The organism is Psychromonas ingrahamii 37, from assembly GCF_000015285.1.
Taxonomy (GTDB): domain Bacteria; phylum Pseudomonadota; class Gammaproteobacteria; order Enterobacterales; family Psychromonadaceae; genus Psychromonas; species Psychromonas ingrahamii.
Genome location: NC_008709.1, coordinates 4498374 through 4556044, shown reverse-complemented (window position 1 = coordinate 4556044; position 57671 = coordinate 4498374). Strand labels below are relative to the sequence as shown.

General features: G+C 40.8%; 52 protein-coding genes (2 of these 52 cut by a window edge). 34 read left to right on the top strand and 18 right to left on the bottom strand.

From position 1 onward, the window contains the following. The 12 genes from rsmG to PING_RS19215 all read left to right on the top strand — a co-directional run. Nucleotides 1-300 carry the 3' end of a 16S rRNA (guanine(527)-N(7))-methyltransferase RsmG gene (gene rsmG, locus PING_RS19270; protein ID WP_011771962.1) on the top strand. 324 nt of this gene lie to the left of the window's left edge, so 300 of the gene's 624 nt are visible here — the last part of the coding sequence; its start codon lies beyond the left edge, outside the window; it ends in the stop codon at nucleotides 298-300. 113 nt (nucleotides 301-413) lie between these two features. Next, the gene (locus PING_RS19265; protein ID WP_011771961.1) at nucleotides 414-1187 is read left to right on the top strand and encodes a ParA family protein; all 774 of its coding nucleotides are present in this window, start codon (nucleotides 414-416) and stop codon (nucleotides 1185-1187) included. A 33-nt stretch (nucleotides 1188-1220) separates the two neighbouring features. Continuing rightward, complete coding sequence (locus PING_RS19260) at nucleotides 1221-2138, top strand: ParB/RepB/Spo0J family partition protein (RefSeq protein ID WP_011771960.1); 918 nt, start codon at nucleotides 1221-1223, stop codon at nucleotides 2136-2138. A 163-nt stretch (nucleotides 2139-2301) separates the two neighbouring features. Further along, nucleotides 2302-2706 carry an ATP synthase subunit I gene (locus PING_RS19255; RefSeq protein WP_011771959.1) on the top strand — a complete coding sequence of 135 codons (405 nt, stop codon included), beginning with the start codon at nucleotides 2302-2304 and terminating at the stop codon, nucleotides 2704-2706. Further along, nucleotides 2696-3517 carry a F0F1 ATP synthase subunit A gene (gene atpB, locus PING_RS19250; RefSeq protein ID WP_041766731.1) on the top strand — a complete coding sequence of 274 codons (822 nt, stop codon included), beginning with the start codon at nucleotides 2696-2698 and terminating at the stop codon, nucleotides 3515-3517. Before PING_RS19255 ends, atpB begins: the two co-directional genes overlap by 11 nt. A 47-nt stretch (nucleotides 3518-3564) precedes the next feature. After that, nucleotides 3565-3822: a F0F1 ATP synthase subunit C gene (atpE, locus tag PING_RS19245; protein ID WP_011771957.1), complete on the top strand. Its 258-nt coding sequence runs from the start codon at nucleotides 3565-3567 to the stop codon at nucleotides 3820-3822. A 38-nt stretch (nucleotides 3823-3860) separates the two neighbouring features. Continuing rightward, entirely contained in the window at nucleotides 3861-4331 is a 471-nt protein-coding gene (gene atpF, locus PING_RS19240; protein WP_011771956.1) for a F0F1 ATP synthase subunit B, read from the top strand. A gap of 11 nt (nucleotides 4332-4342) precedes the next feature. After that, entirely contained in the window at nucleotides 4343-4876 is a 534-nt protein-coding gene (atpH, locus tag PING_RS19235) for a F0F1 ATP synthase subunit delta (protein WP_011771955.1), read from the top strand. 12 nt (nucleotides 4877-4888) lie between these two features. Beyond that, a complete protein-coding gene (gene atpA, locus PING_RS19230) occupies nucleotides 4889-6430 on the top strand; it encodes a F0F1 ATP synthase subunit alpha (RefSeq protein WP_011771954.1) in 1542 nt (513 codons plus the stop codon). A gap of 49 nt (nucleotides 6431-6479) precedes the next feature. Beyond that, complete coding sequence (atpG, locus tag PING_RS19225) at nucleotides 6480-7346, top strand: F0F1 ATP synthase subunit gamma (protein WP_011771953.1); 867 nt, start codon at nucleotides 6480-6482, stop codon at nucleotides 7344-7346. Between the two features lie 29 nt (nucleotides 7347-7375). Next, complete coding sequence (gene atpD / locus PING_RS19220) at nucleotides 7376-8773, top strand: F0F1 ATP synthase subunit beta (RefSeq protein ID WP_011771952.1); 1398 nt, start codon at nucleotides 7376-7378, stop codon at nucleotides 8771-8773. A 15-nt stretch (nucleotides 8774-8788) separates the two neighbouring features. Then, a complete protein-coding gene (locus PING_RS19215) occupies nucleotides 8789-9208 on the top strand; it encodes a F0F1 ATP synthase subunit epsilon (RefSeq protein WP_011771951.1) in 420 nt (139 codons plus the stop codon). A 51-nt stretch (nucleotides 9209-9259) separates the two neighbouring features. Here PING_RS19215 and PING_RS19210 read toward each other — a convergent pair whose 3' ends face one another. Beyond that, nucleotides 9260-9952 carry a DUF2161 domain-containing phosphodiesterase gene (locus PING_RS19210; protein ID WP_011771950.1) on the bottom strand — a complete coding sequence of 231 codons (693 nt, stop codon included), beginning with the start codon at nucleotides 9950-9952 and terminating at the stop codon, nucleotides 9260-9262. A gap of 343 nt (nucleotides 9953-10295) precedes the next feature. Here PING_RS19210 and glyQ point away from each other — a divergent pair, with 343 nt between their 5' ends. The 5 genes from glyQ (at nucleotide 10296) to PING_RS19185 (ending at nucleotide 16041) form a co-directional block, all read left to right on the top strand. Next, entirely contained in the window at nucleotides 10296-11204 is a 909-nt protein-coding gene (glyQ, locus tag PING_RS19205) for a glycine--tRNA ligase subunit alpha (RefSeq protein ID WP_011771949.1), read from the top strand. 11 nt (nucleotides 11205-11215) lie between these two features. Next, a complete protein-coding gene (gene glyS, locus PING_RS19200; RefSeq protein WP_011771948.1) occupies nucleotides 11216-13282 on the top strand; it encodes a glycine--tRNA ligase subunit beta in 2067 nt (688 codons plus the stop codon). A 198-nt stretch (nucleotides 13283-13480) separates the two neighbouring features. Continuing rightward, the gene (locus PING_RS19195) at nucleotides 13481-14734 is read left to right on the top strand and encodes a valine--pyruvate transaminase (RefSeq protein ID WP_011771947.1); all 1254 of its coding nucleotides are present in this window, start codon (nucleotides 13481-13483) and stop codon (nucleotides 14732-14734) included. A 176-nt stretch (nucleotides 14735-14910) separates the two neighbouring features. Then, a complete protein-coding gene (locus PING_RS19190; RefSeq protein ID WP_011771946.1) occupies nucleotides 14911-15618 on the top strand; it encodes an AzlC family ABC transporter permease in 708 nt (235 codons plus the stop codon). A gap of 93 nt (nucleotides 15619-15711) precedes the next feature. Continuing rightward, on the top strand, nucleotides 15712-16041 hold the full coding sequence (locus PING_RS19185; protein WP_011771945.1) for a branched-chain amino acid transporter permease: 330 nt from the start codon (nucleotides 15712-15714) through the stop codon (nucleotides 16039-16041). Nucleotides 16042-16484: 443 nt separating this feature from the next. Here PING_RS19185 and PING_RS19180 read toward each other — a convergent pair whose 3' ends face one another. The 11 genes from PING_RS19180 to PING_RS19130 form a co-directional block, all read right to left on the bottom strand. Continuing rightward, nucleotides 16485-18668: an EAL domain-containing protein gene (locus PING_RS19180; RefSeq protein ID WP_011771944.1), complete on the bottom strand. Its 2184-nt coding sequence runs from the start codon at nucleotides 18666-18668 to the stop codon at nucleotides 16485-16487. Between the two features lie 195 nt (nucleotides 18669-18863). Next, nucleotides 18864-19451 (bottom strand): chemotaxis protein CheB, encoded by a 588-nt coding sequence (locus PING_RS19175; RefSeq protein WP_011771943.1) that lies wholly within the window; start codon nucleotides 19449-19451, stop codon nucleotides 18864-18866. After that, on the bottom strand, nucleotides 19438-19584 hold the full coding sequence (locus PING_RS20830; RefSeq protein ID WP_157035411.1) for a hypothetical protein: 147 nt from the start codon (nucleotides 19582-19584) through the stop codon (nucleotides 19438-19440). Before PING_RS20830 ends, PING_RS19175 begins: the two co-directional genes overlap by 14 nt. Next, complete coding sequence (locus PING_RS19170; RefSeq protein ID WP_011771942.1) at nucleotides 19571-20416, bottom strand: CheR family methyltransferase; 846 nt, start codon at nucleotides 20414-20416, stop codon at nucleotides 19571-19573. Before PING_RS19170 ends, PING_RS20830 begins: the two co-directional genes overlap by 14 nt. Then, nucleotides 20413-24249 carry a response regulator gene (locus tag PING_RS19165; RefSeq protein ID WP_011771941.1) on the bottom strand — a complete coding sequence of 1279 codons (3837 nt, stop codon included), beginning with the start codon at nucleotides 24247-24249 and terminating at the stop codon, nucleotides 20413-20415. The genes PING_RS19170 and PING_RS19165 overlap by 4 nt, the downstream gene beginning before the upstream one ends. 1346 nt (nucleotides 24250-25595) lie before the next feature. Continuing rightward, nucleotides 25596-28025 carry a DNA topoisomerase (ATP-hydrolyzing) subunit B gene (gene gyrB, locus PING_RS19155; RefSeq protein ID WP_011771940.1) on the bottom strand — a complete coding sequence of 810 codons (2430 nt, stop codon included), beginning with the start codon at nucleotides 28023-28025 and terminating at the stop codon, nucleotides 25596-25598. A gap of 11 nt (nucleotides 28026-28036) precedes the next feature. Beyond that, nucleotides 28037-29116 (bottom strand): DNA replication/repair protein RecF, encoded by a 1080-nt coding sequence (gene recF / locus PING_RS19150; protein WP_011771939.1) that lies wholly within the window; start codon nucleotides 29114-29116, stop codon nucleotides 28037-28039. Nucleotides 29117-29174: 58 nt separating this feature from the next. Beyond that, nucleotides 29175-30278, bottom strand: a complete 1104-nt coding sequence (gene dnaN, locus PING_RS19145; RefSeq protein WP_011771938.1) for a DNA polymerase III subunit beta — start codon at nucleotides 30276-30278, stop codon at nucleotides 29175-29177. 180 nt (nucleotides 30279-30458) lie between these two features. Further along, nucleotides 30459-31835 carry a chromosomal replication initiator protein DnaA gene (gene dnaA / locus PING_RS19140; protein WP_011771937.1) on the bottom strand — a complete coding sequence of 459 codons (1377 nt, stop codon included), beginning with the start codon at nucleotides 31833-31835 and terminating at the stop codon, nucleotides 30459-30461. Nucleotides 31836-32363: 528 nt separating this feature from the next. After that, the gene (locus tag PING_RS19135; protein WP_041766726.1) at nucleotides 32364-34121 is read right to left on the bottom strand and encodes a SulP family inorganic anion transporter; all 1758 of its coding nucleotides are present in this window, start codon (nucleotides 34119-34121) and stop codon (nucleotides 32364-32366) included. Between the two features lie 842 nt (nucleotides 34122-34963). Further along, a complete protein-coding gene (locus PING_RS19130) occupies nucleotides 34964-35947 on the bottom strand; it encodes a carbohydrate porin (protein WP_011771935.1) in 984 nt (327 codons plus the stop codon). 878 nt (nucleotides 35948-36825) lie between these two features. Between PING_RS19130 and PING_RS19125 the strand changes: the two genes are divergently transcribed. From PING_RS19125 to PING_RS19110, 4 genes are read left to right on the top strand one after another with little or no spacing between them, the layout of a single operon-like run. Continuing rightward, nucleotides 36826-37977 carry an efflux RND transporter periplasmic adaptor subunit gene (locus tag PING_RS19125; protein ID WP_011771934.1) on the top strand — a complete coding sequence of 384 codons (1152 nt, stop codon included), beginning with the start codon at nucleotides 36826-36828 and terminating at the stop codon, nucleotides 37975-37977. Continuing rightward, nucleotides 37955-38674: an ABC transporter ATP-binding protein gene (locus tag PING_RS19120; RefSeq protein WP_232279389.1), complete on the top strand. Its 720-nt coding sequence runs from the start codon at nucleotides 37955-37957 to the stop codon at nucleotides 38672-38674. The genes PING_RS19125 and PING_RS19120 overlap by 23 nt, the downstream gene beginning before the upstream one ends. Further along, entirely contained in the window at nucleotides 38671-39885 is a 1215-nt protein-coding gene (locus PING_RS19115; RefSeq protein ID WP_011771932.1) for an ABC transporter permease, read from the top strand. Before PING_RS19120 ends, PING_RS19115 begins: the two co-directional genes overlap by 4 nt. Nucleotides 39886-39888: 3 nt before the next feature. Then, entirely contained in the window at nucleotides 39889-41088 is a 1200-nt protein-coding gene (locus PING_RS19110; protein WP_011771931.1) for an ABC transporter permease, read from the top strand. A gap of 100 nt (nucleotides 41089-41188) precedes the next feature. On the opposite strand, the gene PING_RS19105 is transcribed toward PING_RS19110, so the two are convergent. The 4 genes from PING_RS19105 to PING_RS20825 all read right to left on the bottom strand — a co-directional run bounded on the left by PING_RS19105 (nucleotide 41189) and on the right by PING_RS20825 (nucleotide 44001). Further along, nucleotides 41189-41512: a hypothetical protein gene (locus PING_RS19105; protein ID WP_011771930.1), complete on the bottom strand. Its 324-nt coding sequence runs from the start codon at nucleotides 41510-41512 to the stop codon at nucleotides 41189-41191. Nucleotides 41513-41835: 323 nt separating this feature from the next. Then, nucleotides 41836-42174, bottom strand: coding sequence for a thioredoxin family protein (locus PING_RS19100; RefSeq protein ID WP_011771929.1), 339 nt, complete (start codon nucleotides 42172-42174; stop codon nucleotides 41836-41838). An 885-nt stretch (nucleotides 42175-43059) separates the two neighbouring features. Then, nucleotides 43060-43269: a cold-shock protein gene (locus PING_RS19095; protein ID WP_011771928.1), complete on the bottom strand. Its 210-nt coding sequence runs from the start codon at nucleotides 43267-43269 to the stop codon at nucleotides 43060-43062. 585 nt (nucleotides 43270-43854) lie between these two features. Next, nucleotides 43855-44001: a hypothetical protein gene (locus PING_RS20825; RefSeq protein ID WP_157035410.1), complete on the bottom strand. Its 147-nt coding sequence runs from the start codon at nucleotides 43999-44001 to the stop codon at nucleotides 43855-43857. A 24-nt stretch (nucleotides 44002-44025) separates the two neighbouring features. Between PING_RS20825 and PING_RS19090 the strand changes: the two genes are divergently transcribed. Further along, nucleotides 44026-44610: a hypothetical protein gene (locus PING_RS19090; RefSeq protein ID WP_232279456.1), complete on the top strand. Its 585-nt coding sequence runs from the start codon at nucleotides 44026-44028 to the stop codon at nucleotides 44608-44610. A 304-nt stretch (nucleotides 44611-44914) separates the two neighbouring features. Here the strand turns inward: PING_RS19090 and PING_RS19085 are convergent, their stop codons facing one another. Together PING_RS19085 and PING_RS19660 are read right to left on the bottom strand one after the other, a co-directional pair. Then, the gene (locus tag PING_RS19085) at nucleotides 44915-46261 is read right to left on the bottom strand and encodes a tetratricopeptide repeat protein (RefSeq protein WP_011771926.1); all 1347 of its coding nucleotides are present in this window, start codon (nucleotides 46259-46261) and stop codon (nucleotides 44915-44917) included. Between the two features lie 583 nt (nucleotides 46262-46844). Next, a complete protein-coding gene (locus tag PING_RS19660) occupies nucleotides 46845-47396 on the bottom strand; it encodes a TetR family transcriptional regulator (RefSeq protein ID WP_198134726.1) in 552 nt (183 codons plus the stop codon). Between the two features lie 139 nt (nucleotides 47397-47535). Here PING_RS19660 and PING_RS19075 point away from each other — a divergent pair, with 139 nt between their 5' ends. The 12 genes from PING_RS19075 to PING_RS19020 form a co-directional block, all read left to right on the top strand. After that, nucleotides 47536-48144 carry a glutathione S-transferase family protein gene (locus PING_RS19075; RefSeq protein ID WP_011771924.1) on the top strand — a complete coding sequence of 203 codons (609 nt, stop codon included), beginning with the start codon at nucleotides 47536-47538 and terminating at the stop codon, nucleotides 48142-48144. Between the two features lie 564 nt (nucleotides 48145-48708). Beyond that, entirely contained in the window at nucleotides 48709-49008 is a 300-nt protein-coding gene (locus tag PING_RS19070) for a hypothetical protein (protein ID WP_011771923.1), read from the top strand. Continuing rightward, the gene (locus tag PING_RS19065; protein ID WP_011771922.1) at nucleotides 49009-49899 is read left to right on the top strand and encodes an EamA family transporter; all 891 of its coding nucleotides are present in this window, start codon (nucleotides 49009-49011) and stop codon (nucleotides 49897-49899) included. It abuts the gene before it with no gap. A 469-nt stretch (nucleotides 49900-50368) separates the two neighbouring features. Continuing rightward, on the top strand, nucleotides 50369-51091 hold the full coding sequence (gene phnF, locus PING_RS19060) for a phosphonate metabolism transcriptional regulator PhnF (protein ID WP_011771921.1): 723 nt from the start codon (nucleotides 50369-50371) through the stop codon (nucleotides 51089-51091). A 122-nt stretch (nucleotides 51092-51213) separates the two neighbouring features. Beyond that, the gene (locus tag PING_RS19055) at nucleotides 51214-52131 is read left to right on the top strand and encodes a phosphate/phosphite/phosphonate ABC transporter substrate-binding protein (RefSeq protein ID WP_011771920.1); all 918 of its coding nucleotides are present in this window, start codon (nucleotides 51214-51216) and stop codon (nucleotides 52129-52131) included. A gap of 119 nt (nucleotides 52132-52250) precedes the next feature. After that, nucleotides 52251-53075 carry a phosphonate ABC transporter ATP-binding protein gene (phnC, locus tag PING_RS19050; RefSeq protein ID WP_011771919.1) on the top strand — a complete coding sequence of 275 codons (825 nt, stop codon included), beginning with the start codon at nucleotides 52251-52253 and terminating at the stop codon, nucleotides 53073-53075. Beyond that, nucleotides 53072-54079 carry a phosphonate ABC transporter, permease protein PhnE gene (phnE, locus tag PING_RS19045; protein WP_011771918.1) on the top strand — a complete coding sequence of 336 codons (1008 nt, stop codon included), beginning with the start codon at nucleotides 53072-53074 and terminating at the stop codon, nucleotides 54077-54079. Before phnC ends, phnE begins: the two co-directional genes overlap by 4 nt. A gap of 12 nt (nucleotides 54080-54091) precedes the next feature. Next, nucleotides 54092-54577 carry a phosphonate C-P lyase system protein PhnG gene (gene phnG / locus PING_RS19040; RefSeq protein WP_011771917.1) on the top strand — a complete coding sequence of 162 codons (486 nt, stop codon included), beginning with the start codon at nucleotides 54092-54094 and terminating at the stop codon, nucleotides 54575-54577. Then, nucleotides 54570-55178 (top strand): phosphonate C-P lyase system protein PhnH, encoded by a 609-nt coding sequence (gene phnH / locus PING_RS19035; RefSeq protein WP_011771916.1) that lies wholly within the window; start codon nucleotides 54570-54572, stop codon nucleotides 55176-55178. The genes phnG and phnH overlap by 8 nt, the downstream gene beginning before the upstream one ends. Then, on the top strand, nucleotides 55178-56302 hold the full coding sequence (locus PING_RS19030; protein ID WP_011771915.1) for a carbon-phosphorus lyase complex subunit PhnI: 1125 nt from the start codon (nucleotides 55178-55180) through the stop codon (nucleotides 56300-56302). The genes phnH and PING_RS19030 overlap by 1 nt, the downstream gene beginning before the upstream one ends. Beyond that, entirely contained in the window at nucleotides 56295-57221 is a 927-nt protein-coding gene (locus PING_RS19025; RefSeq protein WP_011771914.1) for an alpha-D-ribose 1-methylphosphonate 5-phosphate C-P-lyase PhnJ, read from the top strand. The genes PING_RS19030 and PING_RS19025 overlap by 8 nt, the downstream gene beginning before the upstream one ends. Beyond that, nucleotides 57211-57671: the 5' portion of an ATP-binding cassette domain-containing protein gene (locus PING_RS19020; protein WP_011771913.1), read on the top strand. 376 nt of this gene lie beyond the right edge of the window; only the first 461 of its 837 coding nucleotides appear in the window; it begins with the start codon at nucleotides 57211-57213; the stop codon falls past the right edge of the window. Before PING_RS19025 ends, PING_RS19020 begins: the two co-directional genes overlap by 11 nt.

Here is a 57671-nt window from a genome sequence, read left to right as displayed (position 1 = left end):
CAAGCACTTTTGGAGTTGGGACTAAAAAATGTAACCGCAGTGCAGAGTCGGGTAGAAGAGTATCAGCCAGAGCATAAATTTGACGTTGTTCTCAGCCGCGCATTTGCTTCACTTCATGATATGTTGTATTGGTGCAAACATTTACCCCATGAAGAAGGACATTTTCTTGCTTTAAAGGGGCAATTTCCAGCGCAAGAAATAAAAGAACTAGATAAAGAGTTTGAATTTGTAGAATCAATTTCATTACAAGTGCCAACACTTGAAGGCGAACGTTGCTTGGTTAAAATTAAACGTATTTAGATAATTAATCAGTATCTTCGGATTATAGATCGTTCAGTGACAACCGCTTAGCTCTGGTTCTGCCTTTTCAAGTCATTTGGGTAGGGTATTCATTTTAATTAAGAGTAGAACTTGTGGGTAAAATAATTGCGATAGCAAATCAAAAAGGGGGTGTAGGTAAAACAACAACCTGCGTAAATATCGCTGCTTCAATAGCTGCAACTAAACGTAACGTTTTGGTGATTGATTTAGATCCCCAAGGTAATGCAACCATGGGAAGTGGAGTTGATAAATATGAAGTTGCTCACAGTGCTTACGATTTATTAATTGATGAGTTACCGCTAGATCAAGTTGTCCAGGTTGAAACAACCGGGGGTTATCACCTGATTGCGGCTAACAGTGATGTTACTGCTGCTGAAGTTAAGTTAATGGAATATTTTGCACGAGAAACGCGCTTACGCAGTGCATTAGCAGACTACAAAGATAATTATGACTATATTTTTATTGACTGCCCCCCCTCGTTAAATATGCTGACCGTCAATGCCATGACGGCAGCTGATTCTGTGTTAATTCCAATGCAGTGTGAATATTATGCGTTAGAAGGTTTAACTGCGCTGCTTGATACTATTAGTAAGCTCGCATCAGTGGTTAATTCAGGGCTTAAGATCGAAGGTATTTTACGCACTATGTATGATCCTCGTAATCGCCTTTGTTCAGATGTCTCGGATCAATTAAAAAAACACTTTGGTGAAAAAGTTTATCGGACTATTATTCCACGTAATATCCGCTTAGCAGAGGCGCCAAGTTTTAGTACTCCGGTTATGTATTATGATAAAAATTCGACTGGTGCAAAAGCTTATCTGGCATTAGCCGCTGAAATATTGCGACAAGAAGAAAAACTTGAGTAGCAAAGTGCTAGAACGGTCTAAATAGGGATTATCATGTTAGGGAAAAAAAGAGGTTTAGGCAAAGGACTCGATTCATTATTAAGCAGTAGTTCATCGCACCGCCAAAAACAGGTTTCTCATGACGTTAATACAGACAAAAAACAACCGTTGATTGACGATGTTAGTGTTAAGGGAATATTAATAGATATTGATGTCAATTTTTTGCATCCGGGTAAATATCAACCTAGAAGAGGAATGGATAATAAAGCATTAGATGAACTGGCTAATTCAATCCATGCGCAAGGTATTATCCAACCTCTGGTCATCAGAGAAACCGGTCACCAACAATATGAGATTATTGCTGGAGAACGCCGTTGGAGAGCGGCTAAAATTATTGGTCTGGAAAATGTTCCCTGTATAATTAAAAACGTAGAAGATAATGCGGCAATAGCCATTGCATTAATAGAAAATATTCAACGCGAAAACCTTAATGCAATGGAAGAAGCAGTTGCATTAAAACGCCTTTTAGAAGAATTTGATTTAACGCATATTGAAGTCGCTAAGGCGGTTGGAAAATCACGTACCACGATCAGTAATTTATTAAGGTTAAATAATTTAAATGAAGCCGTTAAATTATTATTGGAGCATGGTGATATTGAAATGGGGCACGCCAGAGCACTACTAAGCTGTGAAAAAAATCAGCAAGTTGAGTTAGCAAAGATAATTATTGCAAAATCATTAAACGTGAGAAAAGCAGAGTTATTAGTAAAAAAAGCCTTAAATCCTCAACCGGAAAAACAGGCTTCCCTACCCTGCCAAAAAACAGAAAAAATTATTAACACATTTCAAAATAAATTTGGTTTATCAGTAACCGCTAAAACGGGCAAAAAACAAGCGGGTCAATTGGTTATTAATTATAATTCGCTGGATGATTTAGAAGAATTAATGTATAAAATTGCGCTAGAACAATGAAATGCGAAAGAAATAAATATTATTGATCTATAGCGCATATATAGCGCCCAAAATGTGCTCTTATATTGCATTGACTTGGATGTTGCTATAGTCTTCACCACGATTTGACATGTTGGTTGAGAGAACTCTCAAAGTGCATGTTAAATAATTAAAGGAAAATAAAATGGTTGATAAACTGGCAATAAAAAGTCAGAAAGCGGGACTTAAATTGGTTGGTTTTCAATTATTAATCGTTCTTTTTATTGCACTGGTATTAACTGTTTTTTCTTCAACTAAATCAGGATATTCAGGTTTAGCGGGAGGGATAACTTTTATGCTTCCTAATATGATTTTTGTTTTCATGACTTTTGCGCATGCAGGTGCCAGTAAAACAAAATTGATACTTAGGGGGTTCTACGTTGGAGAGGCAATAAAACTAACCCTTACTGTGATTCTATTTAGTATTTTTTTGAAATCTGGGACGCTATTTTTACCGTCTTTTTATATTTCATTTTTACTTTTAGTAGCATCTCAATGGTTAGCACCTTTCTTTTTTTACGATAATAATGGGATAAAAAATGACCGCTAAAGATGAAGTGTTAACTTCTTCCGGGTATATCCAACATCATCTAACAAATGCACAAATGTGTACTGTTGATGGTAGCATTGCATTTAATTATGCTTGTGCTGATGCTGGATTTTGGACTTGGCACATTGACTCTCTCCTATTTTCAGTTGGCCTAGGTGTTCTATTCTTGTTTGTTTTTTACAAGGTAGGGCAAAAAGCAACAACGGGTGTCCCCGGCAAACTCCAATGTGCAGTTGAAATGCTCATGGAATTTGTTAGTAACGCGGTAAAAGATTCTTTTCACGGTCGTAGCCCTGTTATTGCACCATTAGCTCTGACCATATTCGTTTGGATTTTACTAATGAATACGATGGATCTAATACCTGTTGACTTTATTCCTGAAGCCGCCAAACAAATATTAGGTGTTCCTTACCTGAAAGTTGTACCAACAACGGATATGAATATTACTTTTGGATTATCATTAAGTGTATTTGCATTAATTGTTTTTTACTCCATTAAGATCAAAGGAATTACAGGGTTTGTTAAAGAATTAACCCTACAACCTTTTAATCATTGGGCATTTATTCCAGTTAACTTTATTTTGGAAACAATTGCTTTGATTGCGAAGCCGATATCTTTATCTCTTCGTTTGTTTGGTAATCTGTATGCAGGTGAGTTGATCTTTATTCTAATTGCATTAATGCCTTGGTGGAGCCAAGCGGCACTTTCTGTGCCATGGGCAATATTCCACATCCTGGTGATTGTGCTACAGGCCTTTATTTTTATGATGCTGACAATTGTTTACCTCAGTATGGCTCATGAAGATCATTAAATTTTAATTAAACAATTTTACAAACTTTTAAATACTCGGAGAAAAAAATGGAAATTATTATCAGCTCTACGGCTATTGCTGTTGCACTTATGATTGGTCTTGCTGCATTTGGTACGGCCGTTGGTTTTGCTATTCTAGGTGGGAAATTCTTAGAAGCATCTGCGCGCCAACCAGAGATGGGCCCTGCGCTTCAAACTAAAATGTTCATCGTTGCTGGTCTTCTTGATGCTATTTCTATGATTGCGGTTGGTGTTGCACTATTTTTCGTATTCGCAAACCCATTCCTAAGTCAACTACCTGCTTAATATAGGATCCTGATTAACTACATTATTAAGGAGCCGTTATGAATATAAACGCAACCCTATTAGGCCAAGCTATCGCATTTGCGGTATTTGTTTGGTTCTGCATGAAGTATGTGTGGCCACCACTTCTTGCCGCGATAGAAGATCGCCAAAAGAAGATTTCTGATGGTTTAACACAAGCAGAACGAGCAGGGAAAGATCTTGAGTTAGCACAAGCTAAAGCATCTGAAAAGTTAAAAGAAGCTAAGGTACAGGCAGCAGAGATTATTGAACAGGCAAATAAACGTCGTAATCAAATTGTTGAAGCTGCAAAAACAGAAGCTGAGACCGAGCGTCAAAAAATAATTGCGCAAGGTGAAGCAGAAGTTGAAGTGGATCGTAATCGTGTTCGCGAAGAACTCCGTTTAAAGGTTTCAGCTCTTGCCATTGCGGGTGCTGAGAAAATCATTAAGCGTTCTATTGATAAAGAAGCGAACAGCGATATTATCGATAAATTGGTTGCTGAACTATAAGGAGTGAGCTTATGTCTGAATTGACTACCGTAGCTCGCCCTTATGCAAGAGCTGCTTTTGAATTTGCCGTTGATAGTAACAAAATCGAAGCTTGGTCTGAGATGCTGTTTTTTACCGCTGAAGTTGTTAATAATCCAACGATGGTAAAAATATTAACAAGCGATAAAACCGCACAAGAGCTAGCCGAATTGTTTCTTAATGTTTGTGAAGATCAACTCGATGAGAATGGTCAGAACTTCATTAAAATAATGGCTGAAAATGGACGTTTGAGATTTTTACCTCGCGTTGCACAACTTTTCGCTGCATTAGAAGATGAGCATAAAAAACAGGTCGACGTAAATGTTGTATCTGCTTATGGCCTATCTAAAAAGCAACTAGATGAGTTGAGTAAATCGTTAGAAAAACGTCTCGCACGAAAAGTAAATCTACATTGTAGTATTGATAAAACCCTAATTGCCGGAATGGTAGTTACTGTGGGTGACTTAGTGATTGATAGCTCTGCTAAAGGTCAACTAGGTCGATTATCTAATACTTTACAATCTTAATGGGAAATTGGCATGCAACTGAATTCCACTGAAATCAGCGACCTTATCAAGCAGCGAATTGGAAAATTCGAGGCAGTAAGTGAAGCTCGTAATGAAGGTACAATCGTTTCCGTAAGCGATGGTATTGTTCGTATCAATGGCCTTGCTGAATGTATGCAGGGTGAGATGATTGAGCTACCAAATGGTGGCTTTGCGATGGCACTTAACCTTGAGCGTGACTCTGTTGGTGCAGTAGTAATGGGACCTTTCCGTGATCTTCGTGAAGGTCAAAAGGTTAAATCAACTGGACGTATTCTTGAAGTGCCAGTAGGTAAAGGTTTGTTAGGTCGTGTTGTAAACACACTTGGCGCACCCATTGATGGTAAAGGCCCGATTGAAAATGACGGTTATTCTCCTATTGAAGTAATAGCACCTGGCGTAATCGATCGTAAATCTGTTGATCAACCAGTACAAACTGGCTGGAAGTCAATCGATTCAATGGTTCCAATTGGTCGTGGCCAACGTGAATTAATCATTGGTGACCGTCAAGTTGGTAAAACGGCTATTGCAATCGATGCAATCATTAACCAAAAACACACCGGATTATTTTCAATCTATGTTGCGATTGGTCAGAAAGCATCAACCATTGCAAATGTGGTAAATAAACTTGAAGAGCATGGCGCATTAGAAAATACTATTGTTGTTGTTGCTTCTGCATCTGAAACCGCTGCGCTGCAATACCTGGCTCCTTATGCAGGTTGTTCTATGGGTGAATACTTCCGTGACCGTGGTGAAGATGCATTGATCGTATATGATGATTTGTCTAAACAAGCTGTTGCTTATCGTCAAATTTCACTGCTGCTTAAACGTCCGCCTGGTCGTGAAGCATACCCTGGTGATGTTTTCTACCTTCACTCTCGTCTTCTTGAACGTGCATCTCGTGTAAGCGCTGCTTACGTTGAGGCCTTTACTAAAGGTGCAGTGAAAGGTAAAACCGGTTCTTTAACTGCGTTACCTATCATTGAAACACAAGGTGGCGATGTATCAGCATTTGTACCTACTAACGTAATATCTATTACTGACGGTCAGATATTTTTAACAACTGAGCTATTTAATAGTGGTATTCGTCCTGCGGTTGATCCTGGTATTTCAGTATCACGTGTTGGTGGTTCTGCGCAATGTAAAGTGATCAAAAAGCTAGCGGGTGGTATTCGTACCGCACTGGCTCAATACCGTGAATTAGCGGCGTTTGCACAGTTTGCTTCGGATCTTGATGAAACAACACGTAAACAGCTTGACCACGGTAAGAAAGTAACTGAATTAATGAAGCAAAAACAATATGCTCCAATGTCAGTTGCTGAACAAGCGTTATCACTGTTTTCAGCAGAGAAAGGTTATCTAACTGATGTTGATGTTGAAAAAGTATTAGACTTTGAATCATCTCTGATCTCTTATGCTAAAACTGAGCATGCTGAATTCTATGCTCAACTTAATGAAACCGGTGATTACAGCAAAGAAATTGAAGGTCAATTCCATGCTATATTGGAAACTTTCAAAGCGACGCAAACCTGGTAATTAGTTAACTACTTAAACGGTTAATTAATCATTAATTAGGAGCTAGAGAATGGCCGGCGATAAAGAAATTAGAAATAAGATCGCGAGTGTTAAAAACACTCAAAAAATCACTGGTGCCATGGAAATGGTTGCAGCATCAAAGATGCGTCGTGCGCAATTGCGTATGAATAGCAGTCTTTCTTATGCTAAAAGCATGCGCAAAGTGATTGGTCATATCGCACTTGGTGAATTGGAGTATCACCACGCTTATCTTGAAGAAAGAGAGATAAGCCGAGTTGGTTATATTGTTATTTCAAGTGATCGTGGTTTGTGTGGCGGTTTAAATATTAACTTATTTAAACCGCTTGTTGCAGCAATGAAAAAACACTCGGAAGCGAATGTTGAAGTTGATTTAGCTGTAATAGGTTCTAAAGCGGCCACATTCTTCAATGGATTAGGCGCTAACGTAGTTGCTCAAAACTCAGGTTTAGGTGACGCACCATCAGTTAATGATTTAATTGGTTCGGTGAAAATTATGTTAGATGCCTATGACGAAGGTAAGATCGATCGTTTGTTTATAGTTAACAATAAATTCATTAGTACTATGGTTCAAGAGCCAACAATCAGCCAATTATTACCCCTGCCTAAAGCAGAAGGTGATAAGGAAGTTGCTTCTGATAGCTGGGATTACATTTACGAGGGTGAAGCTAAAGATATTTTGGATTCATTATTAGTTCGTTATGTCGAGTCTCAAGTTTATCAGGGTGTTGTTGAAAACTTAGCCTGTGAACAAGTTTCTCGTATGATTGCCATGAAGTCGGCAACCGATAATGCGGGTGACATGATTGATGAGTTACAACTTGTTGCCAATAAAGCACGTCAATCTGCAATTACTCAGGAACTTTCTGAGATTTGTAGTGGTGCGGCTGCGGTATAAGCAGATTAACAAATTTTAGAGGATCAGAGATGAGTACAGGTAAAATCATTCAGGTTATCGGTGCTGTTGTGGATGTTGAATTCCCACAAGAAACTGTGCCGAATATATACAGTGCATTGATCGTGACTGCAAAGAATCTAACCATGGAAGTTCAGCAACAAATTGGCGGCGGCGTTGTACGTTGTATCGCTATGGGTGCTTCTGATGGTTTAAGTCGCGGTTTAGATGTCACTGATACAGGTAAACCAATTACAGTACCCGTTGGTACGGCAACGTTAGGCCGAATCATGAATGTACTGGGCGAGCCTATTGATATGTGTGGTGAAATTGGTGCAACTGAGCATTATGGAATTCACCGCGAAGCCCCTACATACGAAGAGCAATCAGCTTCTGTCGCTACACTAGAAGTAGGTATTAAAGTTATAGACTTAATATGCCCATTCTCTAAAGGTGGTAAAATCGGCCTATTTGGCGGTGCGGGTGTTGGTAAAACAGTTAACATGATGGAACTTATCAATAATATCGCTTTAAAACATTCAGGTTTGTCTGTTTTTGCCGGTGTTGGTGAGCGTACTCGTGAAGGTAACGATTTCTACTTTGAAATGCAGGAAGCCGGTGTTGTTAACGTTGAAAAACCTGAGTTATCAAAAGTAGCGATGGTTTACGGTCAAATGAATGAGCCACCAGGAAACCGTTTACGTGTTGCCCTGACTGGTTTAACTATGGCTGAACGTTTCCGTGATGAAGGTAAAGACGTGTTATTATTTATTGATAATATATATCGTTATACCCTTGCAGGAACTGAAGTATCTGCGTTATTAGGCCGTATGCCTTCTGCTGTTGGTTATCAACCAACACTTGCGGAAGAGATGGGTGTTCTGCAAGAACGTATTACTTCAACTAAGACGGGTTCTATTACATCAATTCAGGCGGTATATGTACCTGCAGATGATTTAACGGATCCGGCTCCGGCAACAACCTTTGCTCACTTAGACGCAACAGTTGTACTTAACCGTAGCATCGCATCAATGGGTTTATACCCGGCGATCGATCCCTTAGATTCTACCTCTCGTCAACTTGATCCATTAGTTGTTGGCCAAGAGCACTATGATATCGCACGTGGCGTACAGGGCACCCTGCAACGTTATAAAGAGCTGAAAGATATTATTGCGATTCTGGGTATGGATGAATTATCTGAAGACGATAAACTGGTCGTATCTCGCGCACGTAAAATCGGCAATTTCTTAACTCAGGCTTATCACGTAGCAGAAGTATTTACTGGTGATCCGGGGATGTACGTACCACTTAAAGACACATTAGCTGGCTTTAAAGGGTTACTCGCTGGGGATTATGATGATCTTCCTGAGCAAGCGTTCCTATACATAGGCGCGATTGAAGAAGCTGTTGAAAAAGCGAAAAAGATGTAATAGCTGGAGATAACTATGACTAAAGCAATGACTACACATTTAGATGTTGTAAGTGCTGAAGAATCTCTTTTTTCTGGGCGCGTTTCACATCTGCAAGTTTCAGGTCAAGAAGGTGAACTGGGTATTATGCCCGGCCACACGCCACTGTTAACGCCTATTAAGCCAGGAATGGTGAAAATGGTTAAGCAGCACGGTGATGAAGAGGTTTTTTATATCTCTGGTGGTTTTCTTGAGGTGCAGCCTGGTGGTGTAACCGTGCTTGCTGATACTGCTATTCGAGGTGCCGATCTTGATAAAGCTAAAGCAGAAGAAGCTAAACGTACGGCACAAGAGCAAATTTCAAATCCGAATCAGGATATTGATTATGCCCTTGTTACTGCTCAATTAGCGCAAGCAATTGCACAACTGCGTGTTATTAAGATGCTTCGAAAGTAATATTAACTTTTGATTAAAAAGGCGACTAATAAGTCGCCTTTTTTTATTTTATTAAAGTGACAGTTTATTCATTTTAATGACCCATTCAGGGAGTTCATTCATTCCTTTTTCTGAAATGCTATAAATACCCCGATCAATTTTTTTAAACCAACCATAATAATTATCCCTTAAAAACAGCGTTGCCTGCGGTTCATTGATGGCATTTTTTATTTCAAAACCTTTACTTGAAGGTAATTCTGATAAGTATTGTGCCACTCTAATACAACGTTGACGGTAAGCGGTTAAAACGGCTTTTGTGGCGTTAGAACCACCCTTTTGAGGATCACCTAGTCGTGTTGAAAACTCTTTTAGCAGCGTACTTTGTTTACGTTTATTTTTAGGAGGTACGTAATAATCCGGATCATTGATGACTTCAACATACTGCCCCGCTTCCTGCATATCAACCACAATTAAACCAATGCCTAAACGTTTGATCAGTTTTTTGACTTTCGAGGTCTGCTTTTTATAAATGGGGCTGTGTTTGGGAATCGCAATATAGACAGTATCGGCGAGAGACAAACGGTCAACAGCTTGTAATAACAGGGTAATATTTAAGCTTAATTTCAGTTCAATAATAATTGTTTTATCGTCTTTTTTAGCGACTAGATCACAATTACTAATTTCCCCTTTGACCTGGTAACCGAGGTTTTTAAGGAACCCTTTGATTGGTAGGTAGAGATCAGATTCTTTGAGTTTATTATTCATTAATATTCTTCATTAATATTTTTCTATGTTGTTTAAATTGATTGAGTATCAGTCTGTATTAAAACATAAAACAGTTTCAAGCTTTGCAGATTCCGGCAGTTATTATTGGTTTTTATAAGGTGAAAGTTGGTCATCTTTAGCCTTAATAATATCAGCTGCCTGATTGATTTTTATTACCTATCTGCTCTTTTAGGGTTAAACATTTTGTTGTTTTAATATTAATCAATAATCTTGCCCTATTCTTAACTTCAATATGAGATCATCTAACTGATTGGCATTGGTATAATAATCTACCATAGGTATAATGGCAGTCATTTTTCTATCATCAACTTAAGCCTAAATTATGCAAAAATTCGATACTAAAACGTTTCAGGGGCTCATTCTTGCACTGCAAGATTTTTGGGCTCGCCAAGGTTGTGCCATTGTTCAACCGCTTGATATGGAAGTGGGTGCCGGTACATTTCATCCGCAAACATTTTTACGTTCAATTGGCCCTGAGCCAATGAACAGCGCCTATGTGCAACCCTGTCGTCGACCTACCGATGGTCGTTATGGTGAAAACCCAAACCGTCTGCAGCAATACTATCAATTCCAAGTGGTTTTAAAGCCGTCACCCAAAAATATTCAAGATCTTTACTTAAAGTCGCTTGAGGAAATCGGTATTGATACTTCCATTCATGATATCCGTTTTGTAGAGGATAACTGGGAATCACCCACGCTCGGCGCATGGGGACTTGGTTGGGAGATTTGGTTAAACGGCATGGAGGTAACGCAGTTTACTTATTTCCAGCAAGTGGGTGGTTTAGAGTGCTCGCCGGTAACCGGTGAAATAACCTATGGTCTGGAGCGTATTGCAATGTACGTGCAGGGTGTTGAAAGTATTTATGACCTTGTCTGGACTGACGGCCCGATGGGTAAATTGACTTACGGAGATATTTTCCATCAAAATGAAGTTGAACAATCAAGCTATAACTTTGAACATGCCGATGTAGATGCTTTATTTAATCAATTTAATCAGTGTGAAAAAGACAGCCAAAAACTGATAGAAGCGGGACTCGCATTGCCTGCCTATGAACAAGTAATGAAAGCATCTCATGCTTTTAATCTGCTCGATGCACGTCATGCCATCTCAGTCACCGAGCGTCAGCGTTACATACTTCGTGTTCGTGCATTATCAAAAGCAGTCGCTGAAGCATATTACGGCAAGCGTGAAGCGCTTGGTTTCCCACTTTGCAAAAACCTAGTTAAATAGAGGCAAGTTTCATGGCACAAGAAAATTTATTGATTGAACTGGGAACTGAAGAGTTACCGCCCAAATCACTGCGTCAACTTGCTGAATCTTTTGCAAGTAATGTTGAAGCTGAATTAAATAAAGCTGAATTATCCTTTGATAGCGTCCGATGGCTAGCATCTCCGCGTCGTTTGGCATTAGTTATTGCTAACTTATCAGACTCGCAAGCGGATAAAATAGTAGAAAAACGTGGTCCTGCGGTAAATGTTGCCTTTGATGCCGAAGGTCAGGCGACCAAAGCTGCACAGGGCTGGGCGCGTTCAAACGGTATTACCGTTGAACAAGCTGAGCGTCTGATCACTGATAAAGGGGAATGGTTATTATTCAAATCCGAGGTTAAAGGGTTATCCGTGGCGGAGCTGATTCCTGAAATCGCCGCAAATGCACTGGCCAAGTTGCCTATTTCCAAGCCGATGCGCTGGGGATCGAGCAGTACGCAATTTATCCGCCCTGTTCATACTGTGACTATGTTATTTGGTTCGCGGTTAATTCAAGGCGAGTTATTAGGTGTTGCATCGGATCGCATTATTCGTGGCCATCGTTTTCTAGGCGAAGCTGAATTGATTATTGATCATGCTGATCAATACGAAACATTATTAGATGATAGCGGTAAAGTGATTGTTGATTATGAACGCCGTAAAGCGATTATTCGTGATCAGGTTGAAGCATTGGCGGCCCATGAAAATGGTGTTGCAGATATTGATGAAAGTCTACTTGAAGAGGTGACCTCATTAGTTGAATGGCCAGTAACCTTGGTTGGGTCCTTTGAAGATAAATTTTTAGACGTCCCTTCCGAAGCCCTTATCTATACAATGAAAGATAATCAAAAATACTTCCCGGTATTAGATAAAGACGGCAAACTGTTACCGCGCTTTATTTTTGTTTCTAATATTGTCAGTCGAGATCCTGCACAAGTCATAAGCGGTAACGAAAAAGTGATTCGTCCACGTTTAGCGGATGCTGAATTCTTTTTTGAGACAGATAAGAAAAAAACCTTAGCAAGCCGTTTAGAATCTTTATCCAGTGTTTTATTTCAACAAAAATTAGGGACGTTAAAAGAAAAATCTGAACGTATTGCTAATGTCGCTGAAGATATCGCTTTGCAAATTAAAGCCGATACAAAACATGCCCAACGTGCCGGTCTTTTATCTAAAACAGATTTAATGACCGATATGGTGATGGAGTTCCCCGATGTGCAAGGCATTATGGGAATGCATTACGCGTTACATGATGGTGAAGAGCAGGAAGTTGCTATTGCCTTAAATGAGCAATACTTACCGCGTTTTGCCGGTGATAAATTACCCACTTCTTTAGTGGCATGTGCTGTTTCTTTAGCAGATAAACTCGATACTTTAGTGGGTATTTTTGGTATTGGTCAAGCACCCAAAGGTGCTGCTGATCCCTTTGCACTGCGTCGTGCTGCAATCGGTTTATTACGTATTATTACTAATAAAAATCTGGATCTGGATCTGGTCGAATTAGTTGAAATTGCGAAACTGCAATATGGTCATAAATTAACTAATGATAACGTGGTACAGGATGTTGTTGATTTCTTGTTTGCCCGATTCCGTGCGACTTATCAAGCTAACGGTTATTCAGTTGAGCTGATTCAATCGGTACTGGTTAGAAGGCCTACCAAGCCTGTTGATTTTGAGAAACGTCTTCAAGCTGTTGCCAAGTTCCAAACATTACCGGAAGCGGCTCCTATTGCCGCCGCCAATAAACGTATTAGTAATATATTAGCTAAAGTCAAAGGGGAGATAAATGCACAGGTAGACCCTTCTTTACTGCAGGAGCCCGCTGAAATCAAATTATCGGAAATTTTAGGCTCTCTAGAATCAACACTAAGGCCTTTATTTGACAACTTAGACTACGAGTCAGCCTTGTTTGAACTCGCGTCTCTAAACGAGCCTGTGGACGAATTCTTTGATAACGTAATGGTAATGGCCGAAGATCCTGCTATCAAAGCGAACCGTCTTGCGATTTTAAATCGTTTGCGTAACTTATTTTTACAAATTGCCGATGTTTCTGTTTTGTAAAAAATCATCGCAGTGCTGTGCAGATAAGTAATATATTGATTAAAAAGCTCAGTTTATACTGAGCTTTTTTGTTACAGATAAAAACGTCTACTTCTTGCTCTTCTCTTACAAAGTGCTTTTGCTCAAATGATAGTTTCATGTGTTTCATGTGAAACATCCCTCTAAAAATAATTAACAAAATATAGGATAGAAACAAAAATGCCCTACTCATTATTTGGAAATAAATTTACACAACATTCAGGCATTACTGAATTAATGGATGATCTTAATGAAGGTGTTCAGGGGGGCGACGATATTTTAATGTTGGGTGGGGGAAATCCTGCTGCCATTCCAGAGATACAAAACAGGCTGCAAGAGCTTATGCAGCAATTATTGTCCGAAGGAAAGTTAATTAATACGCTATCAAATTACGATGGGCCGCAGGGAAAAAATACCTTTATCGATGCACTGGTTGAGTTATTTAATGATCTCTATGATTGGAAATTAACGGCGCAAAATATCATGCTTACCAATGGCAGTCAGAATGCCTTTTTTTATCTCTTTAATTTGTTGGCCGGTGACTTTAGTGATGATAAAAATAAAAAAATATTATTTCCATTAGCACCTGAATATATAGGTTATGCCGATGCAAGTGTGTCTGAAGATGCTTTTGTTGCACAGCGGCCTAAAATAACAGAATTAGCGGACGGATTTTTTAAATATAATGTTGATTTTGATGCCTTAAAAGTAACCGAAGATATCGGCGCTATCTGCGTTTCCAGGCCGACAAATCCAACCGGTAATGTGTTAACCGATGATGAGATAAATCATCTTGATAGATTAGCTAAAAAGAATAATATCCCGTTAATTATCGATAATGCCTATGGTACACCTTTTCCGAATATTATTTTTGAAAATGCCACTCCCTTTTGGAACGCTAATACTATTTTGTGTTTAAGTTTATCTAAATTTGGATTACCCGGAGCACGTTGCGGTATCGTTATCGCCAAGCCTGAAATTATTAAAGCAATGTCTAGCTTATCCGGGATTACGGCTCTATCACCAGGCGGTATTGGCCCTGAAATTGTATTACCTTTAGTTAAATCCAAAGAAATTATCCAATTAAGTAATGAGGTCATTAAACCTTTTTATCAAGGGAAAGCGAACAAAGCTATCACCCTGTTACAGTCAAAAATAACCATTCCGGAATTTAAAATACATAAAGCTGAAGGGGCATTATTTCTTTGGTTATGGTTTAAAGAGTTACCTATCTCTTCCAATGAGTTGTACAAATTACTTAAAAGCAAAGGGTTATTAATTGTATCAGGGCATTATTTTTTCCCTGGTTTAGATCAGAATTGGCAGCATACGCAGGAGTGTATTCGTGTTAATTATGCGCAGGATGACAAGGTAGTTGAGCAAGGTATTACTATTTTGGCCGATACTATTAACGAATTGTATGCGAATAAATAATAGTGTTTCACGTGGAACAGCGAATCTATAGCTAGCAAATAAATCAGTTAGTTATAGATTTGTAATTAAATTGGCGCTGGCAGAATGGGATTGTGAGATGGTGTTATGGTTAACAGAACTGCCGGTATTTCTCAACTATAAGCTTGTAGCCGATAAATATAATAGAGTTAGTTTTAATGAATAAATCACTTTTTCTAAGCGCTTTTAAAACCACTGCCCCGGTGTTGTTTGGTTATATTCCGATGGGCATGGCATTTGGTGTTCTGTTCAACGAACTTGGCTTTCACTGGATTTACGCCTCGCTAATGGCATTGGTTATTTATGCCGGAGCTGCGCAGTTTATGGCTGTCGGCCTGCTGGCTAACCACGCCGGTTTTATGGAAGTGGCAATTACCACTTTGCTGCTCAATTCACGCCATCTGTTTTATGGTATCTCCCTGATCAATAAGTTTAAGACCCGCGGCTTGCGCAAGTTTTATCTGATCTTCGGATTGACCGATGAAACCTATTCATTGCTGACCGGCACACGGCCTACTGACGACAAAGATCAGACTAATTTCTATCTGCTGATCACCGTTTTAAATCATAGTTATTGGATAATTGGCTCTACCTTGGGTGCCATTGTTGGTGCTAATCTGAGTTTTAATACCACCGGACTCGATTTTACCCTGCCGGCGTTATTTATGGTGCTGGCAATCGAGCAGTATAAATCGGTGCGCGAGTCCTGGCCCTTTGTGATGGCTTGCGCCGTGGCTTTTGTGTCTATTTGGCTGTTCAGTCGAGACAATATGCTGCTGATGTCCATTGTGCTCTCGATCATCGTCTTACTACTGTTTCATAAAAGACAAAAATCGACTGAAGCTATTCAAAACGAGTCTATATAAATGCTGATCTCTATTCTGTTATTCATTATCGTCTTACTGCTGTTTCATAAAAGAAAAAAATCGACTGAAGCTATCCAACAGGGATCTTTATAAATGCAGAATATTAACTATTTGTTACTGTTTATTATGGTGATGGCGGTTGCGACTTTTATTACCCGGGTGCTGCCGTTTATTCTGCTCTATAAGATAAGCGACCATCCTATGCTGATTTATTTGGGGCGTTACCTGCCACCGGTGATGATGGTGCTGTTGCTGATTTACTGTTTTAAAGATCTGCGCTTCAGTACCTTTGACGATGGCCCGGCAGAACTTCTGGCGCTTCTTTTAGTCGTCGCTTTGCATCTGTGGCGCGGTAATGCATTGCTCAGTATTATGGCGGGTACCGGTCTGTATATGTTTATCTCCCAGTCGCTGGCTGTTTAGCTGCTGGCGAATTTTTTCTTCTGATTGTAAATTCAGGACATGAGCTAACTGTTTTCTATCTTGTTTCACGTGAAACAAGATAGAAAGAGTCGCTTTTTTAGCTGAAGTTATGAATGATTTTTATCAATAAAAATGCTTTCAACAGGCATATCTCATATCATTCCAACTGACATTTTCAAGGGTGTTTCACGTGAAACACTCTCTACTTTAGCTGCATTCGGGATAATAACTTCACCCTCAATATTTTTATCTTCAAAGTATTTTAATCGAAGATCTCCATGAGAGAAGGCTTATTCGAAAGAAAACTATTTTTAACTTGCTGAGATTCTAGCCAAAACACTGCTGGAATGACGTACTCTAGGTATTTTTCCTTGAGCCGGGCCCAGATTACTTTGTCAAAAAACGAAAAACCACCATGAAAGAGCACAATAAATGTATAAAAATCAATAGACCTCAGGTAGCAAAATCAGTCTATCTGGTATTACAGAGGTTTTCATAGGTAGTAAATTGCCGTCTTTATTTTTGTGGAGTAGTTTTTCAATGTTAGCTGCTGATTTTGGTTTACTGATGTAATAACCCTGAATAGAATGGCAGTTAAAGCGACTTAGAAAATCTAGTTGTTCTTGTGTCTCAACCCCTTCAGCTACTACCGTTAAGTCCAGATTTCTGGATAAATAGATAATAGATTCCAGTATTGCTTGATCCCTTTGTTTACCACCAATATCATTGATAAATGAACGATCAATTTTTAATACATGCAAAGGCAATAATTTCAGATAACGCAAGGATGAATAACCCGTGCCGAAATCATCCAAAGACAGTTGAATTCCCATCGCGTGAATACTATGAAGTATATTCACTACCAGATCAGGATCTTTCATCACCGCAGTCTCAGTAATTTCCAACTCCAACTGAGATGGTTTAAGACCGGTTTCTTGTAGAATTTGAGTTAATGTACTTAGCAGCGATGTATGCTCCAGCTGTCGTACCGACAGATTTACCGCCATTTTTACGGTTGGTGATAACAAACCAGATCTATGCCAGCGGTGAAGCTGCGAACAGGCTTCACGCAGTACCCACTCGCCAATAGGGACTATAAGCCCGGCTTCTTCGGCAACCGGTATAAATTCTTCTGGCGAAATAAGTGCCTGGCCATCGGGTTGCCAACGTAATAGCGCCTCAAGACCGATAATCTGGCCGCTATTTGTATCAACCTGTGGCTGATAATGTAAAAAGAACTCTTTTCGCTGCAGCGCATGACGTAAGCGGTTTTCTAACTCTATTGACTTTGACGCCTGTTGCTGCAGTTCGGCGGTATAAAACTGAAAATTATTTCGCCCTTGTTCTTTCGCCCGGTACATTGCCATATCAGCACGTTTCAACAAAGAGTCTATACACTGCGTCGAGCCTGAGCAGAGTGCAATACCTATGCTGGTACTAATTAATACCTCACGACCCAGGATATTAAAAGGGGCATCCAGGCTGGTTATCATTTTTTGGGCCAGCTTGGCAGCTTTATGAGATTCGGAGTTGACCTCCTCTAAAATCACCATAAATTCATCACCACCTAGCCGACTGACCGTGCCACCTTCTAGGGTCGCCAACTGAAGTCGCTGGGCCACCTGCTGTAAAAGCAGATCACCCACATCATGTCCTAAGGAATCATTAACTTGTTTAAAACGATCCAAATCCAGAAAAAGTAATGCCAGTTTGTTTTTACGGCGGTCAGAGCGGGAAATTGCCTGACTCAGAAGACTGGTAAACAGTGCTCGATTGGGTAGCCCGGTGAGGCAGTCATATTGTGCAAGACGGGTTAATTGTTGTTCTGTTTTTTTGCGCTCACTGATATCCTGAAATACCAATACTATACCGGAGCTTTCGGAGTTGGTTTTACAAATCGGACTGGCGGTAAACTCAACCGGGAAGCTGCTGCCATCAAAGCAATGAAAGGACTGCTGATCATCATGGATAATACGTTTAGATAATGCGGTATGATGAAGCGCACAGTCTTTAAAAGGGGATGTTAGATTATCAGTGCCCTGAATATGAGCATAATCAATACCCAGTATAGTATCATCGTTATACATCAGTAGCTGTTTGGCAGCTGGATTGGCAAAGTTTATCTTTCCCATCGGATCCAGACTGATAATACCTTCGGCAGTTGATTTTAGGAGCAGTTCATTGTGATCTTTTACCCGCTTTAGCTCGCATAGACTGTTCTCCAGCAGGCTCTTATTATTACTCAACTGCAGAAAAAAACGTACTTTTCTCTGCAATATATGGGGCTGAATCGGTTTATAAAGGTAATCGACAGCACCGACATCATAACCTTTGAATTCAAAGCTCTCATCTTTGTCAGCCGCTGTAACAAAGATGATCGGTGTATGCTGGCTGTTGAGGTTGCCACGAATCAGTTCCGCGGTTTCAAAACCATCCATTTCCGGCATCATTACGTCGAGCAGAATCATCGAAAAGTCATGACGTAATAAAAATCCCAGCGCTTCAATACCGGACTGCGCAGTGTAAAGCTCAGCATCTATTAACTCAAGCACCCGTTTCATCGAACGAATATTTTCTATTCGGTCATCGACAATCAGAATTTTGGGTTGCGGAATATTATTTGGCATCACGAATCTCTCTTCTTTTATTTCTAATATTTATCGCCTAACTACAACAGTCTTGGCGTTTGATATAACTAAGCGTGATCTCAGCAATCTATACCCAAATAATATGGATATAGATAACTCTTCGATCAATCAAACGTCTTGCTCTCATTAATTGCTTGTATGTCATTTTAGGTTGCTTGCTTATCCACATTGATATTAATCATCGCTGTACTGAATCTCTGCCAGCAGGAAACCGATTTCTTCCAGATCCAGTATCCAATCGACGTCCGTTGCTTTGATCGCTGCTCTTGGCATAATATCTACTGCCGCCGTTGTAGGTCGCTGAACAATTGTCAGTCCCCCTGCTTCCTTAACTTGCTTAAGCCCTTTGCTGCCATCGGTATTCGCCCCGGTCAGAATGATCCCGACCAGCCGATTCGCATAACTATCTGCCGCGCTTTCTAGCAGGACATCAATTGAGGGACGACAATAATTGACCCGTGGATCAATTGATAAACTAAAGTGTCCCTCATTTTCAACCAGCAGATGGTAACCCGCAGGTGCAATGTAAACCTGACCGGGTAATAATGGTTGCTTATCCTCGACCTCAACCACAGGTAAAACACAATACTGCTTGAAATACTGATGCAGATAGCTGCCGGAGCCCTCCAGACGGTGCAGCACGATAACGATCGGCAAGGAAAAGGACTCCGGCAGCTGCGCAAGTATAAGCGGTAGCGCCTGTATAGCACCTGCTGAACCGCCAATGATCACCAGATCATAACTACGGTTAACAGCTTTCACTGCGTCGGCCTGTTAGCAGATTAGCTGCCATCACATCACTCAATGGCAGGGGGATATTTACATTAGTGCCTCTATGTGCCTGCAATAATACTGCCTGCTCGAACGTTTCAACCCTTATTTTAACTGCTTTCACTGTGCAGATGCTTATATATTTTCTGCTCTGCAACTTGTGCTTCAAAGAGCTTATCAACCGTTGAAAACTTCAGTGATTCTTTGCTGCCCAGGCATAAAAAACCATGTGGTGATAGGCTGTTGTGCAGTAATGTTAATACTCGGTTCTGTAAATCTTGGTCGAAATAGATCAGTACGTTACGACAAATGACCAACTGCATTTCACCAAAAACACCGTCACTGACCAGATTGTGATTGGCAAAAATCACATTTTCCTTAAGCATTTCCAGCATCTTTGCTCCGCCATATCTGGCGTGATAATAATCGGTAAAAAGGCTTTTGCCGCCCGCGCTGATATAATTATCGCTATACTGCTGGATCCGCTGCAGAGGATAGATGCCCTCTTTGGCCACCGCCAGCGAGTGACTGTTATAATCGGTAGCATAGATTTGCGTCCGTTCGTATAGCCCCTCTTCCTTTAACAGGATCGCCAGTGAATAAACTTCCTCGCCCGTAGCACAACCTGCATGCCATATTTTGATGTAAGGGTAAGTCTTTAATACCGGAATGATTTCCTTGCGTAGTGACTGAAAAAAAGTGGGATCACGGAACATATCCGTGACGGTCACTGACATTATCTTTAAAAAACCATCAAAAAATGCTTCATCATGAAGAATAGGAGCGATTAGATCAGTGATCCGGCTGACACCTGCACGCTGCATATACTGAGTAATGCGGCGCTTTAAAGAGGCTTTGGCGTAGTGGCGAAAGTCATAACCGTAACGCTGGAAAATCGAATCCAAAAGCAACTCAATCTCTATTCTCTGTAATTCTTTATCATCTACTTGGATCATCTAAATAACCATATTTTCATGATGGCAATAAGTTTATCGACATCAATCGGTTTTATACAATAGTCGTTGGCACCAGCTTCAATACTTTTTGTCCGATCTTCCGGCATCGCTTTGGCCGTCAGAGCAATGATTGGCAACTTTTTAAAGCGTGTCTGCGAGCGAATTTTACGCATCGCCTCATAGCCGTCCATCACCGGCATCATAATATCCATCAACACCAGTTCAATATTTTCTTCCTCGGCCAGTTTCTGCAATGCCAGTTTACCGTTATCAGCCATAATTACCTCTAAACCATATTCCCGCAGTACCTTGGATAAAGCGTAGGTGTTACGCAGATCGTCATCTACTAACAATATCTTGCGTCCTTGCAGCACTAGCTCCGAGTTGTGCAGCATCTTGATAATCTTACGTTGATCATGGGGCAATGAGGAATCAACACTGTGCAAAAATAGTGTGGTCTCATCCAGTAATCGTTCTGGCGAGTTGGCACCTTTAATCACAATACTGCTGGTGTATTGACTTAATTCCTTATATTCCTCACTGCTCAACTCACGGCCTGTGTAAACTATGATAGGAGGCAAGGTAATGCTTTTATTGTGACGCAGACGATTCAACAGTTCAAAACCACTAATATCCGGCAATGACAGATCTAAAATGACACAGTGGAACAGCTCGCTTAACAGTTTTTCTTGTGCCTCTCTGCCGGTGCTAACGGAGCAAATTTCAATATTCTTGTTGGCGATTAAGCGAGTGACGGCTAAACGATTATTATTATCGTCTTCGACCAGTAAAACCCGTTTAATGGAATCCTGCAGCAAGTGCTCAATATTGCAGAACAGGGAATCAATATCCTCACCCGATACCGGTTTAGTCAAAAATCCGACCGCGCCTATCTGTAATACTTCGGTATTTTTATCCTCGGCCGATAGGATATGCACTGGAATATGGCGGGTATTGATATTCTGCTTGAGTTGCTCTAATACCTGCCGACCACTGATATCGGGTAATCCGAGATCGAGAACAATAGCACTTGGCTGATACATCGCTGCCAACTCTAATCCCTCTCTGCCTGTCAATGCGGATAGACCCCGGTAGCCCTTATGGCGTGATAGATCGATCAGAATGCGCATAAATGAGGGATCATCTTCGATCACCAGTACCGATTTTTCACCCGCCTTCAGAATGTCGCGGTCATCGGCAAAAGTGTTTTTTTCCTGAAGTGTTTTCTCTCTTGCTGGTACGGGGCTCAGGGGGCTCTTTAGCAGATCTGCCTTTGTGCTAACCTCGACCACTTCCTCGCGTGTATTATCTGCTGTGGGGACACTGATTTCCAGTGGTTCCTGATGGGTTTTAGACTCCCGAGTGTTTGCTTTCAGCGGCTGTTTTGCAGCCAGACCCAACCGCCTATCCAATGGCAGATACAAGGTGAAAGTACTGCCCTCACCTTCTTTACTCTGCAGCTGTATTTCTCCACCCATCAGCTTGACCAGCTCCCGGGAAATAGTTAACCCCAGTCCAGTGCCGCCATAATTTCGGCTGGTGGATCCATCTCCCTGTTGAAAAGCTTCAAATACACTTTCCTGGTTATCGGCAGAAATACCGATACCGGTATCGCTTACGGCAAAGCCAAGGGTGTTCCGCCCTCGCAGAGCCGGGTTATCAAAGCGGACTGATGGCCCAGGCTGTATTACTTTAAGAGAGACTGTTCCATGATGAGTAAATTTAATGCCGTTGGATAACAGGTTACGCAGTACCTGTTCAATGCGCTGTGGATCGCTGAAAAAATCATCAGATAATACGTCTTCTTTATCAAAGCACAATTCGACACCTTTTTTATTAGCAACCGGCTTGAACTGTCTGCCCAGATTAACGAGCAGGTTATTAATTGAGAATTGTTCAAAGTGGATATCCAATTTACCGGCCTCTACCTTGGAAAGATCCAGAATATCGTTGATCAAGGCCAGTAAGGATTGACCTCCCTCGTATATTACTCGAGCATCTTCCTGTTGCTCTTCGTTCAAGTTCCCCTGACTATTTTTGGCCAGAGACTGGGAAAGAATTAACAGACTATTGAGCGGGGTGCGTAATTCGTGAGACATATTGGCCAGAAATTCTGACTTGTAGCGGCTCGCTTTCTCCAGATTATTAGCTTGTATTTCAACCGCCTGTTTGGCGCGCTCAATAACAGTATTTTTTTCTGTCATTTCTGCGGTCTGCCGCTCAAGTTCTTCGGAACGCTCTTCTAATTCGGAATTGATTTGTTGCAGCTCTTCGCTCTTGTTGCGCAGTGACTCTTCGGATTTAACCAGCATAGTTGACTGCTCTTCCAACTCTTCATTGGAGGCCCTCAGCTCTTCCTGCTGCGCCTGCAGCTCTTCAGATTGAAGTTTTGACTCCTCCAACATGTCAACCAGCTGCTGCCTAGTACGCGTCACGTGCAGGGTGATAGCAATACCACTGGCGACACTCTCCAGAAATTCTAACTCGATTTGAGAATATTTTCGACTAACGCCCAGTGCCAATACGGCTTGTACCTTATTTTCATGTACCAGTGGTAGAACGAAAATATCAGTTGGAGTGGATTCACTTATGCCGGTATTAATAAGCAAGTCGTTGTGATCATCGGGTAGCTGATGATAGAGAATACTCTGTTGCTCCAGTGCAGCCTGTCCAATCAATCCCTCGCCAAACTGGAAGACGTTGTCATTGTTGTTACGTCTTTTAAAAGCATAACTGGAAACCAGTTGCAACTGCTTGCCTTCCGCCAGATAACAGCTCCCTACTTGTGCGTTCAGGTATTTGGCCAGATAGGTAATGACCAGCTGACTTAAAGATACCAGCTCGTGTTCACTGCGCATTTTGGAGTGCAGTTCTGCAATGCCATTCTTCAGCCAGGTCTGATTCTTCCTTTCAAAAGCTGAGTTTTTCAGGTTTTCTGACATTTTATTAATAGAGAGTGCCAGCTGATCCTGTTGCCCAAGCACCCGCACCTGCGTGGCGAAATCCTCTGCAGCTGTCGCTTTAACGACTACTTCCAGATGTTGTAAGCGTTGTATGGTTTGATTAGTATATTCGCCTAAAAGGCCAATTTCATCTTGCGAGGTTATATCAACAACCACATCAAGATCACCCTTTGCCAGCCTTTGAGTCGCTTCCACCAATTTCCCGATGCGACGGGTAATGCCTGTAGCGGCAAAATAAGACAATACAAAACCCAACATCATGAAGATCAGAATGCCGCCGATAAACACCAGTTGTGCCCATGCGAGAGTATCCTGAACCAATTTTTGTTGCTTGAGCAGGAAGCTTTTTTCTTCAGCTATCAGTTCAGCCTGTTTATCTTTCACTTTGGTCAGTAAGGCATTTCCATAAAGAAAACTCTTTAGTAATACAGGCTTTGGGGAATATATATCGACATTCATCCGCTGAGCTATAATCTGAGGTTCAACCTCTTCGACTAGCCAAGTATCAATGATATGTTTTATCTCCAGCGCAATATCCAAAGTAAATTTGGACTTTTCAGCGTGGATGCTCAGTCCTTCCAGTAATATGGCAAAGTCTGTATCAAACTCATTGCGTTCTTGTTCAAAGGTCTGCAAAAATTCAGGATTACCACTTTTTAAAAAACCATAGCCGTTTATAAGCAGTGATTTTGAAGATACCTGCATAGCTAACGTATGTTCTAGTGTTTGATGAGCACGGTCCAGTTCTTCATTGGATTTTATGATTTCCCTGGTTGTATAAAGCATGCTTGCCACTACTATGATTGCAACCAGCGCTCGTATCAAATTAATGATCACAAGACGCGAGGCTATGGATTGCTTAAATTTCATCTATGTGGCTCCTGAATTTCAGATAATACGATCACACTGTCGTTATTTTTATTTACACAACTATTTACGGGCAACACTTCCACTTTTTAACACAGCTAACGGTTTACCAAACAAATACCTCTGCGCATAATCGCAGCCCAGATCCTTGAGTATTTCGTATTGCACTTTAAATTTCACCCTCTCGCCCGGCAAAATAAAGCTACGAGCTCTTTTAAGTTTATTCACCGGCAAGTGTTTTAAGTGACTGAGTGCTAAATTCGTCGATCTATGTCTCATTACGTACTTACTCTTGTAAGATATTGACTGTTTTTTTAAATTTTAATGCTATAATTTTGATGATATTTGATATTTGATATTTGATATTTGATATTTGATATTTGATATTTGATATTTGATATTTGATATTTGATATTTGATATTTGATATTTGATATTATATCGGCAGACCGCTGACTATTTTTTTATTAACAGCAACATATTGTCTAAACGCATATATTGATGCGCCAGCCAATAGAAACCAATAAAAATAATAAAGTCTGTTCATTTGCAGTAATCCCACCTTAGATTCAAAGAATAAGTCGATAAATTGAATAGGTAGAAAAAACAACTAAGTGAAATTTAAGGGAGGGTCAAATCAGCAGTCAAGCTCAATTAGCCATAAAAATTCTTGGCCTTGCAGTGAAAAATATTTAGCCTTAACGACTTCCTGTGATTCTGTTTTCTACGGCATACATTATAGATAATTAGTAAACATACATAGAATAATTTTCAATTAATTCGGATGTAAGTCACATTTCTGTTCAACTACTCTGCCCACGCCTTAAACTCAACAGGCGCAATAGTACTAAGCGACCATTCAGTTAGCCAAACAGACAAAAGTAAGAATGCTTTAATCTTGGCGCTTAATAATTATCCATACATCATACATAACTTACCTGTAGACAGAATTTTTTATTCAAAGGATATTACCAAGAAGTGGCTTATGGAACAGGTCAAGTTATTGATATTGAATTTGTACGAGTTGTCGCTGAAGATCATGCCAAATACCTGAAAGTGAATTTGAGAAACGCTTTAATAGCGTATCCCGCTGGTGTTAATAGTCGAATTCAAAATGGTAATAGAGTGAAAGCATATGCAGCATGTCTCTCTTAATACTAATTATACTTAAGTGATCAGATTTACCATTAAAAATCATTCCGGTGGTTTTGTGAGCGTAAATTTTTCCTTTTAAGCAACTGATTATAAATTTAATGCTTTTAGTATTACTGAGATGTTTTGCAGGCTAAAAAAAATGCCCGTCAGTAGCAAACTGACGGGCATTTTATGGTGTTTTATTTTGGCTTATTATTAGATATCTAAGTTTTCAGCCCGCAGTGCATTTTTTTCTATAAACTCACGTCTAGGTTCAACATGATCGCCCATTAAGGTCGAGAACAGTTGGTCAGCACCCACCGCATCCTGGATTGTTACCTGCAGCATACGGCGCGCACTAGGATCCATCGTGGTTTCCCATAGCTGGCCAGGGTTCATCTCTCCCAGCCCTTTATAACGCTGTATATAAAGGCCACGTTTTGCTTCATGCATTAACCAGTTTACCGCTTCAATAAAGTTCTTAACTTCTTTTCTGCGCTCACCACGTTTTATATATGCACCCTCTTCCAGAAGGTTCTGTATTTCATTACCCAATGAAACCAAAGATTTGTAACCGGATGATCCAAAAAACTCTTCATCAAGCTGATAGCGGTTATCCACACCATGTTTACGCACGATAACAATCACATTGTTGGTCAGTTCATCTTCAGATTTAATGACTTCAGTTTTATAAATTGTGCCACCTAAATCTTCTCGATTTAAGGTTGCGACAATATCGTTTGCCCATTCTGAGACAAGCGAATAATTAGCCAGATTATCGGCCGTGAGTTCAGGTTTATAGATAAGCTTATTTAACATCGCAGAGGGATAACGGCGAGATAAACGTGTAATAGTATCTTGAACACTACGGTAACGCTGAATCATACTTTCCAGTTCGATGCCGGAAATACCGGGTGCATCGGAATTTATATGCAGTGATGAATTTTCCATTGCTAACCGGGTTAAGAATGCCTGCATTGCAGCTTCATCTTTAACGTAATCTTCCTGCTTACCTTTTTTAATTTTATATAAAGGCGGTTGAGCAATATAGATATAACCATTTTCAATTAATTCCGGCATTTGACGGAAGAAAAAGGTCAGTAACAATGTCCGGATGTGAGAACCATCGACATCGGCATCGGTCATAATAATAATATGATGATAACGGGTTTTTTCCGGATTATATTCATCGCGGCCAATACCACAACCTAAGGCTGTGATTAAGGTTGCTACTTCCTGGGAAGAAAGCATTTTATCAAAGCGTGCTTTTTCAACATTCAGGATTTTACCTTTAAGCGGTAATATCGCCTGGTTTTTACGCGAACGTCCCTGCTTAGCGCTGCCGCCAGCGGAGTCCCCTTCCACAATATAGAGTTCAGAAAGAGCGGGATCTTTTTCCTGGCAATCAGCCAGTTTTCCGGGTAAACCAGCCAAATCTAAGGCACCTTTACGGCGTGTCATATCACGGGCTTTACGGGCTGCCTCACGTGCTCGTGCGGCATCAATAATTTTACCCGTTATAATTCTGGCTTCAGCAGGATTTTCCAGTAAAAATTCCTGCAGATGTTCATTCATTGCACCTTCGACAACAGGTCGTACTTCAGATGAAACTAAACGGTCTTTTGTTTGTGAAGAGAACTTAGGATCCGGCACTTTTACGGATATAACAGCGGTTAAACCTTCGCGTGAATCACCGCCTTCAGTGGCTGTTTTATTCTTCGCGTTTTTAACCTTACCCATTTCCTTTTCCATGTAATTATTTAAGGTACGAGTTAATGCACCACGGAAACCGGTTAAATGAGAACCACCATCTTTTTGCGGGATATTATTGGTAAAACAGTAGATGTTTTCCTGAAAACCATCATTCCACTGCATTGCCACTTCTACATTAGTGCCATCTTCATGATCTGTTGAGAAGTGAAAAATCTTCTGGTGAATAGGGGTTTTGTTTTTATTTAAATAATTAACAAAGGCTTCAATACCACCTTCATAATGAAAATGATCCGACTTATCTTCTTCGCGTTTATCAAAAAGTTTGATTGACACACCGGAGTTTAAGAAAGAAAGCTCACGTAATCTTTTTGCCAGAATATCGTAGTGAAACAGTGTGTCAGAGAAGGTTTCTTTACTAGGCCAAAAACGCAGTTCTGTACCAGTTTGTTCAGTATCACCAATAATGGCGATGGGTGCCTCGGGCACACCATGAATATAAGTTTGTTGATAAATATGACCATGGCGTTTAACCGTTAAGCGCAGCTTTTCTGAAAGCGCATTAACCACGGAAACACCCACACCATGCAGACCACCGGAAACTTTGTAAGAGTTATCATCAAACTTACCACCGGCGTGTAACACGGTCATAATAACTTCGGCTGCTGAAACACCCTCTTCTTCATGCATATCAACAGGAATACCGCGGCCATCATCACGTACAGAAACTGAGCCGTCGGTATGGATTGTAGTAATAATATCAGTACAAAAACCCGCCAATGTTTCATCAATTGAGTTATCTAAAACCTCAAAAACCATATGATGTAAACCGGTGCCATCATCTGTGTCGCCAATATACATGCCAGGGCGTTTGCGAACCGCATCTAACCCTTTTAGTACTTTAATACTTGACGAATCATAACTATTTTCAGCCATCAAACTTTCACCTATTCTACTGTAATCTTACCGTGCTCCACGTGAAACACAGTCTGTTCCTGTCCAAATAATCGATCAATATTTTCTGCTGCAATAACACTGATAAATATTTGGGCATTCGAATTTATAATATGCTTTGCTAATATCTGTTGTTTGTTCTGATCTAATTCAGAACTAAAATCGTCAATTAAAAAAACACACTGTTTATTATCAAAAGAGTTTAAAAATAATCCCTGCGCTAAGCGTAAGGCGTAAACAAATAACTTTAACTGCCCTCTTGATAATACATCGCTAACAGGTATTCCATTGATTTTAAAGCGCAGATCTGCTTTTTGAGGCCCAGCACTGGTATAACCAATTTGTTTGTCGCGATAAAAATTATCAAACAGATAATCTTGTAATGATTTATTGTTTTTATCCCAGCCGCAAAAGAACTGACTAGTAATAGAAAAATCAGGTAAAAAATCGGCTAATGTTTGTTTTACTAATGGCATTAGCAACTCAAAATAAGCTTCTCGTTGTTGACTGATTTCTTCACTTAAAATACAAAGTTCATTATCCCATATTTGGAGCTCGTTGTAAGTTTTACATTGCTTTAAAGCGGCATTACGTTGCTTTAAAAGTCGTTTAATACGCGACCAGTTAGGGTAAAAAATAGGATCATGGTAGAAAACCCCCCAATCTAAAAAAGCACGCCGGTTTTTAGGGCTTCCTGAGAGTAAAGTGTAACCTTCCGGGGTAATAAGTTGTAATGGCAAGTATTGGGTTAAATTAGCTAATTTTTTGCAGTAACTGCCATTAATTTTTAATAACGTTTCACCACTTTTACTTTTTTGTAAACCAATCGGAATTGATCCGTTATTATTTTGAATTTCGCTAAAAAGCGTAAAGGATTTAGATTCGTGTTCAACCACGCGACTGGTTAAGTGAGTACGAAAAGAGCGACCGAGTCCAAGAAAGTAAATCGCTTCAAGCAGTGCTGTTTTACCACTGCCATTAGGCCCTACGACTACATTTATTTTAGGATTAAAATCGAGTGTGGCCGAGTTTATATTGCGAAACTGATGGATAATCAATCTACTGAGTGACATATAAGCACACTTTAATGGAAAATATTTTTTTGAGGATTTGTGTCACCTGAGGTAACTGCTATAAGCGCATTGGCATAAGCACATAAAGTGAGTCATCACTATCAATTGATTCTATTAGTGCACTGTGATCTGAATTACTAAATGTTATTTTAACCTGTTCACTTTTTAGGGTGTTTAAGACATCTAAAACGTAGCTTACATTAAAGCCGATTTCTAAGTTGGCGGAGTGATAATCAACATCTATATATTCTTCAGCTTCCTCTCTTTCCGGATTGTTTGCGGTAATTTGCAGAAGATTTTCAGAAAGAATTAAACGTACCCCTCTGAATTTTTCGTTGGATAAAATGGCCGCACGAGAAAAAGCCTGCTTTAATGATTCCCGATTAGAAATTAACTCTTTATCACCATTTTTAGGGATAACGCGGCGATAATCCGGAAAGCGGCCATCGACCAATTTAGTGGTAAAAATAAAGCCATCTATTACGGCGCGCAAATTATTTTGCCCGATTTGAATGGTGACATTTGCCTGATCATTATCGAGCAGCTTAACTAACTCTATCACCCCTTTTCTTGGCACAATCACAGACTGTTGCTCAATAACTTGATTAAGCTTTATTGAGCAGGAGGCAAGTCGATGCCCATCGGTTGCTACGCTGCGTAAGGTCTGTTCAGAAGCTTCAAAATACATGCCGTTAAGATAATAGCGCACATCTTGGCTGGCCATCGCAAACTGGGTGAATTCGATCAGTTTTTTAAACTCAGCTTGAGGAACCGTTAACTCAACCAGGCTTTGCCAGGATTCTATATTAGGAAAATCAACAGCTGGCAATGAAGATAGTAAGTAACGACTACGGCCTGAGCGTATGGTTACTTTCTCTTCTTTTACCTGAAACTTGATTTCACAGGGCTCAGATAAACCCCGACAAATATCCAGTAATTTTCTAGCAGGAACAGTAATAACACCATTCTCACTGGGATTTTCCAGTGCGATAACGGCAATCAGTTCAACTTCCAGATCTGTTCCCGTTAGGCTTAATTGGTTATCTTTAACTTCAATTAAAATATTAGCCATTATAGGTAACGCGGGACGCCCGCCGGCGACGGAGCTAACAACGAGTTGCAGCGGACGAAGAAATGCTTCTCTAGAAATTGAAAAATGCATAATCAAACTTACCTTATAGCAATTACATTAAATAAGTGGTCAATGTTAGACGCGGAGGAAATTGACAGGAGTTACTCATTAAGCCATTTATCCTTTAAATTACTTAACGAGTTGCTCGCTCTGTTTTTAATCCAAATAAATTATCAACAGTTTTGACGGGCTGGATCAGATCTGCTTTGTCTACATCGAAAGTGTGCGGATCAGAATTTTATAATCCTCTTGAATATCATTATTTTCTCGACGTAACTCTTGGACTTTTCTGCACGCATGTAAAACCGTGGTGTGATCTCGTCCGCCAAATGCCTCTCCAATCTCCGGCAGGCTATGTTGAGTTAACTCTTTAGCTAATGCCATGGCAATTTGACGAGGGCGGGCTACGGTCCGGGTACGGCGTTTTGAAGACATATCGGATATTTTAATACGATAATGCTGAGCGACTATTTTTTGAATATTGTCAATAGTCGTCTGTTTGGTATGCACCGCCAGCATATCGCGTAGCGCATCTTGTACTAGAGATATCGTTATACCTTGACCGGTGAATTGTGCTTTTGCAGAAATATTAGCAATCGCCCCTTCTAAAACACGCACGTCGGTAATAGTTAAGCGCTTAGCAATAAAGAAAGCCACATCATCGGGCAGTTTTAGGCCGCGTTCTTCGGCTTTAGTGATTAAAATTGCAACCCGTGTTTCCAATTCAGGCGGATCAATGGGAATGGATAATCCCCAACCAAAACGGGTTCGTAAACGCTCGTCAATACCTTCAATTTCCTTGGGAAAACGGTCACTGGTTAAAATAACCTGTTGATGCGCATCCAACATAGAATTAAAGGTTTGGAAAAGTACTTCTTGAGAGCGATCTTTACCGGCAAAGAAATGAATATCATCAATAAGCAGAGCATCAAGTGATGCATAATATTCTTTAAACTGTTCGATAGTATTGTTACGGATCGAGTTAATCATATCCTGCACAAAACGCTCTGAGCGGATATAGACCACTTTACTCTCAGGATTTTCTGCGAGAATGGCATTGCCAACAGCATGTAATAAATGTGTCTTACCTAAACCTGGATGCGCATATAAAAACAGGGGATTGTATACATCACCCGGGTTTTCAGCTATTTGCTGGGTTGTTGCGATAGCGAAATTATTTGATTTACCTTCAACAAAATTATCAAAAGTGTATTTTTTTATTAAATTACTTTTGTGAGGAACTCTATGGGCTTTGCTTTCGCCTTCCCAAGGTTGATTGGTAAGAGGTGCCTGGGTAGGGATTTGCTTTGCTGGTTTTTTTTCAACAGAACTAACATTACCCACCATTAAACGAATCTTCACCGAGTGATTAGGATTTTCCTGATTAACAAGTTGTTGGACCTTATCTTCAATCGTCGCCATGTATTTATTACGCACCCATTCGCTGGTATATTTATTAGGAGAATAAAGTGACAGGGTTGAATGATTAAAATCTGCTTGAAGAGGACGTAACCAAGTACTAAAGTCTCCGGCTGACAGTTCATCTTTTAATTGTGCTAGGCACTCTTGCCAAATTGCCAGGGACATCACTAACTCCAGTTATTAAATTCGGGCGCATAATTCTACCGCTAAGATCTGTTTTCCGCCACAAGATCCTTGCATAAATAAGTAAAAAAGATCCTTGTGTTTGTGAGCATTAAATGCACCTTGATTACTTTCTTGTATTAAATGCTGCTGACTTAAAGAATTTTGTTTCATCTGCTTATCAGAGGCAATTTTTAAACCGCTTTATCCGTTGCTGCACTAAAATATCATGGTTGTAATCTGCTGAAAAATAAAATCATCACTGGAGCGATGCTACCCATAGAAAACTTATCTGCTCAGCTTTCTTTAATAAGTTAGTCTTTACTTTTTTATTTTTTAGACATGATTGAGGCTTTATCAATGAGCATTTTTTACGGGGGGTACACGCATTTAACAAGCCCTGGAATTGCGGGGTAACTGCTGATAAAAAATCATCAGACAGACGGTTTATTAAAATGAAACACATTTTAAAACAGCATATTATACCATCACTTTGATTATTCATCTTCCAAAATAAAGACCTTAATATCCCTATAAATGACTGTGTATTAAGACATCTTCATTGTTGGGTTGTTTATGGACTAAAGGTGCTAATCCCTCCGCGAGTGCTTGTTTATAGATTTGATTCATTTTTAATGCTAAATAAAGATCTGAACGTATCAATACCCCGCCATCGGTGGTTGATACACTGGCTAACTCACACCACTTGAGCATTTGCCGCTTGCGTCCCGCTACCACCAGGCGAATACCGAGTTTTTTTAATATAATATGCAAATCTGCAAGCATGGCCATTACACTCAAATCTAAGTGCGTAAAACAGGGCACTGCATCAATAATCAGACACTCAACACCTTCTTCAGCTGCTATCTTCCTAAGCAGCTGGCGTTTAAAGTACAGCGCATTAAAATAGGTCAGCGGTGAATTAAAGCGATAAATAAATACACCATGTATAGGTATAGCTTTTTTCGCACTATCTATGCTGCGTATGACCCCTTTATGATCAAGACCTAACACTTGCTCCGTGGGGCGCATTACAACGCGTAAGAATTGAAATAAACCTAACAGTACTGCCAGAGTGATCCCGGGAATAACACCAATAAAGAGCACTGCTAATAAGGTTGTGAACGCCAGAAAAAAAGCCGAATTATCCCGTTTGCGCAGCTGCCACAGCGCCTTTAGATCAATCAGCGATAAGGATGCAATAACCAGCACAATACCCAATGCTGCCGAAGGGATATATTGTAATGGCGCAGTCAAAAATAATGCGATCAGAGTAATTAATAAAGCCGCTATAATAGAGACCCACTGCGTTTTCCCGCCATTGGCATCATTAACGGCGGTGCGCGAATCAGCACCACTGACGGCAAACCCCTGGGAGAATGCGGAAGCGATATTAGCCAGACCCAAAGCCATAAACTCTTTATCAGCATCAATATCATAACCATTTTTGGCTGCAAAACTGCGTGCCGTCAGCATCATACTGACAAAACTTACCATCGCCAGATTAAGTGCCGGCATCACCAGTTCACGTGCTATACCAAGATCAAAGGCCGGTGTCTGAAATATCGGTAGTCCAGATTGAATCGCCCCGACTGTTTTAATTTCAAAGGTACCCAAGTTAAAAAACCAGACCGCAAAAGCGCTGATTATCATCACCGCTAATGCGGCAGGCCACTGAGGACGAAAACGTTTAATTAACAAAAAGACAAATAGGGCCACTAAGCTTATTAATATTGTTGGTCTATGAAATTGGGTAATATAACGGGGCAAGTCAGCGAGGCGTTCAATCAGATAAGGATGTTCGAATTTAAAGCCAAAAACTTTAGAAAATTGACCGACAATAATGGTGATTGCAACACCATTTAACAGCCCCATTAAAATCGGTTTGGACAGAAAGTCAGCCAGTACTCCAAGCTTAAATCTACTGGCAAGCAAACACCAAATACCGGTCATCCCGGTCATGGTCATAACCAGTTGCCAATGTTTAACCGGATCCCCAGCGGCTAACGGGGTTACAACTGCTGCAATGACCGCACAGGTTGCCGCATCGGGACCCACTATTAATTGCCGTGAAGTACCAAATAGCGCATAAACCAACATTGGTAGAATACAGGAATACAACCCCACTACCGCATTAACACCGGTCAATTGGGCATAGGCAATAGCAACTGGCAGGGCAACGGCCACCACAGATAACGCAGCACGGATATCATCACGAAACCATTGCCGTTGGTAATTCAGCAGACCTTCTAACCCGGGCATAAACGAATACAAGCGAGCAAACTTCAAGGGGGACCTCTTTATCTGTGGAGAATTAAAAATCGGAAAGTGCCCAATATTATGCCCGATATAAAAGAAAAACAATGTTCTGCTGGCTAATAATAAAGCAGATATTAAAACTGCAGCATTGACTGGAAACTTAACTGCTCAATTTAGTATTGCACTTAAGTTGATAAGCGCAAGATATGCAGCATGGGAGTAATACAATGGTCAAAAAATATTTTTTTGTCGCCAGTTTGTTAGTGAGTTTTGTTTGCTTATTGTCTCTATTTTGGCCGGCTATATTCTGAGTGTTGATTATCATCTTAACCGTTACTCTATTGGGTCTTTGGGATATACGCCAAAAGTTAAACATGCCTTGCTTTGAAATTTTCCTGTGGCAGGTCATGTGCGCTGGATAACCGAATATATTTGGCCTTATCTGCGTCAGTCACTTTTTGAATCAGAAATCGATGGTGTACCCGTTAAGTCTATGTTTATATTTCTGTTTCGTTCAGTGATTTATCAACGAGCTAAAGGAGAGTGCAATACAATACTCTTATCCTGCTAAAAGCTGTTTTCTTGTGGAAAATGTTAGAGTCGAGTGCTGATAGTTTTTTAGCTGGTCAAATCCAGCGCTGGTTTAACTGCATTGGATTAATATTCGTTTGAGATAACGCCATTTGGGCTTAATTACTATTGTCTAAGGTTGCGCATGAAAAAGGCTTGCTAGCAGGGGGAGTTTTTACTGGTATTAATATTAAAACTTTTTTTTATGTTTTACTTTTAAAAATAAAACATAAAAAAACCCCACTGGAGTGAGGTTTTTATTATTTAATCTATTTATTGGCTAGGCCGCTAAAAAAATTAAATTAGAAGATGTATTTAAAGCGTACACGAGCACCAACTACTTCATCTTGAGTTACTTTATTAAGTTCAGCTTCTGACCAGCCAGCACCTAAGTAGATATCAAAGTTATTGATTTCCATTACAGCTGGGATTTTGTAAGAAGCATAAACTTGTGTTTCTGTTGTATCATTTGCATCAGAATCAGAATCAGACTCACCGTATAATGCGGAGATAAAGAAGTTGTTGTACTGTGCGTTAAGACCGGCTGTGTAAGAATCTACTGAAGTAGTTTGGTCTGTATCATCTGCTAAGAAAGCAGCACGAGCAGTTAATGTTAAAGCATCTGTTGCCTGAAGAATAAGCGCACCACCAGCACCCAACCAGTCGGCACTGTCTGAAACGCCAGCAACTTCATTACCAGCAACTGGTACTTCAAGTCCTACAATCATTGATACTTTGTTACTTAAATCAGCTGTCACAGCAGGGCGAAGGATAACAAGGTCACCATTGTCTTGCGACTGAGCAGTTAATTCAAATCCAGCTGCAGACATTGTTTTATTAAAGGTTGCTTGTGCATCACCAGAACCACTAACACGCCCACGTGCAGTGGCTGCGCGGTACATAGTAGTACCAGATGAAGCTACATAAGTATCTTGACCAGCAGGTGAAAGATCTTGTGCTTCAAAACGGCCAACTGTTAAGCTCCAGTCATTTTGCATACCAAAGGCAAATTTAACATCATCAGTACCAGTACCACCTGTTTGACCAAAAGTAGGTGCCACAGCAAATGAGGCAAACGCACCATTGTCTAACACTTTCTGACCGTGGATATCAATTAATAAACGACCGCCTGAAGTTACATTATCATTTGTTTGGCTTGTGTAATCAAACTCAACATCACCACCTAGGTATAAAGAACCAGCAGCTGTATCAAATGTTTGACCTGCATTCGCTGCAGATGCTACCAATAAAGCAAGGATGCTCGAAGCTAGAATAGATTTTTTCATTGTATGTATTTCCCTTAGTTATCATAGATACCTGAGTAATTCAGGTTTTGTCTTATTTATTTATTTTATTGTTGAACTTTTCTTAAATCAAGATATCTAATAATAATTGGCCGCGCAAACTAGAAATTCCGTTTCTATCTTTTTTTGTGAGCTGTTTTGCATTTTTGCTTTATGGAGCGTGAGCAATAGCACAAAAAATTAGGGTTAATTGTGAATAGTTGCAACTTACGCAATAAATAATCGGGCCCTATCCCCTTGTTTAGATTAATATTTAACCAAATAAATATCATTTAAACAAATTTTAAGTCATAAAAAAAGCATAAAGACTTATTTACTCCCTTCCTAAGGCTGCAATCAGCCGTAAAATATAACCACTGTATTTGACTACCCCCTCTTTTTTATTATGAAAATCGGATTAATCTTGTGCTCTTTTCGGAAAATACGGCTCGCTGTTATTGATGGCTTGTGCCCTATCCACTTGTTTTTTGTTAATTTCTGCCGTTAAAAAGGAGAGATAACAGACCGTTTTCCATTTTAGTCCTGGTTATTTATGTGTTTTATAAAATCCTGTTATTCATCTTTTTTAGTTTTTTACTAAAACACTCTGCACTATCACTCTCCAGTTATCGCCTTATCGCCTTATCGCCTTCTCTCGCCTTCTTGTCACTATTGCTGTTTTAGATCTATATTTAGAATGGTCTGTAGATCGCGTGGAGGCATACTAAGTTGAACGGGTATTTTGTGTATTTTAACCTTATATGTGCAGCTGATAGCCCTTTGATTGATCACATTGTTATTTTTCGCTGATCATAAATTAATCCAGTCTGGATTAATAACACAACAAATTATTTTCCTGTCAAAATAACCGGGATCTTTTTATGCTAAAAAAACATCGCCTGCTTATTATCACTATGCTGATTATTGTTGCCATTGCAGTGCTTATTGTTTATCTCAAACGTTCTCGCCCGATAGCGGTTGTGGTGCAGGAAGTAACAAAGGGTGAAGTGCTGGCAACTATTACTAATACTCGGGCGGGAACGCTCAAAGCCTGCCAGCGAGCACGTCTTTCACCTTCTATTGGTGGCCAGATTGAAAGTCTGCTGGTTAAAGAGGGGGATCTAGTCAAATCCGGGCAACTGCTGCTGGAAATATGGAATGATGATCTACAGGCACAGGTCACACTGGCTGAGTATGAAAGTGAAATCTCTGCAGCTCTAGTGCGCGAGGCTTGTATTATTGGCGATCTTGCTAAACGAGAAGCTTATCGCCTGCGCACTTTGTTCAAAAAAAACATGGTCTCTGCAGAGAGTGTTGATCAGGCCGAAAGTGCAGCGAACGCTAAGCTTGCAGCATGCGAAGCTGCCCATACATCGGTCAAGGTGAGCCAGTCAAAAATTGATGCAACCCGCGCCGCTTTGGCACGCACCCGTTTAAATGCCCCTTTTAACGGCCGCGTTGCCGAAGTGAATGGTGAAGTGGGGGAGTATCTAACCCCTTCGCCCATTGGTGTCGCTACTTTGCCGGCGATTGACTTGATTGATTACAGCTGTCTGTATGTCTCTGCACCCATTGATGAAGTCGATGCACCGCAGATTCGCCCGAAAATGCCCGCCCGTGTTTCACTGGATGCTTTTGCGGGGAAAACATTTGCCGGGAGAGTACGCCGGGTTGCTGACTATGTATTGGATCTGGAAAAACAGTCACGCACGGTTGAAATAGAAGTTGAATTTATCAATCTCGACAATATCGGTAATATGTTGCCCGGTTACAGTGCCGATGCCGAAGTTATTCTTGATCAACGTGATAACGTTTTGCGTATTCCTACTGCGGCACTGTTCGATCGTAACCAGGTATTGATTTTAAAAGAAGATGGTCTGCTTGAACAACGAAAGATCAAAATTGGCATAAGCAATTGGCATTATACAGAAGTGCTTGACGGTCTTGCTGCGGGTGAACTGCTGGTAACTTCAATCGAACGGGAAGGGGTCGAAGAAGGTGCCCGTGCTGTTGTTGACAATAAAGATGACTGAATTAACTATGATCGAATTAAAGAATATTCATCGTGACTTTCTGGTTGGAGAGCAAAAGGTACATGCCCTCGATAATATTAATCTGTCCATTGTGGCGGGTGAATATATTTCTATTATGGGACCTTCGGGTTCAGGGAAATCAACCTTGCTGAATTTAATTGGTCTGTTGGATAGCGCCACGGCAGGCACTTATTTATTAAATCAGCAGGATGTTACCGCGCTGCCCGATGACAAGCAGGCTGCCACCCGCAGTAAAATTATTGGTTTTGTTTTTCAGGCCTTTCACCTGATCCCCCGATTAACGGCAGCAGATAACATAGAGCTGCCTTTAATGCTTGCCGGTATGGAGCCTCTGCAGCGCAGTCCTCTGGTTAACAAAGCGCTCACAGAAATGGACTTGAGCGATCGTGCTCACCATCGACCCGATCAGCTTTCTGGTGGCCAGCGCCAACGTGTTGCGATTGCCCGTGCCACTATTATGCAGCCGAAGATATTACTGGCCGATGAGCCGACGGGTAATCTGGATCAAAAATCCGGTCAGGATGTGATTAATATTCTCGAGCAGCTTAACCGGCAGGGGATAACGGTCATTATTGTGACTCATGACAGCAATATTGGCGGGCGGGCAACGCGGCAATTAAAAATGGTTGATGGCCGTATTGAATCGGATCAGCCTTTATCTCCGGCCTGCTTATGAAAACGTCACTGCGTGATATTACCGTTTTTTCCTGGGGTGCTCTGAGCGGTTATCCGACCCGGACAATATTGATGTTAACTGCGATGGCTATCGGGGTTGCCTCGGTCATTATGTTAACCGCTTTAGGGGAGGGTGCCCGGCGTTATGTCAGCAATGAATTTAGCTCATTAGGTACCAATCTGGTGATTGTTTTTCCTGGTTATTCTGAAACATCAGGGCTTAATTCCGTTGCTATGGTGGGGACAACTCCTCGTGATCTGACCCTTGATGATGCGCAGGCATTAACCCGTAACCTAAATATTCGCCGTATAGCGCCGATCAATATCGGTTCAATTAATGCCAGTTTTCAGGGCCGATCACGTGAAGTACCCATTATTGGCAGTAACGCCGAGCTATTAAATATTCGCCATTGGCAACTGGCCCAGGGGCATTTTTTACCTGCCGGTGATTTAGATCGTGCTACTCCTGTTTGTGTGATTGGGCGTAATATAAAAGATCAACTATTTGCAGCACAAGCAGCGTTAGGTCAATGGATACGTCTGGGGGATCGGCGTTTTCGGGTGATCGGCATTATGGCCTCAACAGGGCGGTCGATTGGTGTGGATGTACAGGATACTATTATTATTCCGGTGGCATCTGCGCAGCAGTTATTTAACAGCGCTTCACTGTTTCGTATTCTGCTGGAAGTTAAAACCCGTTCTGCCATCGAGTCAGTCAAGCAATCCACTATCGAGCTGTTAAAAGAGCGTCATCAGGGCAAACGGGATGTGACCGTGATCACCCAGGATGCGGTACTGAAAACCTTTGATCGTATATTAGGCGCACTAACTTATGCTATTGGCGGCATTGCGGCAATCAGCCTGGCTGTCGCCGGTATTTTAATTATGAATGTGATGCTGGTCGCCGTCTCTCAACGTACTGCAGAAATTGGTTTACTCAAAGCCTTAGGTGCACCTTCGCGTCAGATTGTTTATTTGATTTTATTCGAAGCCATTATGTTATCGATCTTCGGCGCTGTGCTCGGTGTATTATTGGGCGAACTGGGTTGTTTTGCTATCAGACTGGTTTTTCCTGCTTTGCCTGCCTATTCTCCGCTCTGGGCGGTATTGACTGCGGTTGCTGTCAGTCTATTAGCCGGATTTATTTTTAGTTTACTGCCGGCACAACAAGCTGCGCGTCTGAATCCTGTTCTCGCCCTGACGGGTAAATAGATTATGCAGCTGCGCGACCTTCTACATTTAACCACTTCATCCCTGATTGCACATCGTCTGCGCAGTTTTTTATCTGCATTAGGCATTGCAGTGGGCGTTGCTGCCGTTGTCCTGTTAACGTCTATCGGCGAAGGTGTCCATCAATTTGTGCTTGCGGAATTTACCCAATTTGGTACTAATTTGGTGGCCATCAATCCAGGAAAAGCGACGACTAGCGGCATCAGTATGGGTGTGTTTGGTACTGAGCGGCCATTAACCGTTGAAGATGCGCAGGCGCTTAAACGGCTACCTTATGCCCGAGCCGTGGTGGCTGTTGTGCAGGGTAATGCCGAGGTAGAAGCGGGCAACCGTAGTCGCCGTACTACGATTTATGGTGCCGGTTCACAAATGCCGGAAGCTTTTCAAATGAGCGTCAAGTCAGGCCGATTTCTGCCCGATGATGATCCCACCGCTCCACGCGCTTTTGCTGTACTCGGCAGTAAACTCAAATATGAATTATTTGACGATTTAAATCCTTTAGGACAACGCATTACAGTCGGAGGGAATCGTTTTCGTATTATTGGTGTAATGGCGTCAAAAGGTAACGTATTGGGCTTTGATCTGGATGATACTGTTTTTATTCCGGCATCCCGTGCCTTGAGTTTATTTAACCGTGACAGCCTGCATGAAGTGGATTTGCTTTACGATGGTAGTATCTCCGTTGAAACCGTAGTAGCTGGGATTGAAAAAATCCTCGCAGAGCGCCATGGCAAAGATGATGTGACTATTACCTCTCAGCAACAAATGCTTGAGGTACTGGGTTCTGTCTTAAATGTGCTGACCTTTGCCGTTGGGGCTATTGGCGGTATTTCATTATTAGTCGGTGCGATTGGGATAGTCACTATCATGACCATTTCCGTTAATGAACGGATCAGTGAAATAGGTTTAATTCGGGCATTGGGGACGAGGCGGTCTCAGGTACTCAGTTTGTTTTTAGGTGAGGCGATTATACTTTCAGCCGTTGGTGGACTCGCCGGACTGGGACTCGGTATCGGCATTGCCCAACTACTGCATCTGAGTCTGCCTGCACTGCCTGTCCATACCTCATGGAACTTTGTTATTCTGGCCGAAGTTATCGCTATCAGTATTGGCCTTATTGCCGGTGTCCTGCCTGCCCGGCGCGCTGCCCGGCTCAATCCGGTTGAAGCCCTACGTGCGGAGTAACCCATTTGTAAAACTAACTGACTGATTTTATATTTGTGCTTGCACTTTTAACAGTGCAGTCACAAATATTGTTCTTTTTCACCCTTCTGCAGCAGAGTTGTTAACTGGCCAGCAAAAAATTGATATAGGTATTATTACGTAAATAGCGATTTAATTGGCGAGATAACCAGTATTCACCGAGTGAATGATCTTTAACGATTTTTCTGAAATGTAGTGAATTAATATTGACATGTATATCATCAATAACGTCAAAAGTAGCATAACCAATAATAGTCCCATCGAGACGAATAATAAGTAACTCAGTGCGGTTATCCGTGTCTTGATCCTCAGATTGTGTTTTGATCCTTTTAGCATCCTCCTGAAGCAGCGTTTGGCATATTGGGGAGAAAATAGAAGTCAATTTAACATTTATGATTTTATGCATATTTTTCCTTTTAAGGACAATAAACAAAGAATTAGACGTTGATGACACTTTACAGGCAAAAATAAAAAGGTCAACTTAACATCAATTATTTGTCGATTTTTTTAATGGCAATAAGAAAAATAATGAGATATGGGTCGCAGTTTACACTTTTCTGACAATGTTAAAGCATTTATCTGCAATCTTCTGCAAATATTTTTTATTCGCTTGTGGTGAATAAAAACGCCGACAAAAGTGAACTCCATTAATTTGCACATAAAACTCTAGCGCTTGAGAGCTGCAGAAGCGCTAAAATAATAATGCCTTGGGTTTTATTAGTACTCAAATTATTTGCATTGAGCGAGCAACTCGCGTATCTCGTCAGTACCCAAAGGCCGTACCAATCGCGCCACTTCCATCCCTTTATGCAGTAAAATAAAGGTCGGCCAACGCTTAACTCTGAATGCACGACCCAGTGGTTTACCTTTACCGTCAACTACCTTGATGTGAGGAAGCTGCGAATATTCGCTTAGTACCTCCTGAACTGCGGGTTGTGCTGCCTGACAGTGCCCGCACCAGGGTACCCCAAATTCGAGGATAGCATCACCGACCAAGGCACTAATCTGTTCGAGTGTCGGTGCGTCTTCTGCATAATCTGGGTTAAAACCCATTTGAGTACTTTTCATGCTGTTTCCCCCTACAATTACCTGGATGATTAAGACTAATCCGAGTCAGATTAGATTTCTTCCTTTTTATTAATTTCTAAAAAGAGAGTTACGCTATAGTGGCAAGATCTGCTTACTCGGTGTTGGTACTTTATTGTTTTCAAAAAAGCGCCAATTATAAACTGTCTTGTAGTCTGCTTTCTCTTTGTGCCGTTTTGCATGTAACAACTTTAACAACAGCAGTCTCTCCCTAATGATATTTTCCTTGCATAATATGTCTTTTAAGTGGAGTCCCGATAATAAATTCTAGACACCCAAGCTCAACTGGCAATTGATCAAGTAAGATAAATAACACGGTTTGCGATTCGGGTGGCTCGCCAATACCCTTTATTTTAATATGGGGTTTTTTGTATTCTTCTCAAATAAACACTCCGTTGCTTTTTAAAGGGGTAACAACCTGACCATAAAGTTTTTTGCGTAATAATGTTGGAATGTGTGCGGCAATGGATACTATGCTTATTACCAAGAGCATAGTCGTCAAGGTCAGGCACTTCCGTTGATATTTCTACACTGTGCTTAAGCGCAATATTTTTTGCCTTTTTAAGACCGATCGACAGCGGTAACCAAATACCCCTTAATAGCTAAAAAACAGCATTTCTAGCTTCACCTTCATATAAACAAAGCACTCGGCCTGCCTTTGGTTAGTGACTTGGCACGATAGAATAAAAAGTCAATAATTACAGAGTGTTACCAATTCAGCAGTGTTGAGTTGTTATTTATTTTTACTGCTTTCATCTTATTTGAGTTGATGAAGCCTGTTTTTAAACAAAAAAAATGGTAAACCCGAAAAGGTTTACCATTTTTTATCAATTTAGCTCGATTTGGGAGCTAATATATCAGAGCAAATTAAAGTGCTACGATAGTATCTGCTTGCGGGCCTTTTTGACCTTGGCTTACAGTGAATTCTACTTTTTGGCCTTCAGCTAAGGTTTTGAAACCTTCGCTTGCAATAGCACTAAAGTGAGCGAATACATCTGGACCAGATGCTTGCTCAATAAAACCAAAACCTTTCGCTTCGTTGAACCATTTAACGGTTCCTTGTACTTTATTAGACATAATAATATCCTGTAATTTTAATATGAAATTGCCTTTAGAAGGCTTGAATAGCGTAAAAACAGACTGGAACTTAAAAACTACAGTGCGAGGTATTATTAATAAAACAACGAAATGGAGAATGTAAACGTAAGGCTTTCTTTTGCTGATACGGATTATACAGAGTCAGGAGTTAAAGTCAACGTAATGTTTAATAAATATACGATTATGGGCTGAAAAACAGACTGCCACTCTGTGCCTGTTATAAGAGGATTCTAATAACCTGAAACAGCCTAAATCAGCTTACCAGCCCGTATTTTTTGTGCGCGCCATACCATAAATAGACAAAAACCAATGGGATCATCAGCAGATATAAATGCTGCAGTTGTTGCAGTGGCGCGTCACTGCTATTAAAAAGATAACCGGCAAGGCTAAAAAACAACAGCAAAGCAAACTGCGAATAATAACTTTTACAGATAATATACTGAATTGGCTGCGCTAAGCTTGCTATATCATAAAAGCGTTTGTTAAACGCAAGGCGAAAAAACGGCTTAAAAAGGCAATCAGCTTTATGAAATTAAGTCGCACTGATTTATTAATGAGTTACCGTTAAATAGTGGCAATGTTAATAAATACTTTGCCTGGAAACGGTTGATCTGCATATTTTTCAGTAAACAACCACAGAATAATGGCGTTGAGCGGCTCTATCCCATTGACAGACAAGGTTAAGGCACATGGTTTGGGGTTAATAATCATGGGGCGGTACTCGCCTTACTTAATATCTATCAAGACCCTCAATCAGATACCGTACCCACTCGTGGAAATATCATTCCGCAATCCTTAGCCTATGGTAACTTTAACCTTGTGAAAAACAGCTTTGCTGAGCAAAATCATCAAAAATATCAAAACTATAATCCTTTCTATTTAAAGCTTATCTCAAGTAGTGAATGCTTACATCTAAGTTGGAATGGTCGGTACTTAAGTGTTCATAATGTCAGTCAAGCGGCACTGTTGCTTAGCTCATCTGCGTTAAATACCGAAACGGTGTTAGCTAAACGGCAACGGCATTTTCAACAATGGTTGGCGCAGTTATCTGAGTTGTCGGCTGCTGCGGTCCTGCAAAAAATTCATCTGCAGCATAATCTAGGCAGTCGGGCTGGTTCAGTATTAATGGACCGTAGTGATGCTTACACTAAAAGTACTTGTCAGGTGTTGCTCGGTGTGAATTACTGCAAATTTAACTATTACCCGGAAGACAGCCTGCAGCAATGGCGATGCTATATTAGCAATGGTAAGAATCCTCAGTTAATTAAGCAACAACGAGTTATTACTTTACAAAACTCGATGCTGATCAATGAGGGTTAATACTATACCCATGAAATTTCAAAAAGCATCTTGAACTAACATGGGTATAAACGCATTAAGTTTATGATCACTTGATTAATGCGTTTGGTATAATTTACCGTAGTTACACTCAATATTGTATGTACTTTAAACTGGAGCATACAACCAATTTTTAAATTAAGGCCTGCTTGTATTTCGTGGTTAATAATCCCGAAAAGTAAGCAGGCCTTAATGTTCTAACGAAAAAAATAAAGAAGATATTGTTTTTTGCAGGCAAAGAGACAAATCGTTTTGTTTGTTAAACGATATTGATCAGTCAGCTAACTTACAATTTCCAATCACAATTTTTATAGTTTGAATCTAAGCATATTTTCGACAGTTTCTGTGCATCATTTATATCTTTTGATGTCATTTTAGGCGTGACTAACTTAAATATTTGTTTAGTTTTGTCACCATTGTATCTGGCTAAATTGAGCCACATATAGGCTTGCCTATAATCTTGAAGCACGCCATGACCATTTTCATACATCATGCCCAGATAGTATTGAGCGTTTGCATGTCCCTGTTCGGCGGCTTTGTGATACCAGTCGGCGGCTTGTTTATAATCTTGAGAGACACCCTGACCATAGTCATACATCATTCCCATATTGTATTGGGCGCCTGCATGCTGCTGTTCGGCGGCTTTATTGTACCACTGGAGCGCTTGTTTATAATCCTGAATGACGCCATGACCATTGTTATACATCAACCCCATATTGTATTGGGCGTCTGCATTCCCCTGTTTAGCGGCTTTACGATACCAGCGGGTCGCTTCTGTATAATTTTTAAAGCCATTATTACCACTGTTATACATCAACCCCATATTGTATTGGGCATCGGAATATCCTTGTTCAGCGGCTTTGTTATACCAGTAGGTTGCTTGTTTATAAGATTGAGTGACGCCATAACCACTGGTATAGATCAATCCTAACGTATATTGTGCCTCTGCATGCTCCTGTTCGGCGGCTTTGTGATACCACTGGGCCGCTTGTTCAGAAGATTGAGGGACGCCCTGACCACTGGAATACATCAATCCTAAATCATATTGGGCGGCTGCATGCCCCTGTTGGGCGGCTTTACGATACCACTGAGCTGCTTGTCTATAATCTTGAGGGACGGTGTTACCAATGGCATACCGCTCACCCATAGAATATTGGGCGTTTGCATAATTCTGTTCAGCAGCTTTTTGATACCAGTAGGTAGCTTGTTTCTTATCTTGGCGAACGCCCTGAGCATTGTCATACATCAAACCAAGGTAGTATTGGGCGCCGGTATGCCTCTGCTCAGCGGCTTTGCGATACCACTGGGCTGCTTGTTTATAATCTTGAAGGACGCCCTGACCATTGTTATACATCAATCCCAGATAGTATTGGGCGCCAACATGTCCTTGCTCGGCTGCTCTGCGGGACCAGAGGGCAGCTTCTTTATAATCTTGAGGGATGCCGAGACCATTGGCATAGATCGTTCCTAAATTATATTGGGCGTTTGCATCCCCGAATTGGGCAAGTGGAAACCATTCTTTATAAGCTGTTTTAAAGTCCCCCTTGTCAGCTGCATTCATACCTTTTTGAAAGTTTGCTGACTGTGCTACAGAAGTAAATACAATAAGAAACACCCAAATAATATTTTTCATAATTATTAACTCTATTTAATGTGTTATTAGCATCTGCAAATAAACACTAAAAGACCTTAATAATATCATAACGCGCTGAATTTTAGTATTTTTTATGAAGTAATATTTATGCGCAAAATCACCATTATAATAAATAGTTACATTTCTTGTTTAACTACTGCTTTGAGCATTAAATTCAGCTTGGTTCCACTTTATGGTTGTCGTACTTATAATCTTATGATTTTAAAATATAATAAATTACAATGACTTATAAAAAATAAAAACCTAAAAATTACTATAATATTAACATTTACAAGGAATTAAATGCTGGTAATAGTGTTCTGGCACAGATTCTTAAATTTATAAAAACCACTTAAATCGTTCCCAAACACTTAAAAAAAATTACTTACCATAAGACTTAGCCAAGGTTATATTATTTTAAATATTATCAATTGTTTATTAGATTATTCTCATAGAGGTGCATATTTATGCATCGAATAACCCCGCATAAGTTCTAAAAAAATTCGCCATCCGTTGAATCATTTGTAGCTTTACTGGATTTAAGAAAGATGATTCCTATTATGACTCTTTGATAAAAAGATCGTTATGGTTTTGATTTAAGCACCGCAGTCACCACTTTTTTAGCTGTTTGAATCAAGCCTAAATCCTGCTGAACCAGCAATCGGGCGACAACTCCCTCGTAAATTAATTCGATAGTCAATGCGAGGTTGTTATCACTATCTTCTATAGAGGCTAAGCGTCGCTTGGTTTCTGCGAGGGATGCTGCTTTGTAGGCGATAGCTACCTGGTGAATAAGGCTCTCTTCATCGGGGTACTCTGCGCTTGCGTTGAGAAACACACAACCACAGAAATGCTTACTCTGCACCAAAGCCTCTAACTCATCGAAACGCGCAAGCATCAGTTGTTCTGCGGACAATAGATGAGGCTCATCGAACTCCCAAGCGGCCTGCTGGCGCTGACTAAAGACAAGTAGTGCATCTCTGATTAACACCTCTTTTGATTCAAAGTGACGATACATAGTGGTTTTAGAAATGCCGGAAACCTCTACGATGCGGTCTATGCCGGTCGCATGAAACCCCTCACTCATAAATAAATTAAGTGCAATATCAATTAGTTGCTGTTTCTTTTTTGACACAATAAAATCCAATCTAGTGGCTGGTAACTCGAATATTGTAACAAAAATAGTACAGATCTGTAACTTCATATTGACCTAGCGGCCCTCACTCCGTAGAGTACCGATCTGTACTTTTTTAAAACAACTACATGAGGTAATTATGATCACACTTTACAGCTTTCCTTTTTCACTACCTTGTTACCGAACTCGCCTGGCTGCCTCCCTGCTCGGGCATCCAGCCGAAATTATTAAAATTGACATCACCAAAGGTGAGCAGAAACAGGCTGACTTTTTACGCATCAACCCGCTAGGCCTTATTCCTGCCTTAGTTGATAACGAGTTGAATATAACAGTAAGCGATTCAGTTGCAATTTTGCGCTATCTGGCCAAAACCTGCGAAGATAAAAAATGGTTGGGGGCTGATTTGGAACAACAAAGCCAAGTTGATATTCTGCTTAGTCTAACCAGTAATGAGCTTAAGGATTCAGTAGAAAAAGCCCGCTTGATTAACGCCTTTAAATTATTGCCAGAATCGGAATTTCCCATTTGTGAGCAACTTGCGTCAAAAATCCTGCCTATCATAAATGAAAAACTCGCAGGTAAAGATTGGTTAACCGGTAATACCCCTACTATTGCCGACATTGCCGTTTACTCGACTCTAATTTACTGCGATGAAGCACTGCTTACCTTAACTCCATATGAGAATATTCTCGCTTGGATACCTCGCTTTGAAAGATTAACGGGTTACCTTAAACCGGTGAAATTGTGAGGTCATAGGTATGTCTGCCACTGGTCTGTTTTCTAGCAGAATCCGAAGATCAGAAAACACTGCTGGACAATGTATTAACAGAACAGAAGTTCCTCAGTCCGGTTAATCGAAAATGCTCGGCATGGGCAGCAGCCCTTGCTTGTCAGGATCTATCGGTTATTGCTGTAGTCAAAGACCATTTTGGTACGCTCACTGAAAATGAGCAGCGCGAACTACTGTTTGCGGTAAGCCGTATGTCGGTTACTAACCCTTACTTTGTCAATCGTGGGATTGTTGATCTGTAGGTGGGGAACACGTTAGACGCACTGTGCTTTCGTTCGTTTTCCACTATTAAGGTCAGCAACGCACTATCCTTGTGTTGGCGTTTCTGTCGTAAATGGCGGTTATGCCTGTTTTCACAGTCACTGCAGCAGTTTAAAGCACCTCGGCGAGACCGATCAGGCGATTAATCAAACGCTGCGCATTACCGCCGCACTGATGGCTGTCCGGCAAGTTGCATTTAATCAAACAGCCTTATTTTAATTTTGGTGTTACAGTAGCTATTTTTAGTGAGCGGGCTGCAATGTGGAATTAGCTAATTCGAATATCATAGTAAATAGACCTGTAGGCTGCTTCTTTGCAATATTAATGAAGCATGCTATTCGCTTAGCAGGTAAAACAGCATTCCAAAATAAAGGATGTGATCTCAACGGTTTTCATTTTCTGGAAAAATATGCAGGGCCGTTGTTTGCTCGAAAAGTAACAAAGTGCTTCGAATGGATGGGTGTTTGCCGTTCATTTGCAGATAGTTTGGCTGTTATCAACCCAATTCTGAACCATAAAGGAATAATTATCCTCAATGGTTACGCATTAGGTCACTTGTAAATGAGATTTCATTTTTTTGCCATTCTCGCTTTTGTGGTCTGGGGACTCACCCCGGTATTTTTTCATTATTTCCCAGCGAATAACATGGCTGAGTTATGGGCGTACCGAATTATCTGGTCATTTACCCTGGTGGTACTTTGGTTAAAATTTACCGGCGTAAAGGTTGATCTAAAAAAACTTTGGAATGATAAGCGTTCATTTTTAGCCATCTCGATATCCGGGGTGATAATGAATATATCCTGGTATGGTTTTGTCTATGCGCTTTCAAATAACTATGTGCTGGATGCAAGCATGGCCTATTTTATTGCGCCAATACTAACTGCTGGATTCTCATGGTTTTTATTTAAAGAGAAGACCGATAATATCCAGAGGTTATCGCTTTTATTAATGTGTGGCGCGCTTATCTACCTTGCTATCAGCCAGGGTGTTGCACCCAGTCTTTCTCTTGTTATTGCTGTTTCGTTTGCTGCCTATATGGCACTGAAAAAGCTGTCTAAGTTTAGTAATAATGAAAATTTATATATTGAAAACTTAATTCAGCTTCCTGCTGCTTTGATAACAGTTGTCGTTATTGCGTCAAGCCATAATCCATCCCAACCAGACCCCGCTTATTATGTTCTTCTTGGGGCGGTTTTCCTGCAAATTATCCCTGTTTTTCTGCTCTCTGCTGCCATTAGCAATGTAAATCTGCAAAAGATTGTTGTTTATCAGTATGTCGAACCCACTCTGCATTTTTTACTTGCGGTCTTTGTCTACCATGAAGGCCTGGATAAGCCATTATTCAACACGCTGATTATTGTATGGATAGCCATTGCCATGTGGCTTGGTAATGAAAAAAAGAAATCTTCAAAAACCAATATTCAACATGATCCTAATTTAACTGATAATTAATGGTGGAACCTATCCATGTGGGAACGAATAAGCAAGACTGTTAAAGATAACGGCATTGTTTATTTTTGCCGCCAGATAGGCGTGAGTAGCGCCAACCTTCAGGAGCTGCTAGATACCTTTTTTCGGCCTAGAAACACACTGGGCACTCGATTTTAAATATAAGCCCCTTCACTTTATTACTTTCATTACTGCCCCTTAAAAATCAAGCAATTGATTTAATTAATGTTAATTATCTTTTTTGTTATTTTTAACTCTATTTTATAACCCTTTTTCGTCAGATAAATGGGTTTTCGCGAGTAGGTTAAAAAATGGCAAGGTGATCCCCCCCCTCCCTTTTTTATCCGATTATTGTCATTCAATTATTTTTATGGATGTCTACATTGGTAATAAAACCTTAATTAAAATGAAATTTTACTGAAACTTTCTTTATCTAAACTCATCAACAGTTTTAGACATCTAGACAAGTGAAATGATTAATAGATACAGCCCAGAAAAAATTTACAGGCAAATTGCCAATGCGATTGAGGCGGATATTCAAGATGCTTTTGAGCCCGGTGACTTATATCCATCGGAGAAAATTCTGACGGATAGGTTTGCGGTCAATCGTCATACGGTTCGTCGAGCAGTAGAAGAATTAGTCAAACAAGGTGTCTTGGAAAAACGTCATGGACTCGGGACTTTTATCGCTGAAAAAAGGTTGGCATATAGCGTTAAAGGCGATCAGCGTTTTACAGAATCTGTACAGGTTCATGACTTGCAGGTTGAAAGTCTTCTTGTCGATAAAAAGATTATTGCTGCTCGTGGTGGTATTGCAGAAAAATTGCAATTAAAGAACGGCGCAGAAGTCTTTCAAATTGACACACTGAGAAAAATTGAAGGTAAAGAAGCGGCATTAATTAGTCACTTTTTACCAAAAGATATTTGCCCGACGGCATTCGCTAAATATGAATCTGGTTCACTAGGAGAATTTTTAAAAGCAGAGTGTGGCATTCAAACAAAAAGAGTGTCGAGCTTAGTCTCTGCCACGAGATCAAACGAACAAGACAGTTTCAGACTGGGTATGTCAAGTAACCGACCTATCTTGAAAGTGAAAACAATTAATGAAGATACACAAACTGGCAAAAGAGTTGAATACTCGATCACCCGGTTTAGGTCCGACATGATTCAACTTGAAATTTTAATGAACGCTTAATTTAACGAATCAGGTATCAACACCTTGAAACATTTATGCAATCTGTCTAATCACTCTTTTGGCTAGATTGTTTAAACCTTTTATTTTTTAACTTAACTTTTTATATTTTTGGAGAAATATTAATGAAAATTAAGAACCTATTCTTAGCAGCCGTTACCGTCTGTGCTTTAACACCTTTAGCCGCTTCGGCGCTGCCTGACGGTAGCCAGGAAAACCCATTACGTGTGTTGATGATTCCAGCAGACACAGGTACAAACGATATCACTAAAGATTACGGCCCGGTGTTTCGAGGAATTACTGAAAACTACGGTATTCACTTTGATATTAAAGCGGGCGCAAGCTATGCGGCTGTTGTTGAAGGTATGTGTAACGATAAAGCGGATATTGCTTGGTTTGGTGCAGTTACTTACGGTCAGGCAAAGGAAAAATGTGGTGTTGAACTTTTAGCAGTTGATGTATTAAAAGGCGAATCTTCTTACTACTCGGGTATTTTTGTCCGTAAAGACAGTGGTATTAAAACGCTTTCAGACCTTAAGGGCAAAAGCATGGCATTTGGTAGCCCAAGCTCAACGTCTTCATTCAACTTTCCCGTTGCAATGTTAATTGCAGACAACGTTGATCCTGTTAAAGACCTTAAGAAAGTCATTATTGCGGGCTCTCACTCAGCATCATTAGCTGCATTATCAGCAGGTAAAGTAGATGCAGCCGCCTCTTCATACAACTCTTTTGGTAAAGCCGCTAAAAAAGGCGCGATTGATCCTTCGTTATTCACGCCTCTAGCAAAATCACAACCCATTCCGAATCCTCCTCTTGCGATGAACAAAGGATTAACACCTGAGTTAAAAGCACAACTGCGTAAAGCATTTGGTGAAATCCATACAAAAATGGATCCTTCTAAAATTCGTGGATATGGCGGTAAAACAGTGGATCGCTATGATGCAGAATTTGATGAGCAAAAAATCTTTGACGCTCTGAAAAAGCTAAATGCGGTTACAAAAACGGTAAAAGTAGAAATGATTGGAAAAGCAGGTCAGCGTTAATTTTCGTCATTAATCTATCTTAATTGCATCTTGATATTTCAGAGGTGCTTTTTAAGAGAACTTTGCAAACCAACTTTATTAGATCTGTATACAAAGTTGTTTATTTTTGGAGAAAAATAATGTTGATTTTTGACAATGTTAGCCGTATTTATTCTGATGGTACACAAGCGGTAAAAGAAGTCTCAATCCGTCTCGAAAAAAGCGGATTTTGTGTCTTGCTTGGGCCATCTGGGGCGGGTAAATCAACCTTAATGAATATGGTTAATGGCCTGGTTGAACCCAGTTCCGGAAAGATTTATTTAGATGGCCAACCACTGGAAAAAAAGAATCTTAAAATGATTCAACGAAGTGTCAGCATGATTCACCAGCAACTCTATTTAGTGCCACGTTTAAGTGTACTGTCTAACGTGTTAACCGGCGTTTTGCCACAGGCAGGATTCTGGCTAAGCATGATTAAGTATTTTCCGGTAAAAGATCAGCAGCGAGCTTGTGAGTTATTAAGCGAAGTGGGCCTGGAAGAAAAGCATCTTGTGCGTCGTGCCTCTGAACTTTCAGGAGGGCAACAACAGCGGGTGGCTATTGCTCGAGCATTTATGGCTAGCCCTAAAGTGGTGTTAGCAGATGAGCCGGTAGCAAGTTTAGATCCTGCCATGAGCCGTAGTGTATTAAACAGCCTTAAAACCGCGGCTCAAATCAATGGTGCAGCCGTGCTTTGTACCCTGCACCAGATGGATTATGCGCTGGAATTTGCAGACCGGATCATTGCATTACGAGATGGCGAAGTTTTTTTTGATGGCCCGCCTTCTGAGATGACTGCCGATGTACAAAAACGTCTCTATGCCATTGAACGCGAAAATTTAGACAAACAACACAGTCAGTCCTCTGAAACTATTAAAGAGCCAGCACAACCAAGGATCGTTAAAATGAAGGAGGCCAGCGCATGAATAAAAACACTCAAAACCATATAAAACGTGATCACAGTCAATGGCAAACCTATCAAGCTATCACGCCAAAAACTGTCCTGTTTTTATTTTTAGCCTTTGTGCTCTTAGCTTGGTCTGGGCAGAATACCGAAATGGATAAAGCTGCAATTGAAACTAGTAAGGCCGTTCTGTCTGCAGTTGGTATTGGTGATTCTGAGGTGTTAAATGGCGTGTCTAAATTTGCCAGTCAGGCTTTTCCAATTCAATTGCAAACACGGACTGAATTAAGCCGTATTGAAGGGCTAGATTTGCAACACTTACCTTGGCTCTCTTATATTAAAGAAGGCGTTTCTCGTGAATATTATATAGATACTGATACTTGGACAGAAGAAAAAGCGCAATACTTAATTGAACCCCTTGGCTACTTAAAAAAAGTGTTGTGGATGATGTGGGAAACGATTGAAATGGGCTTCTGGGGAACCATTATTTCGATTGTTATTTCTTTGCCATTAGGTATTTTAGCGGCTCGTAACTACTCTCCACACCCTATTGTATATCATGTCGCACGTGCCTGGCTAAGTTTTCACCGTTCAATGCCTGAACTGATTGTGGCTTTATTTTTAGTGCTTATCTATGGTTTTGGCCCGATTGCAGGTGTGTTGGCCCTGGCGATTCATACCTCGGGGGTCTTAGGTAAATTCTTTGCCGATGAGATTGAAAATGCTGCTAAAGGCCCGCAAATGGCACTGAGTTCAGCAGGTGCTAATGCAATTAAAGTCTTGCGTTATGCCGTCTTTCCTCAAGTTTTACCCGCTTGGATTGCCTCTGTTCAATATATCTTTGAGCGTAATATCCGTACTGCAACTGTACTCGGCATTGTCGGTGCAGGCGGTATTGGTATGGAGCTAAAAGGCCGTTGGGATATATTCGATTATGACTATGTTGCCACTATTTTATTAATTGTTTTTATTACTGTTGTAGTGCTTGAGTTTTTCTCACAGAAACTGCGTAAGAAAACACTTTAAAGGGAATCTTAAATGAATAAAACTTGTCGAAAAATACCACGAAGTGCATGGATTAGAGCCTTAAAACTGGTGCCCGTAGATGAAATTAAAGCGCTAATTGATGCCGTTATTAATGAATACCAAGTGTCTTATAAATCCATTCCTCAAACGGGATTGGGTGTATTGCAAACTAAAGATACGGCCATGCATGAACCCTATTTTTTAGGGGAGTTTCCGATTGCAATCAGTTGGGTGGTTTTAACCGATAAACAGGGCAAGACCTTTGAAGGTGCAGCACAGTTAATGGATGACGATCAAAACTTAGCCTCTCTATTGGCCGTCTGTGATGCCATTTTGGCAAATGACTTAATGGCCTGTTCTAAACTTTCGGATCTCCTTGAAAGAGGAGAGTTTAAGTTTGAGCAAGAAGCACTTACCCGTAAAGCCATGTTAGGTTCGACAGTGGTTGATTTCTCCTTACTGGGTGCAACTAACGAGAAGGAAAATAAAAGTGTTTAAACAAGATTTACTCGGCGCTTATATCAACCCTATTTGGCTGGCAGACACTCAACAAGCTTTGTTTAATAGCCTGATGCAGGTTATGTCTCGCCCTGGCCGGTTAGATAATTGGGCAGAGAGTCTAGAGAGCAGCCCCGCCTATTTAGCAGTTTTGGCGATTTTATTAGATGGTGAAGTCTCTTTAGCTGATATTGACGGATTATTAAGCGATGATCATTGGCCGCTGTTACAGGCTCAAAATATGAATGCTGAACAAGCGAATTATGTTTTATGTGATGGGGCTAAAGCCATTAGCTTCCAACCAAAATTAGGGACACTAGTATCACCTGATTTTGCAGCGACATTAATTTTAAAAGTCTCGAAATTAGAAATTAATAACGGAGATGTTCGTTTGAAATTAACCGGGCCTGGTGTCGATGGTGAAACCGTTGTATGTGTTTCAGGCCTTGATCCTGTCTGGTTAGAACAGCGAAATGAGTGGTGTTGCGCTTTTCCTTTAGGAATTGACTGTGTTTTAGTTGATGACACTCAGATTATGGCGCTACCACGCACCACCAAGGTTGAGATTATCGAGATCAACACTAATAAGGGACTAAACTAATGGGTTACGTTGCAATTAAAGGCGGTGGTAAGGCTATTGCGGGTGCGGAAAAACTATTGGAATTCGTGCGTACTCGTCAAGGTGAGTCGGCGGAACCATTAGATTTAGAGACCATTGAAAACCAGTTGTATTTTCTACATAGCCGAATTATATCTGAAGGTGGCCTGTATCACCCTAAACTTGCCTCTTTGGCCATTAAACAAAGCTTGGGCGATACGCTGGAAGCCTCCTTTGCTTTACGTGCTTATCGTTCAACCAAGCCGCGTCTGGTTGAATCTCCGGTCACAGAGACCAGCAATATGCGCGTGATTCGTCGTATTTCGGCCTCTTTTAAGGACATTCCCGGTGGGCAGATGTTGGGTGCCAGTACTGATTATGCCTTGCGTTTAATGCGTACCGAGCTGCTTGATGAATCACCAGAAGCCTTTAAAGCCGTGGCGGCTAATTGGCTGGATAATAATAGTCATAATGAGATTCCTGATACTTTTCCAAAAGTCTTGGACGCCCTACGTGAAGAAGGATTGCTGCCACCTGTTGACCAAGCTGCAGCTGAAAAAAAACCCTTTGATATTACGCGTGAACCACTGGTTTTTCCGGTGCCGCGTTCTGCCGCATTATCGACTATGGCGCGTTCTGAAACAGGCTCTATTCTTGCCATTGCGTATTCCAATATGCGTGGCTACGGAGATATTCATCCAACGGTTGCCGAACTTAGAGTGGGCTATTTACCGGTTATGCTTCCACACCCGATCACCGGTGAGCCAATCGAAGTGGGTGAAGTATTAATGACGGAGTGTGAAGTCGTTGCCATGTACGAAGACGAAGAAGAGGGTGGGAAACCGACCTTTAGTCTAGGTTACGGCGCTTGTTTTGGGCATAACGAAGTTAAAGCCATCTCAATGTCGGTGTTAGACCGTGCCTTACAGTCCGGCATGAAAAATGGGCCGACCAACCCTTCAGAAGATCCCGAGTTTGTATTGCTGCACATTGATGGTATCGATTCGATGGGATTCTGTACACACTATAAAATGCCGCACTATGTGACCTTTCAATCGGATATGGACAGGTTAAGAACTACGCAAGATAAGCATGACGATGCAAACCAAGGAGCTGGCAATGTCTAATCAAGAAAACGGATCAGGCTCAGCATTCAGAGAAGCTTCTGCCGACTATAATTTTGGTTTCTTAGATGAGAATGCCAAAAAAGAAATCCGCCGCAGTATTTTAAAAGCCATTGCAATTCCAGGTTATCAAGTGCCTTATTCGAGTCGGGAAATGCCGATGGGGCGGGGCTTTGGAACAGGTGGTTTGCAATTAACCCTGTCGTTAATCGGCAAACAAGACACCCTAAAAGTCATTGATCAGGGAGCCGATGATTCGGTCAATGCAGTCAACTTACGCAGCTTTATTGAAATGACCTGTCCCGGCATTGATACCACAACCCGGGTTTCTGAAGCGAATTTAATTCAATCACGTCACCGTATTCCGGAACAGGAACTGCGTGAAGATCAGGTGATAGTGCTGCAGGTTCCTTATCCTGATGCATTAATAGTGGTCGAGCCATCAGAAGATAAACGCAAAATTATGCACGGTGAAGCAGATTACTCGCGCTTATTAGTCAAGCTATATGAAGACATTGTGAAGTTTGATGAAATCACTATCTCACACCGTTACCCAACGCGTATCAATAGTCATTATGTATTAGATCCCTCGCCTATTCCACGTTGGGATGTGCCCAAAATGAACAATTCAAAAGCTTTGCTTTTATTTGGTGCCGGGCGTGAAAAGAAAATTTATGCCGTGCCGCCTTATACATTAGCAGAGCCTTTAGAGTTTGATGATGTGCCTTTCCGTGTTGAAAACTTTAATGATCAGACGGGTAAACGTCGTACCTGCCGCTGTTGTGGCTGTGACCATAGTTTTTTAGATGAGTTTGCCGATGCAACAACTGGCGAAAAACACTATCAATGTTCTGATTCCGATTATTGTGATCAACAGTTAGAAGCACAATCAGCAAAGCTTGGAGGGATAAATGTCGCGTGAAAAAGTATTAGAAGTCCGCAATCTGTCAAAGGTTTACGGTAAAGGTTGTGCTAAATGTTTTGATTCAACGGGTCCAGAGCACAATACTAATATCTGTCCTCATTGTGGCTCTGTTGTAGCGGCTCACAATATCAGTTTTGATCTCTATAAAGGTGAGATTTTAGGCGTGATGGGGGAATCAGGCTCCGGTAAATCAACCTCGGTTAATAATCTGTTTTTTGATGTAATGCCAACCTCGGGTCAAGCAACGTTTTTTGACGATGGTAAGCAGTATGATTTATTCAGTTTAAACGCTCAGCAAAAACGCCACTTACGTAACCACCGGTTTGGCATGGTCTATCAAAACCCGATATTAGGTTTGAACTTTAATGTTTCAGCGGGTGGAAACATTGCTGAACGCCTGTTAATGACGAACCTGACTAACTATCGGGAAATTAGAGAAAGAGCCAT

Excerpts from the sequence above, each read along its gene's own strand:
- PING_RS19065 (WP_011771922.1), top strand. The coding sequence starts at position 49,009 with ATGAGATTTCATTTTTTTGCCATTCTCGCTTTTGTGGTCTGGGGACTC.
- PING_RS19215 (WP_011771951.1), top strand. The coding sequence starts at position 8,789 with ATGACTAAAGCAATGACTACACATTTAGATGTTGTAAGTGCTGAAGAA.
- atpG (WP_011771953.1), top strand. The coding sequence starts at position 6,480 with ATGGCCGGCGATAAAGAAATTAGAAATAAGATCGCGAGTGTTAAAAAC.
- phnE (WP_011771918.1), top strand. The coding sequence starts at position 53,072 with ATGAATAAAAACACTCAAAACCATATAAAACGTGATCACAGTCAATGG.
- glyQ (WP_011771949.1), top strand. The coding sequence starts at position 10,296 with ATGCAAAAATTCGATACTAAAACGTTTCAGGGGCTCATTCTTGCACTG.
- atpE (WP_011771957.1), top strand. The coding sequence starts at position 3,565 with ATGGAAATTATTATCAGCTCTACGGCTATTGCTGTTGCACTTATGATT.
- atpA (WP_011771954.1), top strand. The coding sequence starts at position 4,889 with ATGCAACTGAATTCCACTGAAATCAGCGACCTTATCAAGCAGCGAATT.
- PING_RS19180 (WP_011771944.1), bottom strand. The coding sequence starts at position 18,668 with ATGCCAAATAATATTCCGCAACCCAAAATTCTGATTGTCGATGACCGA.
- PING_RS19125 (WP_011771934.1), top strand. The coding sequence starts at position 36,826 with ATGCTAAAAAAACATCGCCTGCTTATTATCACTATGCTGATTATTGTT.
- PING_RS19255 (WP_011771959.1), top strand. The coding sequence starts at position 2,302 with ATGGTTGATAAACTGGCAATAAAAAGTCAGAAAGCGGGACTTAAATTG.
- PING_RS19105 (WP_011771930.1), bottom strand. The coding sequence starts at position 41,512 with ATGCATAAAATCATAAATGTTAAATTGACTTCTATTTTCTCCCCAATA.
- phnF (WP_011771921.1), top strand. The coding sequence starts at position 50,369 with ATGATTAATAGATACAGCCCAGAAAAAATTTACAGGCAAATTGCCAAT.
- PING_RS19085 (WP_011771926.1), bottom strand. The coding sequence starts at position 46,261 with ATGAAAAATATTATTTGGGTGTTTCTTATTGTATTTACTTCTGTAGCA.
- atpH (WP_011771955.1), top strand. The coding sequence starts at position 4,343 with ATGTCTGAATTGACTACCGTAGCTCGCCCTTATGCAAGAGCTGCTTTT.
- dnaA (WP_011771937.1), bottom strand. The coding sequence starts at position 31,835 with ATGTCCCTGGCAATTTGGCAAGAGTGCCTAGCACAATTAAAAGATGAA.
- PING_RS20825 (WP_157035410.1), bottom strand. The coding sequence starts at position 44,001 with ATGATTATTAACCCCAAACCATGTGCCTTAACCTTGTCTGTCAATGGG.
- phnC (WP_011771919.1), top strand. The coding sequence starts at position 52,251 with ATGTTGATTTTTGACAATGTTAGCCGTATTTATTCTGATGGTACACAA.
- PING_RS19170 (WP_011771942.1), bottom strand. The coding sequence starts at position 20,416 with ATGATCCAAGTAGATGATAAAGAATTACAGAGAATAGAGATTGAGTTG.
- PING_RS19025 (WP_011771914.1), top strand. The coding sequence starts at position 56,295 with ATGTCTAATCAAGAAAACGGATCAGGCTCAGCATTCAGAGAAGCTTCT.
- atpF (WP_011771956.1), top strand. The coding sequence starts at position 3,861 with ATGAATATAAACGCAACCCTATTAGGCCAAGCTATCGCATTTGCGGTA.
- PING_RS19075 (WP_011771924.1), top strand. The coding sequence starts at position 47,536 with ATGATCACACTTTACAGCTTTCCTTTTTCACTACCTTGTTACCGAACT.
- gyrB (WP_011771940.1), bottom strand. The coding sequence starts at position 28,025 with ATGGCTGAAAATAGTTATGATTCGTCAAGTATTAAAGTACTAAAAGGG.
- PING_RS19130 (WP_011771935.1), bottom strand. The coding sequence starts at position 35,947 with ATGAAAAAATCTATTCTAGCTTCGAGCATCCTTGCTTTATTGGTAGCA.
- recF (WP_011771939.1), bottom strand. The coding sequence starts at position 29,116 with ATGTCACTCAGTAGATTGATTATCCATCAGTTTCGCAATATAAACTCG.
- atpD (WP_011771952.1), top strand. The coding sequence starts at position 7,376 with ATGAGTACAGGTAAAATCATTCAGGTTATCGGTGCTGTTGTGGATGTT.
- phnG (WP_011771917.1), top strand. The coding sequence starts at position 54,092 with ATGAATAAAACTTGTCGAAAAATACCACGAAGTGCATGGATTAGAGCC.
- PING_RS19100 (WP_011771929.1), bottom strand. The coding sequence starts at position 42,174 with ATGAAAAGTACTCAAATGGGTTTTAACCCAGATTATGCAGAAGACGCA.
- PING_RS19115 (WP_011771932.1), top strand. The coding sequence starts at position 38,671 with ATGAAAACGTCACTGCGTGATATTACCGTTTTTTCCTGGGGTGCTCTG.
- atpB (WP_041766731.1), top strand. The coding sequence starts at position 2,696 with ATGACCGCTAAAGATGAAGTGTTAACTTCTTCCGGGTATATCCAACAT.
- PING_RS19210 (WP_011771950.1), bottom strand. The coding sequence starts at position 9,952 with ATGAATAATAAACTCAAAGAATCTGATCTCTACCTACCAATCAAAGGG.
- PING_RS19260 (WP_011771960.1), top strand. The coding sequence starts at position 1,221 with ATGTTAGGGAAAAAAAGAGGTTTAGGCAAAGGACTCGATTCATTATTA.
- PING_RS19055 (WP_011771920.1), top strand. The coding sequence starts at position 51,214 with ATGAAAATTAAGAACCTATTCTTAGCAGCCGTTACCGTCTGTGCTTTA.
- PING_RS19030 (WP_011771915.1), top strand. The coding sequence starts at position 55,178 with ATGGGTTACGTTGCAATTAAAGGCGGTGGTAAGGCTATTGCGGGTGCG.
- PING_RS19195 (WP_011771947.1), top strand. The coding sequence starts at position 13,481 with ATGCCCTACTCATTATTTGGAAATAAATTTACACAACATTCAGGCATT.
- PING_RS19190 (WP_011771946.1), top strand. The coding sequence starts at position 14,911 with ATGAATAAATCACTTTTTCTAAGCGCTTTTAAAACCACTGCCCCGGTG.
- PING_RS19165 (WP_011771941.1), bottom strand. The coding sequence starts at position 24,249 with ATGAAATTTAAGCAATCCATAGCCTCGCGTCTTGTGATCATTAATTTG.
- dnaN (WP_011771938.1), bottom strand. The coding sequence starts at position 30,278 with ATGCATTTTTCAATTTCTAGAGAAGCATTTCTTCGTCCGCTGCAACTC.
- PING_RS19185 (WP_011771945.1), top strand. The coding sequence starts at position 15,712 with ATGCAGAATATTAACTATTTGTTACTGTTTATTATGGTGATGGCGGTT.
- PING_RS19110 (WP_011771931.1), top strand. The coding sequence starts at position 39,889 with ATGCAGCTGCGCGACCTTCTACATTTAACCACTTCATCCCTGATTGCA.
- glyS (WP_011771948.1), top strand. The coding sequence starts at position 11,216 with ATGGCACAAGAAAATTTATTGATTGAACTGGGAACTGAAGAGTTACCG.
- PING_RS19095 (WP_011771928.1), bottom strand. The coding sequence starts at position 43,269 with ATGTCTAATAAAGTACAAGGAACCGTTAAATGGTTCAACGAAGCGAAA.